The 57,671-nt window shown below is 71.4% G+C and carries 35 protein-coding genes and 8 pseudogenes (1 of these 43 cut by a window edge); 40 read left to right on the forward strand and 3 right to left on the reverse strand.

The annotated features are described in order from the left end of the window. From WJ438_RS08335 to WJ438_RS08355, 5 genes and pseudogenes are all read left to right on the forward strand, one after another. Window positions 1–31, forward strand: partial view of a transposase gene (locus tag WJ438_RS08335; protein WP_406724643.1) — the final stretch only. The gene continues 641 nt to the left of window position 1, outside the view; the window shows 31 of its 672 coding nt (coding positions 642–672); its start codon lies beyond the left edge, outside the window; its stop codon occupies window positions 29–31. A gap of 507 nt (window positions 32–538) precedes the next feature. Further along, on the forward strand, window positions 539–859 hold the full coding sequence (locus tag WJ438_RS08340; protein ID WP_202282983.1) for a helix-turn-helix transcriptional regulator: 321 nt from the start codon (window positions 539–541) through the stop codon (window positions 857–859). Next, the gene (locus tag WJ438_RS08345) at window positions 856–2,253 is read left to right on the forward strand and encodes a pyridoxal phosphate-dependent decarboxylase family protein (RefSeq protein WP_406724644.1); all 1,398 of its coding nucleotides are present in this window, start codon (window positions 856–858) and stop codon (window positions 2,251–2,253) included. Before WJ438_RS08340 ends, WJ438_RS08345 begins: the two co-directional genes overlap by 4 nt. A gap of 513 nt (window positions 2,254–2,766) precedes the next feature. Further along, window positions 2,767–2,991, forward strand: a pseudogene (locus tag WJ438_RS08350) (recombinase family protein); the annotation flags it as partial. Between the two features lie 15 nt (window positions 2,992–3,006). Continuing rightward, a complete protein-coding gene (locus tag WJ438_RS08355; protein ID WP_406729628.1) occupies window positions 3,007–3,210 on the forward strand; it encodes a helix-turn-helix domain-containing protein in 204 nt (67 codons plus the stop codon). 62 nt (window positions 3,211–3,272) lie between these two features. On the opposite strand, the gene WJ438_RS08360 is transcribed toward WJ438_RS08355, so the two are convergent. Next, a protein-coding gene (locus tag WJ438_RS08360; RefSeq protein WP_406724645.1) for an IS3 family transposase occupies window positions 3,273–4,504 on the reverse strand; the annotation gives its coding sequence in 2 pieces (ribosomal slippage) (window positions 3,273–4,183 and window positions 4,183–4,504; 1,233 coding nt in all). Window positions 4,505–4,574: 70 nt separating this feature from the next. On the opposite strand from WJ438_RS08360, the pseudogene WJ438_RS08365 reads away from it, so the two are divergent. After that, a pseudogene (locus WJ438_RS08365) lies at window positions 4,575–4,664 on the forward strand (ATPase); the annotation flags it as partial. Between the two features lie 33 nt (window positions 4,665–4,697). On the opposite strand, the gene WJ438_RS08370 reads toward WJ438_RS08365, so the two are convergent. After that, the gene (locus WJ438_RS08370; protein ID WP_389885845.1) at window positions 4,698–5,051 is read right to left on the reverse strand and encodes a VOC family protein; all 354 of its coding nucleotides are present in this window, start codon (window positions 5,049–5,051) and stop codon (window positions 4,698–4,700) included. A gap of 758 nt (window positions 5,052–5,809) precedes the next feature. Between WJ438_RS08370 and ltrA the strand changes: the two genes are divergently transcribed. The 4 genes and pseudogenes from ltrA to WJ438_RS08390 all read left to right on the forward strand — a co-directional run bounded on the left by ltrA (window position 5,810) and on the right by WJ438_RS08390 (window position 10,448). Further along, window positions 5,810–7,204, forward strand: a complete 1,395-nt coding sequence (ltrA, locus tag WJ438_RS08375) for a group II intron reverse transcriptase/maturase (RefSeq protein ID WP_406723898.1) — start codon at window positions 5,810–5,812, stop codon at window positions 7,202–7,204. A gap of 259 nt (window positions 7,205–7,463) precedes the next feature. Further along, window positions 7,464–8,852 carry an IS1380 family transposase gene (locus WJ438_RS08380; protein WP_406724646.1) on the forward strand — a complete coding sequence of 463 codons (1,389 nt, stop codon included), beginning with the start codon at window positions 7,464–7,466 and terminating at the stop codon, window positions 8,850–8,852. 742 nt (window positions 8,853–9,594) lie between these two features. Next, window positions 9,595–10,191 (forward strand): annotated as a pseudogene (locus WJ438_RS08385) (IS630 family transposase); the annotation flags it as partial. A 71-nt stretch (window positions 10,192–10,262) separates the two neighbouring features. Next, window positions 10,263–10,448: a hypothetical protein gene (locus tag WJ438_RS08390; RefSeq protein WP_406724647.1), complete on the forward strand. Its 186-nt coding sequence runs from the start codon at window positions 10,263–10,265 to the stop codon at window positions 10,446–10,448. A 377-nt stretch (window positions 10,449–10,825) separates the two neighbouring features. Here the strand turns inward: WJ438_RS08390 and WJ438_RS08395 are convergent, their stop codons facing one another. Then, the gene (locus tag WJ438_RS08395; RefSeq protein ID WP_406724648.1) at window positions 10,826–11,590 is read right to left on the reverse strand and encodes a 4'-phosphopantetheinyl transferase family protein; all 765 of its coding nucleotides are present in this window, start codon (window positions 11,588–11,590) and stop codon (window positions 10,826–10,828) included. Window positions 11,591–12,235: 645 nt separating this feature from the next. Between WJ438_RS08395 and WJ438_RS08400 the strand changes: the two genes are divergently transcribed. From WJ438_RS08400 to WJ438_RS08545, 30 genes and pseudogenes are all read left to right on the forward strand, one after another. Beyond that, a complete protein-coding gene (locus WJ438_RS08400; protein ID WP_406724649.1) occupies window positions 12,236–13,033 on the forward strand; it encodes a response regulator transcription factor in 798 nt (265 codons plus the stop codon). After that, window positions 13,026–14,021, forward strand: a complete 996-nt coding sequence (locus tag WJ438_RS08405; protein WP_406724650.1) for a response regulator transcription factor — start codon at window positions 13,026–13,028, stop codon at window positions 14,019–14,021. The genes WJ438_RS08400 and WJ438_RS08405 overlap by 8 nt, the downstream gene beginning before the upstream one ends. A 266-nt stretch (window positions 14,022–14,287) precedes the next feature. Further along, window positions 14,288–15,223: an ACP S-malonyltransferase gene (locus WJ438_RS08410; RefSeq protein WP_406724651.1), complete on the forward strand. Its 936-nt coding sequence runs from the start codon at window positions 14,288–14,290 to the stop codon at window positions 15,221–15,223. A gap of 48 nt (window positions 15,224–15,271) precedes the next feature. Next, window positions 15,272–16,039 (forward strand): thioesterase II family protein, encoded by a 768-nt coding sequence (locus WJ438_RS08415; RefSeq protein WP_406724652.1) that lies wholly within the window; start codon window positions 15,272–15,274, stop codon window positions 16,037–16,039. 184 nt (window positions 16,040–16,223) lie between these two features. Continuing rightward, window positions 16,224–16,478 carry an acyl carrier protein gene (locus tag WJ438_RS08420; protein WP_406724653.1) on the forward strand — a complete coding sequence of 85 codons (255 nt, stop codon included), beginning with the start codon at window positions 16,224–16,226 and terminating at the stop codon, window positions 16,476–16,478. A 60-nt stretch (window positions 16,479–16,538) separates the two neighbouring features. Then, complete coding sequence (locus WJ438_RS08425) at window positions 16,539–17,801, forward strand: beta-ketoacyl-[acyl-carrier-protein] synthase family protein (RefSeq protein WP_406724654.1); 1,263 nt, start codon at window positions 16,539–16,541, stop codon at window positions 17,799–17,801. Beyond that, window positions 17,795–18,940, forward strand: coding sequence for a beta-ketoacyl synthase N-terminal-like domain-containing protein (locus WJ438_RS08430; RefSeq protein ID WP_406724655.1), 1,146 nt, complete (start codon window positions 17,795–17,797; stop codon window positions 18,938–18,940). Before WJ438_RS08425 ends, WJ438_RS08430 begins: the two co-directional genes overlap by 7 nt. Window positions 18,941–19,046: 106 nt before the next feature. Beyond that, window positions 19,047–19,889, forward strand: a complete 843-nt coding sequence (locus tag WJ438_RS08435; RefSeq protein WP_406724656.1) for a beta-ketoacyl synthase N-terminal-like domain-containing protein — start codon at window positions 19,047–19,049, stop codon at window positions 19,887–19,889. Further along, a complete protein-coding gene (locus WJ438_RS08440; RefSeq protein ID WP_406724657.1) occupies window positions 19,889–20,740 on the forward strand; it encodes an alpha/beta fold hydrolase in 852 nt (283 codons plus the stop codon). The genes WJ438_RS08435 and WJ438_RS08440 overlap by 1 nt, the downstream gene beginning before the upstream one ends. Continuing rightward, window positions 20,737–21,711: a hypothetical protein gene (locus WJ438_RS08445; protein WP_406724658.1), complete on the forward strand. Its 975-nt coding sequence runs from the start codon at window positions 20,737–20,739 to the stop codon at window positions 21,709–21,711. Before WJ438_RS08440 ends, WJ438_RS08445 begins: the two co-directional genes overlap by 4 nt. Then, window positions 21,708–22,064, forward strand: a complete 357-nt coding sequence (locus WJ438_RS08450; protein WP_406724659.1) for a hypothetical protein — start codon at window positions 21,708–21,710, stop codon at window positions 22,062–22,064. The genes WJ438_RS08445 and WJ438_RS08450 overlap by 4 nt, the downstream gene beginning before the upstream one ends. A gap of 1 nt (window position 22,065) precedes the next feature. Beyond that, a complete protein-coding gene (locus tag WJ438_RS08455) occupies window positions 22,066–22,473 on the forward strand; it encodes a hypothetical protein (RefSeq protein WP_406724660.1) in 408 nt (135 codons plus the stop codon). 32 nt (window positions 22,474–22,505) lie between these two features. Next, complete coding sequence (locus WJ438_RS08460) at window positions 22,506–22,895, forward strand: hypothetical protein (protein WP_406724661.1); 390 nt, start codon at window positions 22,506–22,508, stop codon at window positions 22,893–22,895. A gap of 22 nt (window positions 22,896–22,917) precedes the next feature. Then, complete coding sequence (locus WJ438_RS08465) at window positions 22,918–24,018, forward strand: beta-ketoacyl synthase N-terminal-like domain-containing protein (RefSeq protein ID WP_406724662.1); 1,101 nt, start codon at window positions 22,918–22,920, stop codon at window positions 24,016–24,018. 56 nt (window positions 24,019–24,074) lie between these two features. Then, complete coding sequence (locus WJ438_RS08470) at window positions 24,075–24,314, forward strand: acyl carrier protein (protein WP_406724663.1); 240 nt, start codon at window positions 24,075–24,077, stop codon at window positions 24,312–24,314. Next, window positions 24,314–24,760 carry a 3-hydroxyacyl-ACP dehydratase FabZ family protein gene (locus WJ438_RS08475; RefSeq protein WP_406724665.1) on the forward strand — a complete coding sequence of 149 codons (447 nt, stop codon included), beginning with the start codon at window positions 24,314–24,316 and terminating at the stop codon, window positions 24,758–24,760. The genes WJ438_RS08470 and WJ438_RS08475 overlap by 1 nt, the downstream gene beginning before the upstream one ends. After that, on the forward strand, window positions 24,757–25,236 hold the full coding sequence (locus tag WJ438_RS08480; RefSeq protein WP_406724666.1) for a 3-hydroxyacyl-ACP dehydratase FabZ family protein: 480 nt from the start codon (window positions 24,757–24,759) through the stop codon (window positions 25,234–25,236). The genes WJ438_RS08475 and WJ438_RS08480 overlap by 4 nt, the downstream gene beginning before the upstream one ends. 9 nt (window positions 25,237–25,245) lie before the next feature. Continuing rightward, on the forward strand, window positions 25,246–25,992 hold the full coding sequence (gene fabG / locus WJ438_RS08485) for a 3-oxoacyl-[acyl-carrier-protein] reductase (protein ID WP_406724667.1): 747 nt from the start codon (window positions 25,246–25,248) through the stop codon (window positions 25,990–25,992). A 94-nt stretch (window positions 25,993–26,086) separates the two neighbouring features. Then, complete coding sequence (locus WJ438_RS08490; RefSeq protein WP_406724668.1) at window positions 26,087–26,707, forward strand: 2-hydroxychromene-2-carboxylate isomerase; 621 nt, start codon at window positions 26,087–26,089, stop codon at window positions 26,705–26,707. A 69-nt stretch (window positions 26,708–26,776) separates the two neighbouring features. After that, on the forward strand, window positions 26,777–26,989 hold the full coding sequence (locus WJ438_RS08495; RefSeq protein ID WP_406724669.1) for an MbtH family protein: 213 nt from the start codon (window positions 26,777–26,779) through the stop codon (window positions 26,987–26,989). Window positions 26,990–27,310: 321 nt separating this feature from the next. Continuing rightward, window positions 27,311–27,991 carry a condensation domain-containing protein gene (locus WJ438_RS08500; protein ID WP_406724670.1) on the forward strand — a complete coding sequence of 227 codons (681 nt, stop codon included), beginning with the start codon at window positions 27,311–27,313 and terminating at the stop codon, window positions 27,989–27,991. A 47-nt stretch (window positions 27,992–28,038) separates the two neighbouring features. Beyond that, a pseudogene (locus WJ438_RS08505) lies at window positions 28,039–30,942 on the forward strand (non-ribosomal peptide synthetase); the annotation flags it as partial. After that, window positions 30,938–34,330: a condensation domain-containing protein gene (locus WJ438_RS08510; protein WP_406724671.1), complete on the forward strand. Its 3,393-nt coding sequence runs from the start codon at window positions 30,938–30,940 to the stop codon at window positions 34,328–34,330. The pseudogene WJ438_RS08505 and the gene WJ438_RS08510, both read left to right, overlap by 5 nt. Then, window positions 34,222–34,698 carry a hypothetical protein gene (locus tag WJ438_RS08515; protein ID WP_406724672.1) on the forward strand — a complete coding sequence of 159 codons (477 nt, stop codon included), beginning with the start codon at window positions 34,222–34,224 and terminating at the stop codon, window positions 34,696–34,698. Before WJ438_RS08510 ends, WJ438_RS08515 begins: the two co-directional genes overlap by 109 nt. Next, window positions 34,623–41,962 (forward strand): annotated as a pseudogene (locus WJ438_RS08520) (amino acid adenylation domain-containing protein); the annotation flags it as partial. The gene WJ438_RS08515 and the pseudogene WJ438_RS08520, both read left to right, overlap by 76 nt. Before the next feature lie 172 nt (window positions 41,963–42,134). Beyond that, window positions 42,135–47,024, forward strand: a complete 4,890-nt coding sequence (locus WJ438_RS08525) for an amino acid adenylation domain-containing protein (RefSeq protein WP_406724673.1) — start codon at window positions 42,135–42,137, stop codon at window positions 47,022–47,024. Next, the gene (locus WJ438_RS08530) at window positions 46,919–48,913 is read left to right on the forward strand and encodes a condensation domain-containing protein (protein ID WP_406724674.1); all 1,995 of its coding nucleotides are present in this window, start codon (window positions 46,919–46,921) and stop codon (window positions 48,911–48,913) included. Before WJ438_RS08525 ends, WJ438_RS08530 begins: the two co-directional genes overlap by 106 nt. Window positions 48,914–48,963: 50 nt before the next feature. Then, window positions 48,964–50,183 (forward strand): annotated as a pseudogene (locus tag WJ438_RS08535) (condensation domain-containing protein); the annotation flags it as partial. An 84-nt stretch (window positions 50,184–50,267) separates the two neighbouring features. Next, a pseudogene (locus WJ438_RS08540) lies at window positions 50,268–55,211 on the forward strand (amino acid adenylation domain-containing protein); the annotation flags it as partial. 69 nt (window positions 55,212–55,280) lie between these two features. After that, a pseudogene (locus WJ438_RS08545) lies at window positions 55,281–57,616 on the forward strand (condensation domain-containing protein); the annotation flags it as partial. Window positions 57,617–57,671: the final 55 nt, after the last annotated feature.

The following is a 57,671-nucleotide window of genomic DNA, read 5'->3' on the forward strand; positions in this document are numbered from 1 at the left end:
CGCCCGCCTCGACCTCTCCCTCACCGCATAACCCGGAATTGGCCAGCCGGATCGTCCCAGCCGCAAACGACAAATCTACTTCACCGACTTCACAAGCCGAGGGAGTTCCGGGCCTGCCGTCGCCTCGGTGAGTGCGAGTCGGCCGCCCTTCAACTCGGGCACGTACCTGCTCCTCGGTCATGGCCGACGGCCTGCCGAGTCGGGCGCCGCGGGCGCGGGCGACGTCCAGGCCCTCGTTGGTGCCCTGCACGATGGGCTCACGGGTGAACTCCGCGAGGGCGGTGTCGGCGTACGGGCTCTGGTGCAAAGCGTCGAAGACGCGAAACACGAGTCGGCCGCCTGGCGTGCCTGGCCGGGCAGCCGCAGATCGCTCGCTGCGCGACTCGGCGCGGATTATGCGGACGGCTGGTGTCGGCGAGCAGGTTTGTGTGCTCCAAGTCCCTCTGGTTCGTGCGGTTGTGCTTCATTCACGCGGTGTTGATGCGTGGTTCTGGCAGAGGTTTGCGAAAGTAGGCCACTCGGGGGTAGTTTCGAAGTTATGCGAAATGACGAACTGGACGAGTGGTCCAAGGCGCTGGATGGGGTGGCCAGTCCTGTTCGCCGGCAGATCCTGCGGTGGCTGCGTGACCCCGTCTCGCACTTCCCACCGCAGGTCGATGGAGACCTGCTCACCGAGGGCGTGTGCTCCGATTTCATTCGGGAGAAGTTGGGTCTGGCTGCGTCCACCACTTCTCGGCATCTGAACCTTCTGACCGAGGCGGGCCTACTGGTTGCTACCCGCAAGAAGGGGTGGACCTTCTATCGCCGCAACGAGGCGACCATCCACCGATTCACCACTGAGCTGAGGGAGGGGCTATGAGCCACCAGAGCCACCCGCACACACCGCAGGCGGACTTGTCATCCCTCAAGGAGCACCTGTCCATGGTGGCCAACTACGCCGCCGAGGTGTCCGAGGGACTGGAGGCCCGCCCCCCGCTAGGGGATGCAGGACGCACTCGCCCGCCGGAATGGCCCGACGAGCCGATCGGACTGGACGGGGCCTTGCGATTGTTCGCCGAGGCCATTGACCCCGGTCTGCATGCCAGCGCCGGGCCCCGCTATCTGGGATTCGTGACGGGCGGAACCAATCCAGCGGCACTGGCCGGCGACTGGCTCACCTCCGTCTTCGATAACAACGCGACTTCCGGAACGGGTCTGCTCGCCGAGCTCGAACGTCAGGTCCTGGCCTGGCTCCAACGGCATCTGCGCCTGGGCGACGGCTTCCATGGAGCCTTCGTCACCGGTGCGACGACCTCCAACTATGTCAACCTGGCCACGGCCCGGGAATGGGCGGGTGAACGCGTAGGCGTGTCCGTCTCCGACGCGGGGGTCGGCGCCCTCGCGGATAGAATCCGCGTCCTCTCCGCGAGCCCGCACTCGAGTGTGCTGAAGTCGCTGTCACAACTGGGACTCGGGCGAGAGCGGATGGAGCTCGTCCCGACCCTTCCCGGCCGGGAAGCCATCGACCCTGACGCTCTCAGGACGTCAATGGCCTCAGCACCGGATCGCCCGACCATCGTCGTGGCCAACGCCGGCACCGTGAACACGGTTGACTTCGACGATCTCCATGCGCTGGCCGACCTGCGCGATGAGTTCGGCGCATGGCTCCACGTCGACGCGGCCTTCGGCTCATTCGCCGCACTGGTGCCGGAGCACGCGCACTGGACTGACGGGGGCGACCGGGCAGACTCCGTGACCGTCGACCTGCACAAGTGGTTCAACGTGCCCTACGACTCGGCCGTCCAGTTCACGAAGCGCCCGGACCTCCAACTGAAGGTGTTCCGCAACAATGCGGCTTACCTCGGCGGGATCACGGACCAGCCGGACTTTGTCCACCTGACCCCGGAGAACTCCCGACGGGCACGCGCCATCCCCGCCTGGTTCACCATCGCAGCGTATGGGGCACAAGGCCTGCGGCAGATCGTCAGCAACAACATCGACAACGCTCGACGCTTCGGTGCAGGCATCGAGCGCCTCGGGGGTGCTCGGCTCCTGGCACCCGTTCAGCTCAACGTCGCCTGCTTCAGCACTGACCGAGATCCGGCTCTGGTTCTGGCCGACCTCAACGACCGTGGAAAGGTATTCATGACGCCCTCGGTTCTGCACGGAGTCCCATGCATCCGCGCCGCCTTCAGCAACTGGCGGACCTCCGACGCCGACGTCGACCTGGCCCTCGAGGAACTGGCCGCAGCGCTTGCCCCCTCCACAGCCTGAGTCCGGCAACGGTCCCACCGGGGGAAACCCACCCGGCCGACATGAGGCTCTGGGACACCGCTGTGGGGTTCAGAGGTCGAGGACGGCATCCCGCTGACAGCCCTGGCACAAGACACCGGTACCGGTCTGCGCACGCTGCAACGCTGGAACCACGGGCGGGACAACCCAGCGCGGGATTCGGGGAGTATCCGAGCAGGGATCACCGCTGCGGCGTGACAGCGGCCTCTTCCAAGACCCCTCCGACCCCACTGTATGGAGCGACAACGTCAGCGGCATCCCGCATCGCCAGCGGATACGGCCCACGGGCTGCGACCGCGCGAGCCACCTGCGCGGTCAGCTCCGGCACCTGCGGCCAAGGCCGCGACTGCATCGACATCCAGCACCCCACCCGCAACCGGAACGGCAAAACGGTCGCCACCCTGGCCAACGAGCCGTCACACCGGACGGCACGGAATTAACCAGCAGGATCGGTGACAGAGTTCTTACCGGCACCCCTACACCCGGCCCGGAGACACCCTCGTGGTGCCGTCCCTCGACCGGCTGGGCCGGTCCATCCAGGACCTCATCGCCATCGTCGGCGGCCTGCGCAAGCGCGGCATCGGCTTCCAGTCGCTGCACGAGGCACTCGACACCACCACCCCGGGCGGCCGCCTGGTGTTCCACGTGTTCGCCGCGCTCGCGGAGTTCATCCGCGAACTGATCGTGCAGGGCACCCACGAGGGCCTGGCGGCGGCGCGGGCCCGCGGGGAGCGCATCGGCCGGCCGCCCGCCATGACGGAGGAACAGGTCCGGCACGCGCGGGCCTTGCTCGCGCAGCCGGAGAACACCATCACGTCGATCGCGAGACTGCTCGGGGTCTCCCGTACGACGCTGTACAAGTACGTGCCGGAACTGGCTGCTGGTCGGGACTCCCTGGTGACCGGTGACGCGCCCGCCGCTCTGCCTGCTCCACGCTGACTGTTAGGCCCAAGAACACGGGAGGGGCCTTGTCCCCGAGGGGTGGACACCTGTTCGTGTCGTTATGCGGCGAGTGTCAGGGTAGCCGACTGTTGCTCGTAGGCGATCGGTGCCTGCTGTCCGTTCGCCGAGTGTCGTCGGCGGGTGTTGTAGCGGGTGGTCCAGCGGAAGACGGCCAGGCGGCAGGCGCGGGCCCCGTCGAAGCGGCGGGCGCCGCGGAGCGTCTCGCGTTTGAGGGCCGCGTTGAAGCTCTCGGCGAGCGCGTTGTCCGCGCTCGTGCCGACCGCGCCCATGGACTGCCGCACCCCCAACTCGGCGCATATATCGGCGAATTGGCGGGAGGTGTACTGCGCTCCGTGATCGCTGTGGAAGACGGCTCCGGCCAGGCTGCCGCGGGTCGCGGCGGCTGCCCGGAGCGCGTCGGCGACCAGCGAGGTGCGCATGTGAGCGGCGATCGACCAGCCCACCAGGCGGCGCGAGAAGCAGTCGATCACGGTCGCCAGATACAGGAACTCGCCGTCACCCACCGGCAGGTAGGTGATGTCGCCGACGTACTTGGTGTTCGCCGCCGTGGCGGTGAAGTCGCGCCCAAGCAGGTCCGGCACGGGCGTGGCGGACGGCTCGGGCACGGTGGTGACCTGGCGCCTGCGCAGCCGCAGCCCGGCGATGCCGTACTTGCGCATGACCCGTCCGACGCGCTTGTGGTTCACGCGCTCGCCGTCGTCGCGCAGCTCGGCGGTGATCCGGGGCCGGCCGTAGGTGCCGTCCCACTCGGCGTGCACGGCCCTGATCCGCTCGGCGAGCGCGGCGTCCGCCCGCTCGCGGGCGGCGCGGGCCTCCCGGCCGGCCCGCCATTTGTAGAAGCTGGAGCGGGCGACCTCCAGCACGTGACACAACCGCTTCACGCCCCAGGCGCGGTGGTGGTCCTCGATGAACTTGAAGCGGTTCACCAGTTCATCTCGGTGGCGAAAAACTTCGTCGCCTTGCGCAGGATGTCCCGTTCGGTGGCCAGGGTCGCGTTCTGCTTGCGCAGGTCCTTGTTCTCCGCGCGCAGGGCCGCTATCTCGGCCTCCAGCTCTTCCTTCGTGGCCTCGCTCACCGGGACGTCCTTCGTGCTCTTGATCATGGCGCCGCTCTTGCCGCGGCGGGCCCGCTCGGCCCGCACCCAGTTGCGCAGCGTCTCCCGGCTGATCCCCAGGTCCTTGCCGATGCCCTCGAAGGTGTGGCTCGGATCCGACAGGTACAGCGCGACAGCGTCCGCCTTGAACTCGGGCGAATAGACCTTCATCACCATAAGAGATCCCTCCTCCCCGGCCCCTGCCGGGGCCGGGCTCAGAGGTGTCCACCGCTCGGGGACAGGCCCCTTCAACGGCACGATCATCGAGACCGGCACCGACTCCTTCCGCCTCGCCAGCACCCGGGCACGAGCCGAGGAACCCACCGAGGCCGGCTGACCCTGCAGGCTCCTACCCGACGGCCCGCCGCCCTCAGCTCTTCCGCTCGCTCAGGACGCAGAACTCGTTGCCCTCCGGGTCGAGGAGCGTCACCCAGTGCTGCTCGTCCTGCACGGTGTCGGCGCGCCGGGCACCGAGGGAGAGCAGCCGGGCGACCTCGGCCTCCTGGTCGTTGGGGCGGAAGTCGGGGTGGAGCCGGTTCTTCGACGTCTTGCCCTCGGGGACAGGCACGAAGAGCAGTCCCGGCATCTGGTCCGGCTCAGGCCGGATCTCGATGATCTCCTCGGATTCGTCGACCACTACCCAGCCGAGAGCCTCGGCCCACCAGCGCCCGAGAGCGACGGGGTCGGCGGAGTCGACGATGATCTGTTCCCATTCCAGTGCCATGGGCCTGAGCATAGACAGGACCGGCGGCCCACCCGTCCCTCCGTCGAGCGGCGGGCCGTCCCGCGCAGTGACGTCATTTCTCGGGTTCTGGCTCAACTTCTGTTTGCGCCGTGAGGCGCTGTCGGTTCGAGTGGAGGTGGAAGGCCTGCACCAACTCGCTGTCGCAGCAGTCGGGTTGAAGCTGAGGGCAGCCTGATCCGGGTGATGCCGGGGAGGGCGAGAGCGGCCCTGACAACGCCGGGACGTGACCAGTACTGCCAGATGGGGCGGGTCCGGCAAGCGTGATGGAGAGGAGTACGCGAGGAACCGGCGTTTACGTCTCTTAAAGTGCCTCCGGCTCAAACCTGGCGGATAAGGGCCGGTAGCGGTGCGTATGCAGGTCACTCTTTCGGGTGGTCTGACAACTCTTGGGTCGGTCTACGAAAGCCGGCCGGGAGGCCACGAGGAAAGCCTGCGGCGTACTCGTGGCGAGGCCGCAGGGATACAGCCGGGCTCCTCCTTCATCGAGCGAACCACAGTGAACACGGGAACCGTCCCGAACCTCGCCCTGCCACCTGCCTCCAGCAGGCTGGCGGGGCTGAGCGCATCGACCGCTGATCGGTTGGGGACGGGGCGGAGCCGCCGTAGTACTCCGAGGCCGGGAGAGCCGGCCGCATGGGGAAGGGCGGCAGCGGTATCGAGAAGGGAAGGACGCTGCAATGCCGGAAGATGCCCCGCCGAATGGCGGAGCTCCGGGCCCTCGGGCCCGGGTACTGGGGATGCAGACCAAGCTTCACCGTTGGACGGTGGCCGATCCCGGCCGCCGGTTCGATGACCTGTTCAACTTCGTGCACGACCCGGCGACGCTGTTGGCGGCGTTCGACCGGGTCGCGGGCAACCGGGGAGCCCGGACTCCCGGCGTCGACGGCCTGACCGCCATCGATGTCGAGGAGTCGATCGGTGTTCCCGGGTTCCTGAACGACCTGCGGGCCGCCCTCAAAGACGGTTCGTTCCGTCCGCTGCCGGTGCGGGAACGCAGCATTCCCAAGCCGGGGGGCTCGGGGAAGGTCCGCAAGCTCGGGATTCCGACGATCAGGGACCGGGTCGTTCAGGCGGCGCTGAAGCTGGTGCTGGAACCGATCTTCGAGGCCGGCTTCACGCCGGTCTCCTACGGGTTTCGGCCCCGACGGCGGGCCCAGGACGCGATCGCCGAGATCCACTATTTCGGCACCCGGGGTTATCGCTGGGTGCTGGATGCGGACATCGAGGCGTGCTTCGACTCGATCGACCACGCGGCCCTGATGGACCGAGTGCGTCGCCGGGTGAAGGACAAGCGTGTCCTGGCGCTGGTCAAAGCCTTCCTCAAGGCCGGAGTCCTCACGGAACTCGGCGAGAACAAGGAGACACTGACCGGCACCCCGCAGGGCGGCATCCTGTCCCCGCTGCTGGCGAACATCGCCCTGTCGGCGCTCGACGAGCACCTGCACGGGCCATGGGAGTCAGGCGGGACGATGGCCACCGAGGGCAAACGCGCCTACCGGCGCCGCAAAGGTCAACCCACGTGGCGAGTCGTCCGCTACGCGGACGACTTCGTCGTCCTGGTGCACGGCACCGAGGCCGACACCGCGGCACTGCGCGAAGAAGTCGCCGACGTGCTCGAACCCCTCGGCCTGCGTCTGTCGCAGGCCAAGACCCGGATCACGCACATGAGCGACGGTTTCGACTTCCTGGGCTTCCGCATCCAGTGGAAACGCAAGGGAGGCACGACCAAGTGGCACGTCTACACCTTCATCGCCGACCGGCCCATCCGGTCGCTGAAGGCGAAGATTCGTGCCCTGACAGGCAGGACATCGCAGCAGGATCTCGCCGCCGTGCTGATCAGACTCACTCAGATCATGCGCGGTTGGGCCAACTACTTCAAGCACGCGGTCGCCAAGCATGTCTTCGACAGGCTCGACGCCTTCGTGTGGTGGCGCTTGATCCGCATGCTGCGGGAGCGTCACCGGTGGAGTTGGGGCGACGTCCGCCGCCGGTTCACCACCCCCAGCGGGCGGTGGCGACCCATCGCGGCGGACGGGATCGAGCTGTTCCGGATCGCGTCGGTTACGGTCAGCCGTTACCGATACCGGGCCGGCGCGATCCCCAACCCATGGCAGCCTGCGAACCCCGTCTGACGGCAGAGACCGTGGAGAGCCCGTTGCGTTGAGAGGCGCACGGCGGGTTCGGCGAGAGGTCCGGAGAAACGGACCGGGAGCAATCCCGGCACCGCGCTCCGGGCCTACTCAGCGATGTCTCCGGTCACGCCGGGTTCAGCCTCGATCCACCGTGTGGCGGGTGCGCTTTGAAGGGGGAGACAGGAAGAGGTGCCTGCTGACCTGGGATGATGGGAGTTCTGACGCTTCCACCAGGCCCAACCAGCAAGGCACCTCGTAGATGAAAGTCTCCCACAGCCCGGCGACGGTGTTCGCCGCGTTCGACGAACCGAATCTGATCGCGCATGCCGGGCTGGTCCCGGCCGTCCGGCCGGCCGAGCGGTGTGACCTGCCGCGTCTGGTCGCCGAGAAGGTCAGGCTGACCGGCGCGAGGAACGGCGCGGGCACGGCCGCGGACGCGAAGGCCATGTCCATCGTGGCCGGGATGGTCGCCGGAGCGGACAGTATCGACGACCTGGATGTCCTGCGCCACGGTGGTCTGCCCCGCCTGTTCGGCGGGGTGCGGGCTCCGTCCACACTGGGCACCTTCCTGCGCTCCTTCACCTGGGGACACGTACGCCAACTCCAGTCCGCCACCCGGGCCTTCATCTGCAACCTGGCGGCGCACACCGGCCTGGTGCCGAAGACGGACGAGGTGGTGTTCGTGGACATCGACTCCAAGGTCAAGCAGGTCTACGGGCCGGCCAAGCAGGGCGCCTCGTTCGGCTACACCAAGGTCCGCGGCCTGCACTTCCAGATCGTCACCGTCAAGACATCCACCTGCGCGCCGGTCATCGTCGCCACCAGACTGCGCAAGGGCTCGGCCGGCTCCGCCAAGGGTGCCGCCTCGCTGCTGCGCGAGGCCCTGGCCACGGTGCGGGCGATGGGCATCACCGCGCAGATCATCGTCCGTGCCGACTCGGCCTACTTCTCCCACAAGGTCGTTGACGCCGCCAGGAAGGCCGGTGCCCGGTTCTCCCTGGCGGTCGCGGTCACCAAGACGGTCCGCGAAGCCATCGTGAACATCGCCGAGAACGCCTGGACACCGATCGAGTACACCGATGCCATCTGGAACGACGAAGACGAGTGCTGGGTCTCCGACGCGGAGATCGCCGAGATCCCCTTCACCGCGTTCACCAGCAAGAAGAAGCAGTTCCACACCACGGCCCGGCTCATCGTGCGCCGCGTGAAACGCCTCAACCCGAAGACGGTGCCCGAAGGGCAGGCCGAACTGTTCGGCGTCTGGCGCCACCACGTCGTCTTCACCGACAGCCGCTTCACCCTCGGCCAAGCCGAGCCGATGCACCGCGACCACGCCGTCATCGAACAGGTACTCGCCGACCTGGAGGACTCCGCCCTCGGCCACCTGCCCTCGGGCAAGTTCACCGCGAACTCCGCCTGGCCGGCCCTGGCCGCCGCGGCCTACAACCTCACCCGGGCCGCCGGCCACCTCGCCTCCGCCTTCCACGCCAGGGCACGGACCGGCACCATCCGCCGCCACCTCATCCACGTCCCGGCCAGGCTCGCGACCAGGGCACGGACGATCACCCTGCACCTGCCCCAACGCTGGCGCTGGGAAGCCGACTTCACCGATCTGTGGGCCGCCACCGGACAGCGACTGCGTACCTGACCCAGCTGACCGACGCCCGCCCACGACCAGGAAGAACCTTCGGAGAACCCGCCACCGGGACGGCCACCCGGCAAGACGTGCTGCCCAGGCCCGGAACATCACCGACATCCCACCGGAAATTCAAGATCAAAATTCACGCGGTGGATTGAGGGTCAGAGCCTCTCATGTATCACGGGATCTCACATGTACGGGTCGAACCTACCGGCTCCTGTTCCTCTGTTCCTCATGCGGCGACAGAACGGCACTGCCGGAACCCGCGAGGGTCCGGGTACGTGTTCTCCGGCGTGTACACGTGGCCGTGTCGACAGGGGGTCCTCCGGGCGCACGCCCTCTCCCAGTCCCTGCGCCGACGAGCTTCCTCCTTCGTCACGGCTTCCAGGTGGTCCGGGTTGCAGCCTCGCGTATGGTGGGGTCCCCGAGGCTCGGCATAACTCACCTGGAAGCCTTCGGGACATCACCGACCAACAGCTTGAACACCACGCGGTGGACGAGATCTGTCTCCCCCTGGTAGGAGACTTGACCATGGCCGGACGGGCCCTACCGATCGGAGCTACCGGTCCACAACCAGCAGCCCGACTCCGGGTCCACCTTGATCTTGCTGGCCATACGGCTCGGTAAGTCGCTCGGCTGATGGGCCGACGGGAACCGGGCCAAACACCTGGAGCGGGTCGACGGGCTGGGTACGGTTGCGGGCGGTGGCTGCGTTGGTGGCGGGTCGGGACCGTGAGGCCGTGCGGCGCGGCATGAGGAGACCTGGCCGAAGATCCGTGCGAAGGCGAGGAAGGACGGCGGCGAGGTTCTGTTCGCCGACCAGGTGGGCATCCGCTCTGACCGGGTCACGGGCCGCACCTGGGGCGAGAAGGGCAGAACGCCCGTGGTGCGGCGGAGCGGGAACCGGTTCTCGGTGAACGCGATGTCGGCGCTCGGCACCAAGGGCCGGAGGCACTTCACGGTCTTCACCGAAGAGCTTCACCGCCGAGCTGATGTGTCGCTTCCTGGACCGGCTCGCCGGCCACTTCAACCACAAGGGCCACCTCGGGGTCGACGGGCACTGCGCCCACCGCTCGAGGAAGGTCCGCGACTGGCTCGCCGCCCACCCGACGATGTCGAGCTGCACTTCCTGCCGCCGTACTCGCCCGAGTTGAACCCCGACGAGCTGGTCAACGCGGACCTCGAGCACAGCCTGCCCACACAGCATCGAGCCCGGAACCAGTCCGAACTCGCCGCCGAGACCCGCCGCTTCTTCCGCAGACGCCGGCACCGGCCACACATCGTCCGCGGCTGCTTCGGCGGCCCCACCGTCCGCTACGTCCTGAACGAGAACCCTTTGAGTTTCTGATCAATACCGCAGGAAGCGACCGTCGAGGCCGCCCGCGGACATCGGCCAGGCGGTCCGCGTCCCATGCGACCGTGAACGCACTCCCCCTGGGCATCGTGCCGGGAGCGCTCATCGCTCGGGTTTCCCACCACGGTGGCGGAGGCGTCGACACGGCCGTCTACATGGCCTGGGTCGAACAGACCCGCGGCCCCGGGTCGGGCAGCCGCAGCGGCCTTCCGTCCGCGCCGATCCGTTCGGCCGTCTCATGGACCCTGTGAAGATCCGATGCCTCTTGTGCACGCTCCGCTGCGGCCCCAACCGAATCCTGCCAACACCGTGAAAACCGGTCGCCATCCTTCGCCACGCCTCAACCCGAGGCGGGAAAGGACTCGAGCAGCGCCTCTCGCCCGCGTCGGACGATGAGAGCACCGCGACGTTCCGAGGGAGCGAAGCGCAACCGCCAGGAGGGAGATCGGGGAAGCTCCCCGATCCGGACCACAGAAAGGGCAGAACCGCTACTCGCGAGTTCCTCCGGAGGACCCCACGAAATGATTTAATTTTCAACAAGAATCGCGTCGGGGAAATTCGAAGGATGAACTCAACCGACGGACTTCTTTTCCTCCCGCATATCGAAGGTCACTCCGCCGGCACAGGCTCAATTTCCGGCGTAAGGACGCAGCCGGACGGGCCCGGCCGTCCCGGCGGGGAGGGCCACGGAGGCCGTCCAGGCCGGCGGCACTGGCAGGTCGGTGACAGACCACGCGTCGGGCGTGCCGGGCACCCCGGCGGCGACCGTGACCGTGCCGGCGATGGCCGGATGTGTCTCCACCAGATCCAGGGGGACCGTGACGCCGACACCGACCGCCTTGAGCGCGGCCTCCTTGCGGGTCCAGCAGCGCAGGAACGCCCGGCGCAGTGCGTCCCCGGCGAGGGGGCCGTCCAGCCACCGCGCCTCGGAGGGGGTGAGGACGGTGGGCGCGAGATCCCGGACACGGATGTCCCGCACCCGTTCGACGTCCACCCCGACGGGCACCGCGGCCACGGCGAGCATGCCGCAGCCCGAGGTGTGGGAGATGCTGATCCAGCACGCGACCTTTGGATCCAGCACCGTCGGTGGGCCGTGCTCCCCGTCCCCGCAGCCCGGGCACGGCCTACGACCCAGGCGGATCCGCTCCGGCGCCGTGTCCAGCAGACCTGCCAGGACGCGGCGCACCGACGCCCGGTTGCCGGCGAACTCCGCGGCGCCGGCCGCCGTGCGCATGCGCCCCAGGCGCTGCCTCTCGGAGTCGTCCAGGAGGGCGAGGTCCGCGGCCAGGACCGTCGTTGCGCCCCGCCACCACCACACGGTCGCCCCGTCCGGTGCGTCCCGGACGCCCGGGGATCCACTGGCTGATTCGGTACTGGTCTGGGGTGCGGTCATGCACCGAGACGCTAGGTCGGCCACTCGGCAGGCCGACGACAGATGGCAGTAAGTGGACAAGGACACGCCGTGACAATGACTGGCTGTCACCACCCGGATGTGATCCGTGTCCCACCCGGGGCCGGATCCGCGAAGGCCGCCGGAAGTGCTGCAACTTGCTGACAACCCAGCCGGAGGTTTTGGGTGCGATGGTCCGTGAGGTCCACCAGGGAGGCGCGACTTTGCCCGGACTATGCCTGCGGCCGACGTTGACTGGCTCGCAGCCAGCCCATAATCTCTGAGCTTCGGCGTCGAGCAAACTTGGCCCACCCCGAGCTCCGCCCGCCGCGTCGCTAGTCGCTTTCCCTCGACAGGTAAATTGACAATGAATGGATGATTGTTCAGGCAAAATTAACAGTCAGGGCCCCTGCGCACTTTTCGACAGGAATACGATCCTGACATCGGATTCGCCAATTTCATCCGCCTCCAGGGCGAGGATCCTATCGCCGAGCACTACGGGGAACAATCAGCACAATGAAGACTTCCACGTTGAAAACACATGGTAAAGACCTGGTGTCTGTCGTGATCGGGAAACCTTCATCGGGCGGCGGGTCGACCGCGGGTCCGGCCGACGGCACCATCGATACGGTTGAGGGCATTAACAGGATGGAAAGCGCGCTGCTTCAGGCACGTGCGCTGATCGAATCGACGATGTCGCTGCACCGGACCAGGCCGGTGCGCGAATCCCTCGTCCTGCGCGCGGACGATGCCGACATCGGTGGCACAGTCACCCGGCTCCTCGGACTGGCACGTCACTCCGTCTCCGTGTCGCTGTCCGCCGGCGAGGACGTGTCTGCTGTGTTCGACGCGCTCGCCGCCCACGCGGCACCCTCCAAGGAGCGGGCGGCGGGCGGCGGGACGGGCTCCCCGGGCGGCCCGGTCATCCGACTGCTGTGCACGCCGCAGGCGGTGAACAGTTGCAGGCCGAGCGCCGAGGACTTCCGGGGCACCCGGTGCGAAATCCGGGTCGACGACAGGGAGTTGCGCGGCATGCTGATCGTCGACAGCCGGGTCGCCCTCGTGCCGGGCTCTCCGAAGAAGGCGTACGACGCCGCGATCATCAGGGACACGGCGTCGGCCCGCGCCCTGGACCTGCTGTTCGCCGGATTGTGGGCCAACGCCCGGTCGCTCGCCGAGTACCAGCGCACGAGTGCGCGCATGCGGACGGAATCGGTACGACGCATCTTGGAACAGTTGTGTGAGGGTCGCACCGACGAGGTGGCGGCACGCGAACTCCGGGTGTCCCTGCGCACGTACCGTCGTCACGTCGCGGAGATCATGCAGGAGCTGGGGGCCAACTCCCGCTTCCAGGCCGGGGCCAGGGCCGTGGAGATGGCACTGCTGCCGCAGCGCACCGATGCCCCCGGCAGAGAGTCCGGCAGGGAATCACGACGCCATGGCTGATCCCTATCCTGTCGAATGGCCGCGGTATGCCACCGCGAAGGACTCTCGGAGCCACACCGAGAACACCGGGCAACTCGACGAACAGCCCGCGGACGACCTGGAGCAGACGCTCATGGAGGTCCGTCGGCTGATCGAGGCCACCGTCGCCAAGCACCGCGACCGTGTCGTGCGGGACTCGCTGATCACCAACGTCGCCGCCTGCGGCGGCGAGGTGGCGGCAGCCGCCCTCGGGCTTGTCGCCGAGGCCGAACGGACCATCGACATCGTGCTGGCCGACTCGGAGCACGTGGAGGCGATCAACTCCGTGTACTGGGAGTTGGAGACCTGCCGGAAGAACGTCGGACTGCGGCTCCTGTGCACCCAGGCGATGCTCGACAGCGGCGTGGTCCAGCCCCACATGCTGGAGAGCCTTCGGTACGAGGTGCGGGTGGCCAGGGTGCCCATGCTCCAGGTGATGATCGTCGACGGAGCGGCTGCTCTGGTGACCTCGCAAGCAGTCATCGGGCGACAGGCCTCGGTGATCCGCGCCACCACCGTGATCGGCACGCTGGGCGCCCTCTTCGAGGGGCTCTGGCGCCACGCGGTCCCGGTCGAGAAATGGATCGACTTCGGTGACCGCGACCGCGCCGACGTGGCCCGGCAGATCCTGACCCGCCTTCAGATCGGCATCACCGACGAGGTCGCCGCACGCGAGCTCTCCGTCTCGGTGCGCACCTATCGCCGCTACGTCGCGGAGATCATGGCGCTCCTCGGAGCGAGTTCGCGCTTCCAGGCAGGGGTCCGGGCGGCCGAGCTGGGGTTGCTGCCCAAGGACCGGAAGAGCTCCGGTCACCCGTCGGCCGGGCTGGCCAAGGGGGTGTCCGGGCCGCCGGCCCGGCGGGGTGCACGACGGCAGGACGTGCCGGCCCAGGGAGCGGCGCGGGACGTACGCGACGCAGACGGCACACCTTCTCGTGACGGCCGGTTCGGCACTGGCAGCTTCCTGTAGCCGTCGTTGCACCCGTCCGACGGAGCCGGTTAGACAGGGACCACACGAACGGCGTCCGCCCCGAGCTGACGACCGGACACCCCTGACCCGAGAATTCCGGCGGCCTGTGCGTTTCCTGTGCCGTCGGCGATCCGGTACGCCGCAGGGCCTCGGGGACCCTCACTCCTCGGCCCGCGGCGAACCGGGGGCGGGGCCCGTCACCCGAGGCCAGCAGCCGGGTGCGGGCCCTCTTCTCTGTCCCTGTGCCGCCTGGAAGGTGTGGAAAGTTGACCCCGACGCCGATCGGTCTGGTATTCCCCGGACAGGGGACGCAACGTCAAGGCATGGGTGAACCCTGGCGGGACACCACAGCGTGGAGCCTGGCCGGTGAGGTTTCCCGGCACAGCGGCGAGGACGTCGAGGAACTGCTGCTGCGGACCCCGACCGACGTGCTGCGCCGCACCGACCTGGCTCAGCTCTCGGTCTTCACGGTGGCCTTGATGGCCCACGCGGAGGCGGCACGGTGCGGGGCACTGGACGACGCCGTGGCGTGCGCCGGGCACAGCCTGGGAGAGTACGCGGCGCTGACGGTGGCCGGAGTGCTCACGCTGCCGGACGCCGTCGCCCTGGTGGCGGACCGGGGGCAGGCCATGCGGGATGCCGAGCGACTCCATCCGGGCACCATGGGCGTGCTCGTCGGGAGCGGACTCCCGGAAGCCGAGGCACTGGCCGCCGAGGTGCGGGCCGAGGGGCTCGACGTGTGGGTGGCCAATGTCAACGCCCCCGGCCAGACGGGGCTCTCCGGCTCCGCGGAGGGCATCGGGAGGGCGGCGGAACTGGCTCCGGGCGTGGGGGCCAAACTCATCCGCCTCTCCGTGGGTGGCGCCTTCCACAGCCCCTTCATGGCGCCAGCGGCCGAGCGGCTGGCCCGGACCCTGCGGGACGTGCGGTTCGCCCCGGGGCACCTCCCGGTAGTCGCCAACGTGGACGCGAAGCCGTACACCGGCGACGGGAACTGGCCGGAGCTGGCCGTGCGCCAACTGGTCTCCCCGGTGCGCTGGGAGGAGAGCGTGCGGACCCTGACCGGGCGGCTCGGATGCCGGCGGCTCGTCGAGCTGGGCCCGGGGCGTGTACTGACGAATCTGATCCGCCGGATCGATCCCGACGTCGAGGTGACCGCCGTGGACGGCCCCGGCGCCCTGGAGGGCCTCGCCGCCGTGTGACTCCCCCGCCGCCCTGTACCGAACTCCCCGAACAAGAAGCCCGGTGCCATGAACACCCTGAAGCACACCCCTGGAAGCGACGCGACGTGGTTCCGGCGCTACCCCCCGTCCGCCCCGACCCGTATGCGACTGCTCTGCCTGCCGTACGCCGGTGGTTCGGCGAGTTTCTACCACTCCTGGGGAAACGCCTTCGGTGACGACGTCGAGGTTCTGGCCGCCCGGTACCCGGGGCGCCAGGAGCGGATCACCGAGCCCTGCCTCGAGACCATGGAGGAGTTGGCTGACGCGGTAACCGCGTCCGTCCTGCCCCTCCTTGACAAGCCGTTGGCACTTTTCGGCCACAGTATGGGGGCCTCGCTCGCCTACGAGGTGGCGGTTCGGCTGGAACGCAAGCACGGCTTCTGCCCCAGCGTTCTCCTCGTCTCCGGCCAGCGTCCTCCCCACGGGCAGCGGCCGCGTACCGCGCACCTGGACGGTGCCGAGTCCGTCCTCGCCGAGGTCCGCAAGCTGGGCGGTACCGACGCCGCGCTGTTGGAGGACCCCGACCTGCGGGAACTCGTGATGCCCGCGCTCCTGGCCGACTTCTCCATCGTCGGGCGGTATGCCGAGAAGGGCCCCCGGCCCGCCGTGCCCGTGCGCTGCCCGGTCATCGGTTACGTCGGGGACCGCGATCCCAACGTCACCGTGGAGGACGTGGCCGCCTGGGCCGGCGTCGCCCCGAAGGGCTTCGAGCTCAAGGTGCTGGAAGGCGACCACTTCTACCTGGTGCCGCGCAGGGACGAGCTCGTCGCCGACCTGGCGTCCCGTCTGCGCTGACACCGGCCCCGGCCGCGGCCGGACCCTGCCGAAACCCGTCCCTACCCGCTGTCCTCAGGAAAACCTCCGGCGTTGCTTGGCAGCTTTGTGCAATGTGGCTTGCCGGAGCGGATAGCCGTGGCTTAGAAATCGTCAGGAACTTACTGGAATTGCCCGTTCGGCAATTCACGAGAGAGGTGCCAGCATGGCCGCTGCAACGCGTGAAGAGCGTCTTGTCGTCATCAAGGAAATCGTCTGCGACATTCTTGAGATCGAGGAGGACGAGGTCTCGGAAACCAGCCGCTTCAAGGAGGACCACAACGCCGACTCGCTCCGTGCGATCGAGATCCTCGCGGCACTGGAAAAGGAATTCGGCGTGGTCATCAACCAGTCCGAACTGCCCCGCATGGTCAACCTCACGGGCGTGTACGAGGTCGTCGGGGAGCCCGCCGGCTGGTGACCCGTCCGCGACGCCTCCGGGTGGCGCGCGCGTAGGTCGGACGTGGACAAGGAGGTAGGCATGTCGGCAGTGCACGACGCCGGTCCGGAGGCAACGGGACGGCACCGGGTGGTCCTGACGGGACTCGGAGTGGTCTCCAGCATCGGGCTGGGGGTGAAGGAGTTCCTCGGAGGACTGAAGGAGGGCCGCAGTGGGGCCCGGCCCATCACGGTGTTCGACACCGAAGGATTCGCCCACGCCAACGGCTGCGAGATCGTCGAGTTCGAGCCGCTGGACTGGATCCGCACCCTGGAGACGGAACAGCTCGGCAGGGCGGCGCAGTTCTCGGCCGCCGCGGCCCGGATGGCCTTGGAGGACGCCGGCCTGGACGCTGCCGACCTGCGCGGCCGACGAGGTCTGATCTCCATCGGCACCACCGATGGCGAGTCCTACGACCTCGATCAGCTGGTCGAGGCCGAACTCAAGGGCGGACCGGAGGAGTTCGACCCGATGGCGGCCGGGAGGATCCCCGCCGGACGGCTCTCGGTTGCCATCGCCCAGGAGCTCGAACTGGCCGACGTCGAAGCCGTCACGGTTCCGACCGCCTGCGCCGCCGGCAACTACGCCATCGGCTACGGCTTCGACGCGGTGCGCTCCGGCGAGGCGGACTACGCGTTCTGCGGCGGCGCGGACGCCATGTGCCGCAAGACGTTCACCGGCTTCTACCGGCTGGGAACCATCGCGCCGGAGCACTGCCGGCCGTTCGACGCCGACCGCAAGGGAATTCTGACCGGTGAGGGCGCCGGAGTGCTCGTCCTGGAACGGCTGGAGTCAGCCCTGGAGCGCGGCGCCACCATCTACGCCGAGGTGCTCGGCTACGGCCTCAACTGCGACGCCCACCACCAGGTGGCGCCCAACCGGGCGAGCGTCGCGCGCTGCATGGAAATCGCCCTGGACAACGCGGGCGTGAAACCGGCCGAGGTGGACCTGATCTCCGCCCACGGGACGGGGACCAAGGCCAACGACATCACCGAGGCGGGCGCCATCCGCGAGGTGTTCGGCACTCCGCCGCGCACCGTCTCCATGAAGTCGATGCTCGGCCACAGCATGGGCGCGGCGAGCGCCCTGGGCGCCATCGGCTGCGCACTGGCCATCGCCAACCGGTTCATCCCGCCGACGATCAACCACGTCACCACGGACCCCGAGTGCGACGTCGACTGCGTGCCGAACCAGGCCGTCGAGGCCGACCTCAAGGTCGTCCAGAACAACGGACTGGCGTTCGGCGGCAACAACGCCGTGGTCCTCCTCGGCCGGTACGACCACCCGGAGGAGGAAGCATGCTGAGCCGTCAGATCACCGGCATGGGCGCTGTGGCCAGCACTGGAAGAGGCGTCGGAACACTCTTCGACAACCTGTGCCAGGGAATGACCGGTCGCGCCGAGTTGCGCGGGTTCGACCGCACCCGCTTCCGGGCGCAGCACGCCTACGAGGTGGACAACCGCCCCGAGGCGGGCAAGGACGTACCCGCCCGCGCCACCGCGCTGCTCATCGACGCGATCGCCCAGGCGGCGGCCGACGCGGGCCTGGGCGAGGACCTCTCCGGCATACCGATACTCATCGGGACGGGGCTGCGCGAGCTGCGCTCCCTGGAGCTGTGGTGGCGCGAGGGCACCGACCTGGACGACACCGGGCTGCACTTCGGCACCGCGCTGCGCGAGCGGTTCAACGCCGATGTGACGCACACCTTCTCCAACGCCTGCTCCGCCTCGCTGTACGCGCTGGCACTCGGCTCGGACCTCTTGGCGGAGGAGGGCGACCACACCCCCGGCACGGTGATCGTCGCGGGCGTGGACGTGCTCACCGAGAGCATGTACGGCCTGCTGGAGCGGGTTCACCCGACCCCGCCGGACCGGGTGCGGCCCTTCGACCGGGACCGCACCGGAGTCCTCATGGGCGACGGCGCCGCCGCCGTCGTGCTCAGCCGGGAAACCGGCGACCGGCGGGCGCACGCCCTGCTCCGCGGTGTCGCCGTCAACTGTGACGCCTTCCATGTCACCGCGCCCTCCCCGGAGGGCATCGCGCAGGCGATGCGCACCGCGTACGACATGGCGGGCGTCAAGCCGAAGGACATCGACCTGGTGATGCTGCACGGCACCGGGACCCTGCTCAACGACGAGGCCGAGGCGACGGCGATGGCCAACGCGCTGGGCGACGCGGCGAGCGGTCCGCTGATGACGGCGATCAAGTCGATGACCGGCCACACCTCCGGCGCGTCCGGGCTGATGGGTCTGGTCATGGGCGTCACCGCCCTCAACGAGGGACGCGTCCCGCCCACCGTCGGCCTGGAGCGGCCGGTGGAGGAGGCCTCGCAGTTCCGTTTCGTGACCGGTGAGGCCGCGTCCGCGTCGATGAACGTAGTGCAGCTCAACGCGTTCGGATTCGGCGGCATCAACGCCGTCGCCCTTGTGGAGGCCACCCCGTGAGTGTCGTCATCAGCGGAGTCTCCGTCCTGCTCCCCGGGGCCGACAGTGCCAAGGCACTGGCCGCCGGCCCGGGCCCGGCGCCGGGCCCGTCGAGCCGGCCGCTCTGGTGGGCAGGAAGGGCCTGCGTTACAAGGACCGGGCCACCCAGCTCGGCTACTGCCTGACTTCCGCGGCCCTGGCCGACGCCGGCCTCCTCGACGAGGACGGCACGGTGTCCGGCGGGGACGTCGGCGTGGTCGCCAGCTCCAACTACGGCAACCTGGACACTGTCGTCCGCGCGCTGGACACCCTGCGGGAGGGCACCGTCTCGGCGACCAGCCCGATGGACCTACCGAACGCTTCGAGCAACGTCATCGCCTCCTCGGCAGCCATCCGCTACGGCCTGCGCGGTCCCAACCTGATGGTGTGCAACGGCGCGACCTCCGGGCTGGACGCGGTCAACTGGGCCGCGACCATGATCACGGCGGGCCGCGTGGACCGGGTCCTCGTCGTCGGCGTCGAGCCGGACAACGACGTCGTACGCCGGCTGCTCGGCGGCAGGCATGCCGTCGACGGGGGCGCCGCCGTCGTCCTGGAGGACGCGGGGGCGGCCCGTGCGCGAGGCGCGAGGGTCCGCGCCGTGCTCGGCCGGTACGTCCGTGCGGCCGGTGTCGGGGCGGTCCTGGAACGGCTGACCGCCTCCGGAGTGCCCGCCCCGGCGTGGTGGCACCTTCCTGACACGGCTCCCGAGGGGGTCGGCGCCGACCTGCTGCCCGGGGTGGAGCGGACCTCCCTGCCCGAGCACTCCGGCCGCGCTTCCGGCGCGCTCGGTGTGCTCCAGTGCGCGACGGCCGTCGGCCTGTTCGACGAATGCGGTGAGGGGCCGGTGTTCGCGGTCTGCGGCACCGACGCCGACGACGCCTCGGCCGGACTCGTGCTGCTGGAGCCCCTGGCCCTGGAGACCCCCTGATGTCCACGTCCGACGGCCTCGGCACCGGGTCGGTCCGCCGGCGCACCGCCGGCACCGGCGGGCCCCGGCTGCTGCTGGTCCACGGACTGGCGGAGAACGACAGCGTCTGGGACCTCAGCGCCGAGCTGCTGCCCCCCGAGTACGAGGTGTGGACGGCCCGGCTGCCCTGGAGTGCCGAGGGTGTGCCCGACTGGGGTACCGACGGTGATCTCGTCGGTCCCCTGGCCCGGGCGCTGGCCTCGGTGCCCGGCGGCCCGGAGATCGTGGTGGCGCACTCCATGTCGGCGGACGTCCTGCTGGACCTCGTCGACCGGGAGAGCCGGCGGGGCGGCGACGCCCTCGCCCGATTCGGGGTCCGCGGCCTGGTGCTGGTCTCGCCGTTCTACCGGCGCACCGCCGAGGAGTTCGACTGGGACACCATCACCTACTACCTCAACGACTTCCACCTGATCATGGAGGAGGGCCTGCGGGTCCACTCCGGCGACCGGCTTCCCGCTTCCCTGCGGGCTGCCATGGGGGAGCGGGTACGGGACCGGGTGGGCCCGTACGGCTGGCTGCGCTTCTTCGAGCTCTACCTGCGCACTCCGCAGCTCCAGACAGGCCGGGTCACCGTGCCCTGTCTGGTACTGGGGGGCGAGAAGGACTTCGCGGCACCGCCCGGCGAGAGCGTGGCGCTGGCCGCCGCGCTGCCGGACGCGCGAGCACTCGTTCTCCCCGACTGCGGGCACTTCCCGATGATCGAGGAAGCGGAACGGTTCGCCTCCGAGACCGTCACGTTCGTCAACTCCCTTGGGACCGGCGCTCCGCACCGTGAGCCCGTCCCCGACACAGCTCTGGAGCACCGTCGATGACCATCGTCACGGAGCCCGCCGTCAAGGCGCTCCTCACCGAGACGACCTCCGTCCAGGTCCGCCCCCGCTACGAGGGCTCCAACATCTGCACCTGGATCGGTTTCAAGCACGTCAACTACATGGTCGAGGAGGCGGTCCTCGACCACTTCCGGCAGACCGCTCTTCCGGCCCGCGGCCTGTACGAGGAGCACGGCCTCGGCCTCGACTTCGTCGGGATCGACACCCGCATCCTGCACGCCTTCCACATGGACGACGTCGCCACCGCCGAGGTCGTCCCGTTCACCAAGGACGCGGACGGCACGCTGGGCTTCAAGGTGACCGTGCACGTGGAACGCGACGGGGAGATCCTCAAGGCCGTCACCTCCAAGGTGCGCGTGTCCCTGCGGATCGACACCTACCTCGACTCCGCGGGCGAGGTGCCCGAGCAGCTCGCCCGTTTCGCCGTCGACCGGCTCGGAGCCGACCTGGAGCCCGCGCCGCTCACCCCGTTCACCTCCGAGGACACGATCCTGGAGGAGCTGCTGGAGGGCAAGAACGCCTACGGCTGGAAGTGGAACATCCCGTACCCGTACTGCCACTTCACCGAGCGCCTCCAGATGTCCGGCTACCTGAGGCTGATGGAGGAGGGCAAGGACCGGTTCGTCGCGGACCGGGGCATCTCCATCAAGACGCTGCTGGACGACCGCCGGTGGATCCCGGTCGTGCCGCGGTCCGAGATCCGGATCCTCGACGAGGCGATGATGGAGGAGGACCTCTACACCACCTACGAGGTGGAGGAGGTCTTCAAGGACTTCACCTACACCACCCGGATGAACTGGTACGTCGTTCGCGACGGCGGCCTCCTCAAGACCGCCACGGGCACCATCGTGCACGGCTACGCGGTCATCAAGAACCGTCGTGACTGGAGCCTGGAGAACTTCGACCAGCACGTGCTGGACGCGCTCAACGGCACGGCGCAGCAGCAGCCGTGAACGACGCCTGGGAGGGGAGCGGCGGAAAGACGCCGCGGATCCTGCTGATCGAGAGTCACGGGCCGTGCGCCCCGGTGGACGCCGGCCTCCGGCGTGACGCCACGGCGCAGGCCCGGGCCGGGTACCCGGTGCTGATGTACCTGGTGGAGGACGGTTGCCTCCTTGCCCGGCCCGGGACCGACGAAGACCTGGACCGCTTCGAGGAGGCGGGCGGCCGCCTGGCCGTCGACCGCTTCTCCCTTGTGCAGCGAGGGATCGAGCATCTCCCGCTGCGCCCCCGGGCGACGGTCTCCGACATGGACGAACTGGCCGGCTGGCTCACGGGCCCCGACGTACAGGCGGTGTGGCACTGACATGGCACGCAGCATTCCGCCCACCGACGTACTGATCACCCTCATGGGCTCACCGCACGAGTCGGAGCGCGTCACCAGCGCGTTGCGCCTGGTCCAGGCACTGCTGGAACAGGGCCGTGCGGTACAGGTGTGGGCCTGCGGGTACGCCACCCTGCTCACCCAGAACCCCCTGGGTGAGGACAAGCCGCGCAACCTGGCGAACTGGAACGGGACGTACCCGTCCACGGCCGCCCTGGTGAAGGACATGCTGGAAACGTTCCCGGGCCGCCTGTACTGGTACGGCTGCCGGTTCTGCAGCGACGACCGGGGTGCGGTGGACCACCTGCCGCAGGTCGTCATGCGGCCCCCGTCCGGCTACGGCGCCAATGTGGCTGCGGCCGGCCGCACCCTCCAGGTGGGGGTCCTGTGATGGCCGGCGTACGGACCACCGAGGAAACCGGTATGACGCAACGGCGCACTCTGGCCATCGTGGAGAAGGCCTACCGCGGGGCGCTGGAGAAGCAGTTCTTCGACGCCCTGTACCTGGCGGTGGAGCTGAACCGTCAGCTCGGCGGGCTCGACGTGCTGCTGCGCGGACGCGCCGTCACCTACGGCGTGCGTGCCGAGCCGGTACCCGCGCTGCGGATCGGCAGCCGCACCCTGGACACCCTCACCGACCCCCGGCGGGACCTGCGCACCCTCATGGACGCCGGGGTCCGGGTCCACGCCGAGGAGTCCGGTCTGGCCGCACACGGTCTGTCCCCGGACCGGCTGCTGGACGGGGTGCAGACGGCCTCCGACGGGAGCATGGCCCTGCGCTGGCCCGAGTACCGAATGGTCTGTTACCTGTGAACCGAAGGGAAGCGTGGCGCACATGACCACCACCGCAACGGGCGCCGGGCGCCCCGTCATCACCGCGTGGTCCGCGGTGTCGCCGTTCGGCATCGGCCGGACCGCGTTCGCCGAGGGAGTGCGCGAGCGGCGCCCCACCGTCTCCGCGCTCGCCGGGACCGGGCCCGCCGGGCCCCGGGACGAGGCCTGCGTGGTCCCCGACTTCGAGGTCCGTACGGTACTCGGCAAGAAGGGGACCCGGTCCATGGACCGGGTCACCGGACTGGCCGTGACCGCCGTCGGGGCGCTGCTCGACGACACCGAACGGAGCCGGGCCGTCGGCACCGGCGAGGGCGCCGCACTGGCTCTGGGCACCACCACCGGCAGCGCCCAGAGCATGATGGACTTCACGCGGGATTCGCTCACCGGCGAGCAGCCGTTCTTCGTCGACCCGGCACGCTTCCCCAACACCGTGATGAACTGCGCGGCCGGCCAGAGCGCCATCTGGTACCAGCTGAAGGGCCCCAACACGACCATCGCGGGCGGCCGGGTGGCAGGGCTGCACGCCCTGAACTACTCCCGCCGGCTGCTGGCCGCGGGGCGTGCCCAGACGGTGCTGTGCGGCGCCGCCGAGGAGTACTCCCCCGCCCGCGCCTGGCTCGAGCACCACTCCGGTGACGGCGAGCCGAGCGCGCCGCTCGGCGAGGGCTGTGCCGTACTCCTCGTCGAACCCGCGGCCGGCGAGGGCGCCGGGCAGCCAGTGCTGGCCGAGATCCTCGCCGTCGAACTGGGCGTCGTGCTCCGTGACGACGTGTCCGGCAGCCTCACGTCCTGCCTGCGCGGCGCACTGCGCCGGTCCGGTGTCGACCTCTCCGAGATCGCCGCCGTCGCCCGCTCCGGTGCTCCCGGGGCGGAGGGCGAGGCCGAGACCACGGTCGTCGGCGAGCTGCTGGCCGGCGTGGACGCGGCCGACCTCACCCAGGTCGCGCTGATCGGCGACACCGGTGCCGCCTCCGCCGCCTTCCAGACCGCCGCCCTGCTGGCTCACGCGGAGGACGACCGCGCCGTGGCCGGGAAGGTCGGCCTCGTCACCTCCGTCGACCGGACCGGGACCGTCGGCTGTGCCCTGCTCCGGCTGCGCTGATCGCCGTCCGCCCCGCCGCCGTCACCCAAGAACGAAACGCTGAGAGAGGTATCACCGTGCTGGACAAGGAAGAACTGCGCTCGATCGTCGCGCAGGTACTGGACGTCGACACCGCCGAGATCACCGACGACGCCAAGTTCGTCGACGACCTGGAGGTCGACTCCCTCCTGGCCCTGGAGATCGTGGTCGTCCTGGAGAAGAAGTACGGGGTGAAGCTGCCGGAGTCCGAGCTGCGGCAGATCATCACCCTGCAGAGCGCCTACGACCTGCTGGCCGGAAAACTGCAGGCCGTCTGATGGACGTCCTCGCCGAGCCGCGTCCGGGCGCCCCGGCACCCGAAGCGTCCCGGTTCGCCGGAGCGCTCTCGGGGACCGTCGAGGTCCGGCCGTCGGAGAAGGACGGGCGCACCTCCACCCGGTTCACCGTGTCCGCGGACGAGACGGTGCTCCCGGGCCACTACCCGGGCTTCCCGATCTTCCCCGGCGTGTGTCTTGTCGAGTACGTGCATCTGAGCGTGCTCGCCACGGCATCCGCCGAGGAGCCCGAGCCCGAGCTCGTGGCCGTGGAGAGCGCCCGGTTCACCGGGCCCGTGTACCCGGGCGACGAGCTGACCGCGGACATCGACTGGAAGCCGGTGGACGGCGGGGCGTGGCAGTGCCGGGCGAAGATCCGCTCCGGCCGGGGCGACGCCGCGTCGGTGCGTCTGCGCTACCGCCGTGCGACGGAAGGAGCGTCGGCGTGAACGGGCAGAGGGAGATCCGCGGCAGGCTGCCGCACCGCTACCCCATGCTGCTGGTGGACCGGGTCACCCAGGTGGAACCCGGCCACTCACTGACCGCCCTCAAGGCGGTCACCTGCAACGAGCCCTGGTACGCGAACCTGGGCCCGGACACCCCCGAGGAGGGTTTCGGTTATCCGAAATCGCTGATGGTGGAGTCCTGGTGCCAGTCCGCGGGCCTGCTGGCCACCTGGGACGCGCCCAACCCCGACGTGCTGACCGGGCAGGTCATGCTGTTCGGTGGCATGACCGGGGTCGAGTTCCACCGCACCGTCCTGCCCGGCGACGTCATGGAGCACCGCGTGCTCGCCGGACGCCGGGTAGACGACACCGTGATGTTCGAGGGCGAGAGCCTGGTGGACGGCGAGACGGTGATGACCGTCGGCCGGATCGTCATGGCCTTCCGTCCGGCAGACGTTCTGAGACCCGAAGCGAGCTGAGCGAAGATCATGCAGGACAACACTTCCCGGGTGGCGCTCGTCACCGGTGGTTCACGCGGGATCGGACGGGCGTGCGTGCTGGCCCTCGCCCGCGACGGTTTCGATGTCGCCTTCTGCTACCGCGCCGACGACGAGGCGGCCCGGCAGGTGGAGAAGGAGGCCGCGGAGTTCGGCGTCCGGGTCATGTCACGGCGGACGAACGTCGCCGACGGCCCGGCCGTGCGCTCCTTCGTCGAGGAGGCCGAGGGCACGCTCGGCCCCGTCGACGCGGCGGTCACCGCTGCCGGGATCACCCGCGACAACCCGCTGGTGCTGATGGACGACGACCAGTGGCATCAGGTCGTCGACACCAACCTCGACGGCGTCTACCACCTGTGCCGCGCGGTCGTCTTCTCCATGATGAAGCGTCACACCGGCGCGATCGTCAACATCTCCTCGGTGGCCGGGGTGTACGGCCACGCCAGCCAGAGCAACTACTCCGCCTCGAAGGCCGGCATCATCGGCTTCTCCCGGTCGCTGGCCAAGGAGGTCGGCCGCTCCGGGATCCGCGTCAACTCCGTCGCCCCCGGGTTCATCGACACCGACATGGTCGCCGCGATGAACGACAAGGCACGCAAGGACATCACCCGGACGATCCCGCTGCGTCGCATGGGCCGTGCCGAGGAGGTGGCCGACCTCGTCGCGTATCTGGTGTCGGACCGAGCCGAGTACATCACCGGTTCCGTCCTGCAGATCGATGGTGGCATCACCATCTGACCCTCTGACCACCGGACGGCCCGGAGGACCCGGCCGTCCGCCCCCCCGGCCCATCCGTGACCGGCGGCAGCACTCAGCAAGTTTGGAGGCGGTGATGGCCCGACGGAGGCCGCGCTGGTACTTCTCGTTCCGCAGCCCCTATTCGTGGATGGCGTACCGGGACCTGATGGCCCACCACCGGGACGTCGCGGAACGCATCGACTGGCTGCCCTTCTGGGAGCCGGACGCAGAGGCGAACGGCCACCTGGAGCAGGCTGGCATCAGTCTGCCGTACGTGGCGATGTCGCGGGAGAAGCACCTCTACATCCTCCAGGACGTGCGGCGGCTCGCTCGCGACCGCGGCCTGGAGATGGTGTGGCCGGTCGACCGCCGCCCCCGGTGGGAGGTGTCGCACCTGGCGTACCTGGTGGCCGACGAACTCGGCCATGGACAGGAGTTCATCGCGGCGGTCTACCGCGCCCGGTGGGAGGAGGGGCAGGACATCTCCGACCCGGCCGTCATCGCGTACATCGCCGAGCAGCTCGGCCTGGACCCGGTGCGCCTGTCCACCGCGTGCGACGATCCGGCCGTCCGCGAGCACGGCCTCGGAGCCCTCAACTCGCTCTCCCGCGACGGCGTCTTCGGAGTTCCGTTCTTCATCGACGGCTACGAGAAGTTCTGGGGTGTGGACCGGCTGCCCGGCTTCGTCGCCTCGGTCCGCTCCCGCACCACCTGAGCCAGCCCCGCACCCCGACCCCATCCGCACCCCCCGACCCGCCCACCCTCAGCAACGAAGGAGCCCGACATGGCGACCAACCCGTTCGAAGACGACAACGCGAGCTACTACGTTCTGGTCAACGAGGAGAACCAGCACTCGCTGTGGCCCGCGTTCGCCGAAGTGCCCGCCGGCTGGACCATCGTGTTCGGCGAGGAGAGCCGGCAGGCGTGCCTCGACCACATCACCGAGAACTGGACCGACATGCGGCCCAAGAGCCTTGCGATGGCCATGGACGCCTGACAAGGGCATCGCAAGGGGGCGCGACCCGGTATCCCCGGCCGGACGCGCCCCGCGCAGGGGGCTCGGTGAGCGGGTGCGACGCCCACCGGGCCCCCTCCCCTGTACGGGGAGACCCGCCCCGCCCGTCACCGCCGTGCGACAAAGGGCTTTTCGGTGGCAGCTTGATGCAGCCGCCATTGTCCGTCTTCCGGAGCCGATGCGACAGTGCTCGGAATTGACCAACATCGGCCATGTCCGGTCGCGGAATTCAACCGCCGGGATACCTGCCGCACACACTGCGCAATCCCTGCCAAGGCGATCCGCTAGAGGTGGAAGAGAATCATGCTCGCTGGTGACGGAGTACCGCTTACGTCCGCGCAGTCGGGAATCTGGTTCGCCCAGCAACTCGACGCGTCGAATCCGATCTACAACGCCGGCGAATACCTGGAAATTCACGGGTCCGTCGATGTTGCGGTATTCGAGGCCGCGCTGCGGCAGGTTGTGGCCGAGGCGGAGAACCTGCGCGTCACCTTCGTCGAGACCTCCGACGGCCCTCGCCAGTACGTCCACCCGGACCCCGAGTGGCGGCTGCGGGTCATCGACGTGAGCGGTGAGGCCGACCCGCGGGAGGCCGCCGAGGCATGGATGCGCGCGGACCTGGCGCAGCCTCAGGACCCTTCGGTCGGGCCGCTGTTCCTCTTCGTCCTCTTCCGGGCCGCCGACGACCGCTGGTTCTGGCTGCACCGTTACCATCACCTGCTCGTCGACGGGTTCACCGTGGCGCTCGTCGCCGGACGCGTCGCCGAGGTCTACACCGCCCTGCTGAGCGGCGGGGCGAGCGAGAACCCCTTCGGTTCCCTGGACAGCCTCGTGGCCATGGACGCCGCCTACCGTTCCTCGGACACCTTCGACGCCGACCGCGCCTGGTGGGCGGAGAAACTGGCCGGCCGCCCGAGCCCGTCAGCCTTTCCGCCAAGGAACCCACGGCCGCCCGCGGCCTGCTGCGCCGCACCGAGTACCTGAACGCCGGGGCGGCCGAGAGGCTCCGTGACGCGGCCCGCGACGCGGGAGTGCCGTGGCCCTGCATGATGACCGCCGCCGTCTCGGCCTACCTGCACCGGCTCACCGGCGCGGAGGAGGTCGTGCTCGGCCTCCCCGTCACCACCCGGCTGGGCAAGGCCGCCCGCGGCGTGCCCGGCATGGTCTCCAACGTCCTGCCGCTCCGGGTTCCGGTGAGTCCGGCCGACACGCTCCCCCAGCTGCTGGAACGGATCTCCCGCGAGATGCGCGGCGCCATGAGGCATCAGCGCTACCGCTACGAGGACCTGCGACGCGATCTGCAACTGCTCGGCAGTGACGAGCGTCTGACCGGACCCCAGGTCAACATCATGATGTTCGACTACGCCCTCACCTTCGGCGAGCACCGGGCAACGGTCCACAACCTCTGCATCGGCCCCGCCGACGACCTGTCGGTCATCGTCTACGACCGCACCGACGGCCAGGGGCTGCAGATCGACTTCGACGCGAACCCGGAGCTCTACTCCGAGCGCGAACTCGCGTCCCACCTGGAGCGCTTCGTCGGGTTCCTGGCGGAACTGGCCGATGCCCCGGCCGACCGGGCCGTCGGCGCCCTCGACGTGGCCACCCCGGCGGAGCGCGACGTCGTCCTGGCCGCCGGCGTGGGTGCGGTGGTGGACCAGGCCGGCACGGACAAGCCGTCGCTGGCGGAGCTGTTCGAGGACCGCGCCGCCGGCACACCCGACGCGGTCGCCGTGGTGTGCGGTGACCGGTCGGTCTCGTACCGCGAGTTGAACACCTCCGCGAACCGGCTGGCACGCCGCCTGATCGCCACCGGTGCCGGACCCGGCCGGTACGTCGGCCTGGCCCTGCCCAGATCCATCGACCTCGTCACCGCGCTGCTCGCCGTCCTCAAGTCCGGCGCCGCCTACGTGCCCATGGACCCCGACTACCCCGCCGACCGCCTGGCCCACATGGTCGCCGACTCCGCCCCCGCCCTGGTGGTCACCACCTCCGCGGTGGACCTCGCGGGCGTCGACTGCGGCACCGCCACCGTCCTCGTCCTGGACGACCCGCACGTGCTGTCCGACGTGGCCGCCCTGCCCGGCACCGACCTCACCGACGCCGAACGCGGCGGCCCGCTCTGCGCCGGCTCCGCCGCCTACGTCATCTACACCTCCGGCTCCACCGGCCGCCCCAAGGGCGTGGTGGTCCCCCACGGCAACGTGGTGCGCCTCTTCACCGCCACCGACCCCTGGTTCGGCTTCGGACCCGACGACGTGTGGACCCTCTTCCACAGCTACGCCTTCGACTTCTCCGTCTGGGAGATCTGGGGCCCGCTGCTGCACGGCGGCCGCCTCGTGGTCGTGCCCTTCGAGGTGTCCCGCTCACCGGAGGACTTCCTGGCCCTGCTGGCCGACCAGAAGGTCACCGTCCTCAACCAGACGCCCTCCGCCTTCTACCAGCTGATGCGCACCGACGCCGACCACCCCGACCTGGGCGCACGCCTGGCCCTGCGCTACGTGATCTTCGGCGGCGAGGCGCTCGACCTCTGGCGCCTTCAGGAGTGGTACGACCGCCACCCCGACCACGCCCCCCGCCTGGTCAACATGTACGGCATCACCGAGACCACCGTCCACGTCACCCACCGCGCACTGGACCAGCTGACCGCCAAGTCCGCCGCGGGCAGCCTCATCGGCCGGGGCATCCCCGACCTCGGGGTACGGGTGCTGGACTCCGCCCTCCGACCCGCCGCGCCGGGTGTCGTCGGTGAGATGTACGTGGCCGGCGCGGGCCTGGCCGACGGCTACCTGGGCCGGCACGCCCTGACCGCCGAGCGCTTCGTCGCCGACCCGTACGGCCCGCCCGGCAGCCGGATGTACCGCACCGGCGACCTGGCACGCTGGGACCACGACGGGGAGCTGGAGTACCTCGGCCGCGCCGACCACCAGGTCAAGATCCGCGGCTTCCGCATCGAACTCGGCGAGATCGAGGCCTGCCTCGAGTCCCACGAGGACGTCGTCCAGGCGGCCGTCGTCGTCCGGGAGGACCGGCCCGGTGACAGAAAACTGGTGGGCTACGCCGTCATGGCCGACGGCCGGGACAGCGATCAGGCCGCGCTCCGGGACCACCTGGCCGCGCTGCTGCCCGACTACATGGTGCCCGCCGCGTTCGTCACGCTCGACGCCCTGCCGCTGACCTCCAACGGCAAGCTCGACCGGAAGGCGCTGCCCGCTCCCACGGTGGTCGCCCCCACCGCCGGCCGTGCCCCGACCACCCCGACGGAGGAGACGCTCTGCGCCGTCTTCGCCGAGGCGCTCGGTGTACCCGCCGTCGGCCCGGACGACAACTTCTTCGACCTGGGCGGCGACTCGATCGTCTCCCTCCAGGTGATCGCCCTCGCTCGCCGTGCCGGACTGCGGCTGACCACCCGCGACGTCTTCAAGCACCGCACCCCGGCCGCCCTGGCGGCCGTCGCGGCCACCGGCTCGGCGGCCGCCGAGCCGGTGCGGGACGAGCCCGTCGGCCCGCTCGTCGCCACCCCGGTCGTCCACTGGCTCGCCGGCCGCGGCGGCAGCATGGACCGCTACCACCAGTCCACCCTCGTCCAGGTCCCCGCCGGTCTGCGGCAGGAGCACCTCACCGCGGCCCTGCAGGCACTGCTGGAGCGCCACGACGCCCTGCGGACGCGTGCCGTGGCCACCGGAGACGGTGGTTGGACCCTCGAGGTGGCCCCGGCGGGCTCGGTCGAGGCACGGGACACTCTGCGGCGCGTCGGAGTCCCGGACACGGCCGCCGGCCTCCCGCCGGAGCTGCTCGACGAGCGGGCCGACGCCGCCGTCGCCGAACTCGCCCCGTACGACGGCGTGATGCTGCGGACGGTGTGGTTCGACGCCGGACACGAGGCTCCCGGACGGCTGCTGCTGGTCGCCCACCACCTCGTGGTCGACGGTGTCTCCTGGCACATCCTGCTGTCCGACCTCGCGGAGGCATGGCAGGCCGCCGCTGCCGGACGCGCCCCCGCCCTCCCCGTACGGAACCTCCTTCCGGACCTGGGCCCGCGAGCTCCAGCAGTTGGCCCACCGCCCCGAGCGGGTGGCCGAGGCCGAACTGTGGCAGCACCTCGCTTCCGGGCCGGACCCGCTGCTGGGCAGCCGTGCCGTGGACCCGGTGCGGGACACGGCGGCGACGGTGCGCTCGCTCACGGTGTCGCTGCCGGCCACGGAGACGTCGGCACTGCTGGGCGAGGTGGCGCGGGTGTTCCGCGCCCGTGCGCACGAGGTGCTGCTGGCGGGGCTCGCGCTGGCGGTGCCGAGGTGGCGCCGGGCGCGTGGCGTGGACACCGCCGAGGTGCTGCTGGACGTGGAGGGGCACGGCCGGGAGGACGTGCTCGGCGGCGTGGACGTGTCGCGGACGGTGGGCTGGTTCACCAGTCTGTTCCCGGTCCGTCTGGACGCCGGCGGAGAGAACGCCGGGGACGCGTTGAGGCGCGTCAAGGAGCAGATACGGGCGGTGCCGGACAACGGCATCGGTTTCGGTCTGCTGCGTCATCTGCACCCGGTGGCGGGGGCCGCGCTCGAGGGCCTGCCAACTCCGCAGATCGGCTTCAACTACCTCGGCCGCGTCGGTGGTGCGACGGGCGGCGACTGGAGCCCGGTGGCCGGGGAGCGGGCGCTGACGGGCGCCGACGATCCGTCGATGTCCGTGGCCCACACCGTCGACCTCAACGCGTACACCCAGGAGACCGCCGAGGGCCCGGTGCTCACCGCCGTGTGGAACTGGGCCGGCGGCCTGCTCACCGAGGCAGAGGTGAGCGGTCTGGCCGACCTGTGGTTCCAGGCTCTGCGGGAGCTCGTGGACGCGTCCTCGCACCCCGGAGCGGGCGGCTTCACCCCTTCCGACGTGCCGCTGGTTCGGCTCACCCAGGAGCAGATCCGGAGCATCGAGGCCGCGTACCCGGCGACCGCGGACATCCTCCCGGTGACGCCGCTCCAGCAGGGACTGCTCTTCCACACCCTGTTCGACGAGGGCGGTCCGGACGTCTACACAGTCCAGTTCCTCTACGACCTGGAGGGCCGGCTGGACGCCGCGGCCCTGCGGGGCGCGGCCGAGGAGATGCTGCGCCGTCACCCCGGTCTGCGCGCGGCCTTCCGGCTCGACGGGCTGGACCATGCCGTCCAGGTGATCCCCGAGTCGGTGGAACTGCCCTGGGTGGAGATGGACCTGCGGCACCTGGACGCGACCGAGCGGCAGACCGTCCTGGACCGGATGCTGCAGGAGGACCGCGCCGGCCGCTTCGACCTGGCGGCCCCTCCGCTGATGCGCTTCCTGCTGGTCACGCTCGCCGACGACCGGCACCGGCTGGTCTTCACGCACCACCACGTCCTGCTCGACGGCTGGTCCATGCCGCTGTTCGTCCGGGAACTCCTCGACCTCTACGCGGGCCGGACCCCGGACCGCACCCCGCCCTACCGGGACTACCTCGGCTGGCTGGCCGAGCAGGACGCGTCCGCCACGGCGAGCGTCTGGCGCGAGGCGCTCCAGGGGCTCGAGGAGCCCACCCTCCTCGCCCCCTCGGTCCCCGACCGGCAGCCGGTCATGCCCGACCAGTTGCTGACCGACCTGCCCGCGGATCTGACCGCGCGGCTCCTGGGCACCGCACGCGAACACGGCCTCACCCTCAACACTCTGCTCCAGGGTGCATGGTCCGTGGTGCTGAGCCGGCTGACCGCGCGCGACGACGTCGTCTTCGGAGCTACGGTCTCCGGCCGGCCGCCGCAGGTTCCCGGTGTGGAGTCGATGGTCGGCCTGTTCATCAACACCCTGCCGGTGCGGGTCCGGATCATGCCCGGGGAGAGCGCCGTCGCGTTCCTGACCCGGCTGCAGGACGAGCAGACCCGGCTGATGGAGCACCAGCACCTCGGTCTCGCCGACGTTCAGCGGATCGTCGGGATCGGCGAGCTCTTCGACACCATCACCGTGCTGGAGAACTACCCGCTGGACCCGGCGCAGCTGCGGGTGCCCGGCCTCGCCGTCACCGGCATCGACGGCCGGGACGCCACGCACTACCCGCTGAGCCTCGCCGTGATGCCCGGCGAGCGGCTGCACCTGCGGATCAACTACCGGCCCGACCTGTTCGACGCCGACGCCGTCCGGCAGTTGGTGGGTCGCTTCCAGGCGGTCCTGGAGTTCTGGGCGGACCGTCCGCAGGAGCCGGTGGGCCGGATCGACATCCTGCCCGCGGCCGAGTACGAGCACCTGGTCCGCGGTGTCAACAGCACCGCGCGTGACGTCCCGTACGACACCTTCCCGCAACTGTTCTCCGCGCAGGTCACCGCCGCCCCCGACGCCCCGGCCGTACGCTTCGGCGACCGGGTGATGACCTACGGGGAGCTGGACGAACGCACCGACCGGCTCGCGGCCGTGCTGGCCGGACGGGGTGTCGGCCCCGAGCAGATCGTGGCCGTCGCGGTGCCGCGTTCGGCTGAGCTCGTCGTGTGCGTGCTCGCCGTCCTCAAGGCGGGTGCCGCGTACCTGCCGGTCGACCTCGACTATCCGGCCGACCGCGTCGCCTACATGCTGAAGGACTCCCGGCCCACGCTGATCATCACCACGTCGGCGGTGGCGGACGCGATCCCCGGTGACGTACCGCAGCTCCTCGTGGACCGCCCGGACGATCTCGCCGGGCCCGTCGCGCCCGTCGTCCCGGCGGAAGTCACGAGCCCCGCGTACGTGATCTACACCTCCGGTTCCACCGGCCTCCCGAAGGGCGTGGTGGTCTCCCACTCCGGCGTGTCGAGCCTGATCGCCGCCCACATCGAGCGCTTCGAGGTCGGACGGGGCTGCCGTGTGCTGCAGTTCGCCTCGCCGTCGTTCGACGCCGCGTTCTGGGAGCTGACGATGGCGCTCCTGTCCGGGGCCGCCCTGGTCGTGGGCACCGCGGAGGAGCTCACCCCCGGCCCGGCCCTGGCGGAGTTCACCGCACGGCACCGGGTCACCCACGCGACGCTGCCGCCGGTGGTCCTCGGGGCCGCCTCCCCCGGCGACTTCTCCTCGATCTCGACGCTGGTCGTCGCGGGTGAGGCCACCGCCGGCGAGATGGTCGAACGCTGGTCGGCCGGCCGCCGGATGGTCAACGCCTACGGCCCGACCGAGACCACAGTCTGCGCGACGATGAGCTCCCCCTCGGCGGCGGCGGACTGCCGCCCATCGGCGGTCCCGTCGTCAACGCCCGGGTGTACGTCCTGGACGCCCACCTCCGTCCGGTGCCGCCCGGCGTCGTGGGCGAGCTGTACATCGCCGGAGCCGGTCTGGCCCGCGGATACCTGGGCCGCCCGGACCTGACGGCCGACCGCTTCGTCGCCGACCCGTTCGGCGCACCGGGCACGCGGATGTACCGCTCGGGCGACGTCGTGCGCTGGAATCACGACGACCAGCTCGAGTTCCTCGGCCGGGTCGACCACCAGGTCAAGGTGCGCGGTTTCCGGATCGAGCTGGGCGAGATCGAATCCGTGCTCGCCGCCCTGCCGCAGGTCGCCCAGGCCGTGGTCGTGGTGCGTGAGGAGCCCGGCGGCCCCGCCGGCTGGTGGGCTACGCGGTACCGGCCGAGGGCACGGCGGCCGACCCCTCGGAGCTCCGCTCCGCGGTCGCTCGCCAACTTCCCGACCACATGGTGCCCTCCGCCGTCGTCGTGCTGGACACGCTGCCGCTGACCCCGAACGGCAAGCTGGACCGTGCGGCACTGCCCGCCCCCGGGACCTCCGCCGACACCGGCCGCGCCGCCGCCACGGAGCGGGAGAGGATCCTGTGCGAACTGTTCGCCCAGGTGCTCGGCCTGCCCGCGGTGGGAGCCGAGAGAAGCTTCTTCGACCTGGGCGGCGACTCCATCGTCTCCATCCAGCTCGTCTCCCGGGCCCGTGCCCGCGGCCTCGTCATCACCCCGCGCGAGGTCTTCGTCCACCGCACCGCCGCCGCCCTGGCGGTCGTCGCCCGCACCACCGAGGGCGACACCCCGGAGGAGGCCGCCCCGGAGAACGCGGACGACGGCCTCGGCCCGCTGCCGCTCACCCCGATCATGCACTGGCTGCGCACCAGGCCCGGCACCGTCGACGCCTTCAGCCAGTCCGTGCTGGTGCGGACCCCTGCCGGTGCGACGGAGAAGAACCTCACCGCCGCTCTCCAGGCCGTGCTCGACCGGCACGACATGCTGCGGGTGAGGCTGACCCGTCGTGGACCGCTCTGGGGTCTGGCAGTGGGCGACCGCGCCAGCGTCACGGCCGCGTCCGTGCTCTCCCGCGTCCCCGCGGACGGTACGTGGGACGAGGCGTTCGGGAAGCTCGTCGCCGAGCACGCGGCGCAGAGCCGCGCCGCGCTGGCGCCCGAGGAAGGCGCCGTGCTCCGGGCCGTCTGGTTCGACGCCGGTCCGGACACGGCGGGCCGACTGCTGCTGACCGTGCACCACCTGGCCGTCGACGGGGTGTCCTGGCGGATCCTGCTGCCCGACCTGTCGGCCGCCTGGGACGCCGTCCGCGCGCAGCGCGCCCCGCGTCTTCCGGCCGTCGGCACCTCCTACCGCCGCTGGGCCGAGCAGCTCACCGCCCTCGCCCAGGAACCGGAGCGGCTCGACGAGCTCGGTTTCTGGACCGACATGCTCGCCGTGCCCGACGCACCGCTCGGCGACCGGCCGCTCGATGCCCGCCGGGACACCGTCGCCACCGCCCGCAGCCTCTCGCTGACCCTCCCCCCGCAGGCCACGGCACCGCTGCTCACCAGCGTGCCCGCCGATTTCCGCACCGGTGTCGGCGAGGTCCTGCTCTCCGGTCTCACCCTCGCCGTCACCGAGTGGCGCCGCCGCCGCGGCCACGACACGGCGGCGGGAGTCCTGATCAACCTGGAGGGCCACGGCCGCGACGAATCGCTGACCGGTGCGGACCTCTCCCGTACCGTCGGCTGGTTCACCAGCCTGCATCCCGTGCGCCTGGAGGCGGACAGCCGGCAGGACCCCGCGGAGACCGTCAAGCGGGTCAAGGAGCGGCTGCTGGCCGTCCCCGACGGCGGTGTCGGCCACGGGCTGCTGAGCCACCTCAACCCGCAGACGGCGATGCTGCTGCACGGCCTGGCGGCTCCGCAGATCGGCTTCAACTACCTGGGCCGCTTCGGCGCCCTGGGCGACGGGGACTGGGCCCCGGCGGGTGACGCGGGTGTGATCGGCGGCGGCGCCGACGACGACATGGCCATGCCCCACGTCATGGAGATCAACGCCGTCACCCAGGACGGCCCCGAGGGGCCGCACCTCGTGGCCACCTGGACCTGGGCCGGCGAGATCCTGGAGGAGTCCGCGGTCCGCGAACTGGCCGAGCTGTGGTTCGAGGCGCTGCAAAGGCTCGCCGCCCCGACCGGTCCGACCGGTCCGGCCGGTGGCCTCACCCCCTCCGACCTGCCGCTCGTCTCCCTGGAACAGCACCACATCGACATGCTGGAGGCCGACCGGCCCGGCCTCGCGGACGTCCTGCCGCTGGCCCCGCTCCAGGAGGGCCTGCTCTTCCACAGCCTGCTGGACGACCAGGCCCCGGACGTGTACAACGTCCAGCTCCACATGGACCTCGCCGGTCCCCTGGACGTCGCGGCGCTACGCTCCGCAGCCGCCGGGCTCCTGGCCCGGCACCCGAACCTGCGGGCCTGCTTCCGCGAGGACGGGCTGCCGCACGCCGTGCAGCTCGTGCCGAACTCGGTGGAACTGCCCTGGACCGACGTCGACCTCGTCCACCTCGGCGAGGCGCAGCGCGCCACCGAGCTCAGCCGGGTGATGGAGAGGGACCGGACCGCACGGTTCGACGTGACCACCGCACCGCTGATCCGCTTCACCCTCGTCCGGCTCGGCGCCGAGCGCCACCGGCTCCTTCTCACCAACCACCACATCCTGCTCGACGGCTGGTCGATGCCCGTCCTGCTCGAAGAGCTGTTCGCGCTCTACGAGACCCGTGGGGACGCCTCGGCGCTGCCTCCGGCCCCGGCCTTCTCCGACTACCTGACGTGGCGGGCCGGACTGGACGACGAGCCGGCGACAAGTGCCTGGCACACCGCGCTGGACGGGCTGGAGGAGCCCACCCTGCTCGTGCCCGGGCCCGCCGACGCCACCGTGACGCCCGGCCGGGTCTCCCGGTGGCTCTCCGAGGAGTCCACGGCCGAGCTGACTGCCCTCGCCCGCAGGAACGGCTTCACCCTCAACACCCTGGTCCAGGGCGTGTGGGCGCTGACGCTCGCCGGGCTCACCGGCCGGCAGGACGTGGTGTTCGGCGCCACGGTCTCCGGTCGTCCCCCGGAGGTCTCCGGCATCGAGTCGATGGCCGGTCTCTTCATCAACACCTTGCCCGTCAGGGTCCGGCTGCGTCACGACGAGACCGTCGCGGAGCTGCTCACCCGTCTGCAGGCAGAGCAACTGGAGCTGATGGACCACCAGTACCTCGGCCTGTCCGAGATCCAGCGCATCGCCGGCCACGGCGAACTCTTCGACACGCTGGCGGTACTGGAGAACTATCCCCTGGACCCGGAGAAGCTGCGGGCCCCGGGGGCACTGGACGTCACCCACATCGACGGCCGCGACGCCACCCACTACCCGGTGACGTTCGTCGTTCTGCCGGGTGAGCGGCTGGAGTTCCGCCTCAACCACCGGCCGGAGCTGCTGCCGGCGGACCGGGCCGAGGCCATGGCCGACCGGCTGACGAACCTGCTGGCCCGTGTCACCGCCGAACCGGACCTCCTGGTCGGCCGGCTGGACCACACCACCGAGGCCGAGCGTGAGCGCGTCCTCCACACGTGGAACGGCGCACGCCGCGCGATCGAGCCCCGGACGTTCCCGGCGTTGTTCGAGGCGCAGGTGGCCCGTACCCCGGACGCCCCGGCGGTCGTGTCCGACGACGGTTCGCTGTCGTACGCGGAGCTGAACGAGCGGGCCAACCGGCTCGCCCACCACCTCATCGGGCGGGGCGTGGGCCCGGAGCGGATCGTCGCCCTGCTGCTGCCGCGCTCGGTGGACATCGTCGTGGCCCGGCTGGCGGTGATGAAGGCGGGCGGCGCGTACGTGCCGGTGGACCCGGACTACCCGGCCGACCGGATCGCCTACATGCTCGAGGACGCGGAGCCGGTGCTGGTCGTGACGACCGGCCACGAGGCGGACCGTGTGCCCGAGTCCGCGACGGCAGGCCGGGTGGTCCTGGACCGGCTGGACCTGGCCGCCGAGCCGGTGACGGACCCGGTGGACACGGACCGGCCGACGGAGCTGACCGTGGATCACCCGGCGTATGTGATCTACACGTCCGGCTCGACGGGACGTCCCAAGGGCGTGGTGGTCTCCCACCACGGCCTGGCGGCCTTCGCGACGGTGCTGGCCCAGCGGTGCGCGGTCGGTCCGCGGAGCCGGGTGCTGCAGTTCTCGTCGCCGAGCTTCGACGCCTCGGTGCTCGAACTCTGCATGAGCCTGCCGTGGGGCGCGGCCCTGGTGGTCCCCCCGCCCGGCCCGCTGGCCGACGAGGCGCTCGGCCGGGTCCTCGCGGACCGCGCCATCACGCACGCGCTGATCCCGCCGGCCGCACTGGCCACGGTCCCCGCCATGGACCTGCCGGACTTCCGGACGCTGATCGTGGGCGGCGACGCCACCGACGCCGCCCTGGTGGACCGCTGGGCACCGGGCCGCCGCATGGTGAACGCCTACGGCCCGACCGAATCCACGGTCGTGGCGACGCTCAGTGAACCGCTGGTCGCGGGCGCCGGCTCGGCGCCGCCCATCGGCACCCCGATCGACAACACCCGGGTGTACGTGCTGGACGCGGCGTTGCGGCCGGTCGCCCCGGGTGTGGCGGGAGAGCTCTATCTCGCGGGCGAGCAGCTGGCCCGCGGCTACCTGGGGCGCGCGGCGCTGACCGCCGAGCGGTTCACCGCCTGCCCGTACGGCGGGCCGGGCAGCCGCATGTACCGCACCGGAGACCTGGTCCGCTGGGGCTCCGACGGGACGCTGGAGTACCTGGGCCGCGCCGACGACCAGGTCAAGCTGCGCGGCTTCCGGATCGAACTCGGCGAGATCGAGACCGCGCTCACGGCCTGTGCGGGTGTCGACCGGTCCGTCGTCCTGGTCCGTGAGGACCGGCCCGGCGACAAGCGACTCGTCGCCTACACCGTCCCCGACACCACCCCCGCCCCGGACGCCGGTGCGCTGCGTGCCGCGCTCTCCGCCGCGCTGCCCGAGTACATGGTGCCGTCGGCCTTCGTCACCCTCGACGCCCTTCCGCTCACCGCCAACGGCAAGCTGGACCGCAAGGCGCTGCCCGCGCCCGAGGCCACCGCCACCGGTCGCACCTCGCGTGCTCCGCGCACACCGCGCGAGGAGATCCTCTGCGCCCTGTTCGCCGACGCTCTCGGCGTGCCGGAGGTCGGCCCCGACGACAGCTTCTTCGAACTCGGCGGGCATTCACTGCTCGCCACCCGTCTCACCGGCCGCATCCGGGTGGCGCTGGGCGCCGAACTCCAGGTGCGTGCCCTCTTCGAGGCTCCGACCCCGGCCCGTCTCGCCACTCTCCTGGACGGCGGGACCGTGACCCGGCAAGCGCTCGGGCTCATGCATCGGCCCGAGACGGTTCCGCTCTCGTACGCGCAGCAGCGGCTGTGGTTCCTCGGCCGTTTCGAGGGCCCGGGAGCGACCTACAACATACCGCTGGCGCTGCGGCTCACCGGCTCGGTGGACGCTGCCGCGCTGGGCGCGGCCCTGCAGGACGTGGTCGGCCACCACGAGGCGCTGCGCACCGTCTTCCCCGACACCGACGGCGTGCCGCACCAGCGCGTTCTCGACGCGGACGACACCCGGGCCGAATGGACGGTCGTCGACGTGGACGCGGACGGGCCCGGTCTGGACGCGCTCCTCGCCGAGCAGGTACGGCGCAGCTTCGAGCTGGCACGGGATCTGCCGCTGCGGGCGACGCTGTTCCGGGTCGGCGAGCAGGAGCACGTACTGCTGCTCGTGCTGCACCACATCGCCGCCGACGGGTCCTCGCTGGCCCCGCTGGCGCGTGATCTGTCGGTGGCCTACGCGGCGCGGTGCCGCGGTGAGGCACCGGCCTGGAACGAGCTGCCGGTGCAGTACGCGGACTACGCGCTGTGGCAGCGGGAGGTCCTCGGCTCGGAGAGCGATCCGACCAGCGTGGTCTCCGGCCAGCTGGAGTTCTGGCGCCAGGCGCTGGCGGGGCTGCCGGAGGAGCTGTCCCTCCCGGTGGACCGGCCGCGTCCGGCGCACGCCTCCTACCGCGGGGACGTGGTGCCGTTCGTGCTGGACGCCGAGGTGCACGCGGGACTGGCCGCGCTGGCCCGGGAGTCCGGCGCGAGCCTGTTCATGGTCCTGCAGGCCGCCGTCGCGGTGTGGCTGGGCAAGCTGGGCGCGGGCACGGACGTGCCGCTGGGCACCCCGGTCGCCGGGCGCACCGACAGCGCGCTGGACGACCTGGTCGGCTTCTTCGTCAACACCCTGGTGCTGCGCACCGACGCGTCGGGCGATCCGACCTTCCGGGAACTGCTGGGCCGCGTGCGGGAGACCGACCTGGAGGCGTACGCGCACCAGGACATCCCCTTCGAGCGTCTCGTCGACCTGGTGAGCCCGGAGCGCTCGCTCTCCCGCCACCCGCTCTTCCAGGTCATGCTCACCCTGGACAACGACGCGCGCGGGAACCTCGCCCTGGCCGACGTCGACGCGGAGATCCTTCCGCTGGGCACCGGTGCGGCCAAGTTCGACCTCGCGCTGAGCTTCGGCGAGCGCAGGGTCGACGACGGTTCGCCGGCCGGGCTGGACGGATTCGTCGACTTCGCCCTGGACCTGTTCGACCGGGCCACGATCGAGACCTTCATCGGCCGGCTGGAGCGGGTGCTCCGGGCGGTGGTGGCCGACCCCGACACCCGGGTCGGCACCCTGGACGTCCTGTCCGCCGGGGAACGCACCGACATCCTCACCACCTGGAACGACACCACCACCCCGGTCCTCACCGGCACCCTGCCCGAACTGTTCCAGGCCCAGGCGACCCGCACCCCCTCGCACACCGCCCTGCTCGACGCGGGCGGCGAGACCCTCACCTACACCCAGCTCAACCAGCGCGCCAACCGCCTGGCCCGGCACCTGATCGGCCACGGCGCCGGACCCGAGCGCGTGGTCGCCCTCGTGCTGCCCCGCTCCGTGGAACTCCTCGTCGCGGAACTGGCCGTCCTCAAGACGGGCGCCGCGTTCCTGCCCATCGACCCGGCACACCCCGCCGAACGCATCGCCTACACCCTCGACGACGCCGACCCGGTCCTCGTCCTCACCGATCTGACCGAACTCCCGGACACGACCAACGCACGCACCGTCCTGCACCTCGGGGACCTCCCGCCCGGCGACCACGCACTCCACGACGCCACCGACCTCACGGACGCGGACCGGCTGTCGCCGCTGAAGGTGACCCACCCGGCCTACGTGATCTACACCTCGGGCTCCACCGGCCGCCCCAAGGGCGTCGCCGTCACCCACACCGGCGTCGGCAACCTCGCCTCCGCCCAGATCGACCGCTTCGCCATCACGAGCGACAGCCGCGTGCTGCAGTTCGCCTCCCCCAGCTTCGACGCCTCCATCTCCGAGGTCTTCTCCGCCTGGCTGTGCGGCGCCACCCTGATCACCGCCACCGCCGAGCACCTGCGCCCCGGCCCCGACCTCGCCCACACCGCCCGCCACCTGCACGTCACCCACGCCACCATCCCCCCGCCGCCCTGGCCGCGATGGACCCCACCGACCTGCCCGGACTGACCACCCTGGTCGTCGCCGGCGAGGCCGTCCCCGCCCAGGTCGTCGCGGACTGGGCACCCGGCCGCCGCATGATCAACGCCTACGGCCCCACCGAAACCACCGTCTGCGCCACCATGAGCACCCCGCTCACCGGCACCCGACCGGACACCGTGCCCATCGGCACACCCCTGACCAACACCCGCGTCTACGTCCTCGACGCCGCCCTGCGCCCCGTCCCCCGGCGTCACCGGCGAACTCTACGTAGCCGGCCCCGGCCTGGCCCGCGGCTACCTGGGCCGCCCCGAGCTGACCGCCGAACGCTTCACCGCCTGCCCCTACGGCACCCCCGGCGAGCGGATGTACCGCACCGGCGACCTGGTCCGCTGGACCGCACCCGGCGAACTCACCTACCTGGGCCGCACCGACGACCAGGTCAAGCTCCGCGGCTACCGCATCGAACCCGGCGAGATCGAAGCCGCCCTCCGCCACCAGGACGGCATCCGCCAGGCCGCCGTCACCGTCCGCGAGGACCGCCCCGGCGACCGCCGCCTGGTCGCCTACATCACCACCGACCCCCACACCCCCGCCGACCCGGCGACGCTCCGCGACGCCCTCCGCACCACCCTGCCCGAGCACATGGTCCCGGCCGCGATCGTCACCCTCGACGCCCTCCCCCTGACCGTCAACGGCAAACTCGACCGCACCGCCCTCCCCACACCCACCTACGGCAGCACCTCGGGCGCAGGGCGGGCACCCTCCGGGCCTGCGGAGACATCGCTGTGCGCGATCTTCGCCGAGGTGCTCGGGGTGGAGACCGTCGGCGTCGACGACGGCTTCTTCGACCTCGGCGGCGACTCCATCGTCTCCATCCAGCTCGTCGCCCGCGCCCGCAAGGCCGGGCTCGGCATCACCGCCCGCGATGTCTTCCAGCACCGGACCGTCGCCGCGCTCGCGGAGGTCGCCGAGGCCGCCACCGCGCACGCGGCGGAGGACCCGGACGCGGGCATCGGCCCTGTCGACACCACGCCGATCGTCGCCTGGCTCTCCGAACTCGGCGGCCCCACCGACCGGTTCAGCCAGTCGATGCTGCTGCAGATCCCCGCGGGAACGCGTCAGGACCAGCTCACCGAGGCGATGCAGGCCCTCCTGGACCGTCACGACGCACTGCGCAGCCGCCTGCACCGCCGCGCCGACGGCTGGTCCCTGGAGGTGCTCCCGCGCGACGCGGTCCGGGCCACCGCCCTGATCCGGCGTGCCGACGCGCTCGGCATGAACGAGGCCGCCCTGCGGGAGACCATCGTCCGGCACCACGACATGGCGCAGGCGGCCCTCGCCCCCGAGGACGGCGTCATGCTGCGGGCCGTGTGGTTCGACGCCGGGGACGAGGCTCCCGGACGGCTGCTGCTGACCGCCCACCACCTCGTGGTCGACGGAGTGTCGTGGCGCATCCTCCTGGACGACCTGGCCACCGCGGGGGCGGCCGCCGCCGCGGGCCGTCGGATCGAGCTCGACCCGGTGCCGACCTCGCTGCGCACCTGGGCCCGGGAGCTCACCGCTCACACGGCCGAGCGCACCGGCGAACTGCCTTTCTGGGAGCGGACCCTGACCGGCCCCGACCCGTTGCTGGGCGACCGTCCCGCCGACCCGGCCCGCGACACCATGGGGACCGCCCGGTCGCTGTCGGTGTCGCTGCCGGCCCAGGTGACCTCGGCGCTGCTGGGCGAGGTGTCCCAGGTGTTCCACGCCCGGGCGAACGAGGTGCTGCTGGCGGGGCTGGCACTGGCGCTGCCCAAGTGGCGCCGGGCCCGTGGCCTCGACGGTGACGACGTGCTGCTCGACATGGAGGGCCACGGCCGGGAGGACGTCCTGGCCGGCGTCGACGTGTCGCGGACGGTGGGCTGGTTCACCAGCCTGTTCCCGGTGCGTCTGGAGGCGGGCACCGACGGTGTCGACGCCGCGGTGAAGCGGGTCAAGGAACAGCTGCGGGCGGTGCCCGACAACGGCATCGGCTACGGTCTGCTGCGCCACCTCGACCCGGGGGCACGGTCCGTGCTCGCCGAGCTGCCCGTACCGCAGATCGGTTTCAACTACCTGGGCCGCATGGGCGGTACCGCCGGGCCGGCCGACTGGGCCCTGGCTGCCGAGTCGGACCTGCTGGTGGGTACCGGCATCGCCGACGAGGCGATGGCCGTACCGCATCCGCTGGAGATCAGCGCCGTCGTCCTCGACGGGCAGGACGAGGGTCCCGAGCTCACCGTCACCTGGGTGTGGGCCGAGGGCCTGCTGGACGAGGCCGCCGTCAGGGCGCTCTCGGCCGACTGGTTCGACGCGCTGCGGGACATCGTCGCGCACGCCGCCCTGCCCGGAGCGGGCGGCTTCACCCCGGCCGACCTGCCGTTGGTGGAGCTCAGCCAGGAGCAGATCGACCGGATCGAGGAGGCGCACCCCGCGCCGTCCGACATCCTGCCGGTCGCGCCGCTCCAGGAGGGGCTGCTCTTCCACGCGATGTTCGACGAGGGCGGACCGGACGTCTACAGCGTCCAGTTCTCCTTCGGGCTGGACGGGCCGCTGGACGCCGGTGCTCTGCGGACCGCCGCCGAGTCGCTGCTGGCGCGCCACGACAACCTGCGGGCCGCGTTCCGCCTGGACATCGCGGACCGCCCGGTCCAGGTGATCCACGCCGGCGTGGATCTGCCCTGGCAGGAGGCCGACCTCAGCGGACTGGACGAGGCGGCGCAGCGGGCCGGGGTGGAGCGGATCCTCGCCGAGGACCGCGCCACCCGTTACGACCTGGCCGTCGCGCCCCTGCTGCGCTTCACCCTCGTGAAGCTGGCCGACGAGCACCACCGGCTGGTGTTCAGCAACCACCACGTCCTGCTCGACGGGTGGTCCATGCCGATCGTGTTCGGCGAACTGTTCACCCATTACGCCCGGAACATCGGCGCCGACCGCGACCTGCCACGCGTCACCCCGTACCGCGACTATCTGACCTGGGTCGGCGAGCAGGACCGCGCCGTGGCCCTGGACGCCTGGCGGAGCGCGCTGGACGGAGTGGAGGAGCCGACGCTGCTGGTCCCTGACGACTCCGCGGCCCGGGGAACGGGCCACGAGGCGGAGGTGCCGCGGCAGCTGCCCTTCGAGTTGTCGGATGACTTGACCGCGCGGCTCCAGGAGTGGGCCCGCCGGACCGGACTGACGCTCAACACCGTGGTGCAGGGCGTGTGGGCGGTACTGCTGGCCCGGTTGACGGGACGGGACGACGTGGTGTTCGGCGCCACCGTCTCCGGCCGGCCGCCGGAGGTGCCCGGCATCGAGTCGATGGTCGGCCTGTTCATCAACACGGTGCCGGTACGGATCACCGTCGACCCGGCGGAGACCGTCTCCGCCCTGCTGACCCGGGTACAGGCCGCGCAGAGCGGGCTGATGCCGCACCAGCACGTGCAGCTCTCCGAGATCCAGGGCCTCGTCGGCATCGGTGACCTCTTCGACACCCTCACCGTGTTCGAGAGCTATCCGATGGACGCCGGGGTGCTGGAACTCCCCGGCACCGGGCTGCGGGTGTCCGACGTCGACGGCGCGGACGCCACCCACTACCCCGTCACGCTCGCGGCGCTGCCCGGGGATCGGCTCCGGCTGCGGCTGGAGTACGCTCCGAGCCGCTTCCCGCAGGACCGCGCACAGGCATTGGCGGCCCGGCTGACCGGGCTGTTCGAAGCGGTGGCCGAGACCCCGGACCGTCCGGTCGGCCGACTGGACGTGCTGACCGCGCAGGAGCGCGAGACGGCGCTCGCCGGCGGGAACGCGCTCATGCACCCGGTGCCCGGGCACCCCGTCCAGACGCTGCTCGAGGGCCTGGCCACCCGCACGCCCGACGCGACCGCCGTCGTCTTCAACGGCACCACGCTGACCTGCTCGGAGCTCAACGAGCGGGCCAACCGGCTGGCCCGGCTGCTCATCGGGCGGGGCGTCGGACCGGAGCGGATCGTCGCGCTCGCGCTGCCGCGCGACCCCCAGGTGCTGGTCGCGATGTTCGCGGTGCTGAAGGCCGGTGCCGCCTTCCTGACGGTTGACCCCGGGCTTCCGGCGGACCGCATCGCCTACCTGCTCCAGGACTCCGCGCCCGCGGTGGTGCTGACCGACAGCGAGGGGGACGCCCGCTTCACGGCCGACGGTCTCGGCGCGGGCATCCCGCGCCTGGTGCTGGACACGGAGGAGACCGGCCGGGAACTGGCCGCCGCCCGTCCGCAGGACGTGGTGGACGGTGACCGCACCGCGCCGCTGACTCCCGCCGCCCCGGCGTACGTCATCTACACCTCGGGCTCCACCGGCCGTCCCAAGGGCGTGGTCGTCCCGCACCACAGCCTGGTCAACCTGTTCCTCGGCCACAAGGAGACGCTCTTCGACCGGCACGCGCGGGCCGAGAGCCCCGAAGGCCGCTTCCGGGTGGCGCTGACGGCCGTGTTCTCCTTCGACACCGCCTGGGACGGCGTGCTGTGGATGCTCGACGGCCATGAACTCCACCTGATCGACGACGACACCCGTCGCGATCCGGAGGCTCTGGCCGGCTACATCGACCGGGAACGCGTCGACTTCCTCGACCTCACCCCGGCGTTCGCCGGGCAGCTGGTGGAGGCGGGCATGCTGGCCGACGGCCGGCACCACCCGGCGGTGCTGATGCTCGGCGGCGAGGCCCTCGGCCCCGACCTGTGGTCACGTCTGCGCGCTGCCCCGCGCACCACCGCGTACAACTTCTACGGCCCGACCGAGGCCACCATCGACAGCGTCTTCCTACCGCTGTCGGAGAGCGAGAAGCCCCTGGTGGGCCGGCCGGTACGCAACACCCGGCTGCATGTCCTCGACGGACACCTGCGGCCCGTCCCGCCGGGGGTGACCGGTGAGCTGTACCTCGCGGGCGACCAACTGGCCCGCGGGTATCTGGGCCGACCCGACCTGACGGCCGGCAGCTTCGTGGCCAACCCCTTCGGGGAGCCCGGCTCCCGCCTGTACCGCACCGGCGACCTGGTGCGGACGACGGCGGACGGGCTGCTGGAGTACCAGGGCCGGATCGACGATCAGGTCAAGGTCCGCGGTTTCCGCATCGAGCTCGGCGAGATCGAGTCCGCGCTGACCGCCGGCCCGAGGTGGCCGCGGCCGCCGTCGTGGTCCGTGAGGACACCCCCGGTGTCCGCCGCCTGGTCGGTTACGCGGTCCCGGCCGCCGGCGCCGCCCCGGAGCCCGCGGTGCTGAGGGAACAGCTGGGGCGGTCCCTGCCCGAGTACATGGTCCCCGCGGCCGTCGTCCTGCTGGACGCGCTGCCGCTGACGGCCAACGGCAAGCTCGACCGCAAGGCGCTGCCCGCACCGGACTTCTCGGCGCAGGCGACGGGCCGTGCGGCGGGCAACCCGGTCGAGCAGGCACTGTGCGCGCTCTTCGCCGAAGTGCTCGGACTGCCCGAAGTCGGGGTCGACAGCAGCTTCTTCGACCTCGGCGGGGATTCCATCGTCTCCATCCAGCTCGTCGCCCGCGCCCGCGCCGCCGGCCTGGTGTTCTCCCCGAAGGACGTCTTCACCCACCGGACCGTCGCCGCCCTGGCGCCCGTGGTCCGCGAGGCGAAGGACACCCCCGCCGAGGACCCGGACGCCGGTATCGGCACCCTGCCGGCCACCCCCGTCATCCGCTGGCTCCAAGAGCACGGCGGGGCCACCGAGGGGTTCGTGCAGTCGATGCTGGTGCAGGTACCGGCCGGACTGGGCCTGGAGCACCTGACCACAGCCGTCCAGGCCGTCCTGGACCACCACGACACACTGCGCATGACCGTGACCCGCGGCGAGGGCGGCACGCCCTGGTCGCTGGAGATACCCGCCCGCGGCAGCGTCCCGGCCACCGAGGCCGTCGTCCGTGTCCCTACGGGCGGCTTCACCGGTGCGGACCTGGAGGCACTGATCGCCGCGGAGGCGGAGGCCGCCTGGCGCGGACTCGACACGGCCGCCGGACGGATGCTCCGGGTGGTCTGGTTCGACGCCGGGCCGTCGGCCCCGGGCAGGCTGCTGATCACCGCCCACCACCTGGTCGTCGACGGCGTGTCCTGGCGCATCCTGCTCCCGGACCTCGCCGCTGCCTGGCAGGCCGCCGCCGACGGCGAACAGCCGCGTCTGGCGTCGACCGGAACCTCCTTCCGCCGCTGGGCGCAGCGCCTCACCGAGGCCGCCGCCGAGCGGGAGGACGAGGTGGAGCTGTGGCTGGAGATGCTGTCCGAGGAGGAGGCACCTCTCAGCGGACGCCCGCTCGCAGAGTCCGACACCGCGGCCGGAGCACGCTCGCTCACCCTGAGCCTGCCGGCCGACCGCACCGAGCCGCTGCTCACCGACGTCCCGGCCGCGTTCCACGGGGGAGTCAACGACGTACTGCTCACCGGGCTCGCTCTGGCCGTGGCCCAGTGGCGTCGCCGCCGGGGTCTCGGCGAGGACGGAGCCGTCCTCGTCGACCTCGAGGGCCATGGCCGCCAGGACGTGGTCGGTGGCGCCGACCTGTCCCGTACGGTCGGCTGGTTCACGACCGTGTATCCGGTACGGCTCGACCCCGGGCAGCTCGACCCGGACGAGGTGAGGACCGGCGGCGCGGCTCTGGGACGCGCCGTGAAGCGGGTCAAGGAGCAGCTGCGAGCCGTGCCGGACCACGGCATCGGTCACGGCATGCTGCGCCACCTCAACCCGGCCACGGCCCCCCTGCTGGCCGAGTACCCGGACCCCCAGATCGGTTTCAACTACCTCGGGCGCATCGGTGCTCCGGGCGCCGAGGGCCAGGACTGGGCCGTGGCACCGGAATCGGCTGCCCTGACCGGAGCCGCCGCCGGCGACCCGGACACCCGACTGGCACACGCCATCGAAATCAACGCCCTCGTCAGGGACCTTCCCGAAGGTCCCGAACTGAACGTCACCTGGACCTGGCCCGACGGGCTGTTCCCCGAGCGGGACATGCGGGATCTGGCGGACAACTGGTTCGACGCCCTGGAGGCGCTGGCCCGGCACGCCGCCGCACCGGAGTCGGGCGGCCACTCGCCGTCGGACATGCCGCTGGTGAACCTGTCGCAGGCACAACTCGATCTTCTGGAAAGCACGTGGAGGAAGTCGTCATGAATGGTGCGGGACTTGAGGACGTCCTCCCCCTGTCACCGATGCAGGAGGGCATGCTGTACCATGCCCTGCTCGACGAGCAGGAGCTCGACGTGTACGGCGGTCAGATCGCCTTCGACTTCGAGGGCGATCTGGATGTGGCGGCCCTGAAGGCGGCCGCCGCCGCCCTGCTCCGGCGGCACGCGAACCTGCGCGCCGGGTTCCTGCACGAGGGGTTCGACAAGCCCGTGCAGATCATTCCCCGCGAGGTGGAGCTCCCCTGGCAGGAGATCGATCTGACGGACGTGGCGGCCGAGGACGAGCCGCACCGCCTCGAGGCGCTCATGGTCGCCGACCGTGCCCAGCACTTCGACCTGACCGCGCCGCCGCTGGTGCGCTTCAGCCTCGTGCGGCTCTCGGCCGGCGGTTCCGTTTCGTGCTGGCGAACCACCACATCCTGCTCGACGGCTGGTCGATGGCGATCATGCTGCGGGAGCTGTTCTTCCTGTACGCGCAGGGCGGTGACGACACCGGGCTGCCGCGGGTCACGCCGTACCGCGACTACCTCGCCTGGGCCGCCGCGCAGGACCGCGACGAGGCGGCGAAGGCCTGGGGCCGGGCCCTCGCCGGGGTCGAGGAGCCCACCCTGCTGGCTCCGGCCGCCCCGGCGGCCGCCACCGAGCCGCCGCACTACCACCACCACGAGCTCTCCGAGGAGCTGACCGCGGCGGTCGCGGCTCTGGCGCGCCGTCACGACCTCACGGCCAACACCGTGGTGCAGGCCTCCTGGGGCGTCCTGCTGGGCCGTCTCACCGGCCGGGACGACGTGGTGTTCGGCAGCACCGTCTCCGGCCGCCCGCCGGAGATGGCCGGCATGGAGAACATGGTCGGCCTCTTCATCAACACCCTGCCGGTCCGCGTCCGCCTGGACACCGGGCAGTCCGTCGCCGACCTGCTGCGCCGTCTCCAGGACGAGCAGTCGGAGTTGATGGACCACCAGCACTACGGCCTCTCCGACATCCAGTCCCTCCTCGGCGGCGGCGAACTCTTCGACACCATCACCGCGTTCGAGAGCTACCCGGTCGACACCGACAGCTTCTCCGAGCCCGTGGACGGACTGCGCGTCACCGGCGTGCACACCACCGACGACAACCACTACCCGTTCAGCCTGGCGATCCTCCCCGGCGAGCGGATGCGGCTGCGCATGGGCTACCGCCCGGATCTCTTCACCGCCGGACAGATGGAGCTCATCGGCCTGCGGCTCCAGCACATCCTGGAGAGTTTCACCGACGCCCCCGAGCAGCTCCTGGGCCGCCTCGACGTCCTCACCGGCGCGGAACGGGAGCAGTTGCTGCGGGTGTGGCAGGGCGCCCGGCCCGAGGCGCCCGCCGCGACGTTCCCGGCGTTGTTCGAGGCGCAGGTGGCCCGTACCCCGGACGCCCCGGCGGTCGTGTCCGACGACGGTTCGCTGTCGTACGCGGAGCTGAACGAGCGGGCCAACCGGCTCGCCCACCACCTCATCGGGCGGGGCGTGGGCCCGGAGCGGATCGTCGCCCTGCTGCTGCCGCGCTCGGTGGACATCGTCGTGGCCCGGCTGGCGGTGATGAAGGCGGGCGGCGCGTACGTGCCGGTGGACCCGGACTACCCGGCCGACCGGATCGCCTACATGCTCGAGGACGCGGAGCCGGTGCTGGTCGTGACGACCGGCCACGAGGCGGACCGTGTGCCCGAGTCCGCGACGGCAGGCCGGGTGGTCCTGGACCGGCTGGACCTGGCCGCCGAGCCGGTGACGGACCCGGTGGACACGGACCGGCCGACGGAGCTGACCGTGGATCACCCGGCGTATGTGATCTACACGTCCGGCTCGACGGGACGTCCCAAGGGCGTGGTGGTCTCCCACCACGGCCTGGCGGCCTTCGCGACGGTGCTGGCCCAGCGGTGCGCGGTCGGTCCGCGGAGCCGGGTGCTGCAGTTCTCGTCGCCGAGCTTCGACGCCTCGGTGCTCGAACTCTGCATGAGCCTGCCGTGGGGCGCGGCCCTGGTGGTCCCCCCGCCCGGCCCGCTGGCCGACGAGGCGCTCGGCCGGGTCCTCGCGGACCGCGCCATCACGCACGCGCTGATCCCGCCGGCCGCACTGGCCACGGTCCCCGCCATGGACCTGCCGGACTTCCGGACGCTGATCGTGGGCGGCGACGCCACCGACGCCGCCCTGGTGGACCGCTGGGCACCGGGCCGCCGCATGGTGAACGCCTACGGCCCGACCGAATCCACGGTCGTGGCGACGCTCAGTGAACCGCTGGTCGCGGGTACGGGTGTCCCGGCCATCGGCCGGGCCGTCGACGGTACGAGCGTCTTCGTGCTGGACGCGGCGTTGCGGCCGGTCGCCCCGGGTGTGGCGGGAGAGCTCTATCTCGCGGGCGAGCAGCTGGCCCGCGGCTACCTGGGGCGCGCGGCGCTGACCGCCGAGCGCTTCACGGCCTGCCCGTACGGCGGGCCGGGCGAGCGCATGTACCGCACCGGCGACCTGGTGCGGTCCTCCGAGGACGGGACGCTGGAGTACCTGGGCCGCGCCGACGACCAGGTGAAGCTGCGCGGCTTCCGGATCGAACTCGGCGAGATCGAAACCGCGCTCACGGCCTGTGCGGGTGTCGACCGGTCCGTCGTCCTGGTCCGTGAGGACCGGCCCGGCGACAAACGGCTCGTCGCCTACATCGTCCCCCGCGACGTCCAGGGCCCGCCGGTCGAGCCCCGAGCGCTGCGCGAGCAACTGGCCGCCGGGCTCCCCGAGTACATGGTGCCGTCGTCCTTCGTCGTTCTCCGGGAACTCCCGCTCACCGCCAACGGCAAGCTGGACCGCAAGGCGCTGCCCGCGCCCGAGGAGGCGGCCGGCGGCATGGGCCGTGCCCCGCGCACCCCGCAGGAGGAGATCCTCTGCGGCTTGTTCGCGGAGATCCTCGGCCGCCCGTCCGTCGGGGTGGACGACAGCTTCTTCGACCTGGGCGGCCACTCCCTCCAGGCCACCCGCCTGGTCAGCCGCGTGCGGTCCGCGTTCGACGCCGAGCTGCCGCTGCGCAGCCTCTTCGAGTCGGCCACCCCGGCCGGGCTCGCCGCCCTCCTCCAGCGGTCCGCGGACGGCCGTCCGGCCCTGGAGTCCCGGCCGCGGCCGACCGAGGTCCCGCTCTCCTTCGCCCAGCGGCGCCTGTGGTTCCTCGGCCGCTTCGACAACACCGGTGCCGGCTACAACATCCCGCTCGTGCTGCAGCTCGACGGCGACCTGGACCGGCAGGCCCTGAGTGAGGCGCTGGCCGACGTCGTCGCCCGGCACGAGAGCCTGCGTACCGTCTTCGCCGAGACCGACGGCCGCCCGCACCAGGTCGTTCTGCCCCCGTCCCCGGCCGCTCCGCTCCTTCCCGTCGCCGCCACCGACGACGACCTCGACGACCGGCTCGCCGACGCCGCGTCCCTTCCGTTCGACCTGGCGGCCGAGACCCCGCTGCGGGCCGCCCTCTTCGCCCTCGACGAGCGGCGGCACGTCCTGCTGCTCCTGCTGCACCACATCGCGGGCGACGGCTGGTCGCTCGCGCCGCTCGCCCGCGACCTGTCGGCCGCCTACGCCGCCCGCAGGGTCGGCGAGGCCCCCGCGTGGGAGCCGCTGCCGGTGCAGTACGCCGACTACAGCCTCTGGCAGCACGAGCTCTTCGGCGACGAGGACGACCAGGACAGCGTCGGAGCACGTCAGATCGCCCACTGGAAGCAGGTCCTGGCCGACCTGCCGGAGGAGCTGGCGCTGCCCGTCGACCGTCCGCGCCCGGCGCAGGCGAGTCTGCGGGGCGACGTCGTCGCCTTCTCGCTCACTCCGAAGCTGCACCGGGGGCTCGTCCAGCTGTCCCGCGACAGCCGCTGCAGTCTCTTCATGGTCCTCCAGGCGGGCCTCGCGGCCCTGCTCGACCGGCTCGGCTGCGGTGAGGACATACCGATCGGCACCGCTGTCGCGGGCCGCACGGACGAAGCCCTCGACGACCTCGTCGGCTGCTTCGTCAACAACCTGGTGCTGCGCACCGACACCTCCGGCAACCCGACCTTCCGGGAGCTGCTGAGCCGGGTCCGCGAGACGGACCTCACCGCCTACGCCCACCAGGACGTCTCCTTCGACCGGCTCGTGGAGGTCCTCAACCCGGGGCGTTCCCTCGCCCGGCACCCGCTGTTCCAGGTGATGCTCACGCTGCAGAACACCGAGCGGGCCGCCCTGGAGCTCCCCGGCCTGAGCGTCGAACCCCGCGCGGTGCAGACCCACTCGGCCCGTTTCGACCTCGCGCTGGAGCTGGGTGAGAAGCGCGGCGCCGACGGCAGCCACGACGGACTCGACGGCATCGTCGAATACAGCACCGATCTCTTCGACCGGACCACTGTCGAGAAGCTCACCACCCGCTTCGTCCGGCTGCTGGAGGCCGTGGCCGCGGACGCGGACCGCACCATCGGCCGGATCGACGTCCTCGGCCCCGTCGAGCGGCACGAACTCCTCGTACGCCGCAACGACACCGGTCACGAGGTGCCCGTCACCACCCTGAACGGTCTCCTGGCCGAGCAGGCGGCCCGCACCCCGGACGCGTCGGCCCTCGTCTTCGAGAACACCACCCTCACCTACGCCGAACTCGATGCCCGCGCCAACCGCCTCGCCCGCCACCTCGTCGCCGAGGGGGTCGGGCCGGAGGGGACGGTGGCCGTGGCGGTGCCGCGCTCCCCCGAGCTCGTCGTCGCGCTGCTCGCCGTCCTCAAGGCCGGCGCCGCCTACATGCCCGTCGACCCGGACTACCCGGCCGACCGCATCAGGCATCTGCTCACCGAGGCGACGCCCGCCCTGCTGCTCACGGTCGCGGCGGCCGCGCTCCCCCAAGACCCGGACCTCCACATCCCCCGGCTGGCACTGGACGACGCGGCACTGCTCGCCCGACTCGAGGCGCTCGACGCCTCACCGCTGCCGGACACCGCCCGGCCCGACAACCCGGCATACGTCATCTACACCTCCGGTTCCACCGGCCGCCCCAAGGGTGTGCCCGTGCCGCACCGCGGCATCGTCAACCGGCTGCTGTGGATGCAGGACCGCTACGGGTTGCGCGCCGACGACCGGGTACTCCAGAAGACGCCGTCCGGCTTCGACGTGTCGGTGTGGGAGTTCTTCTGGCCGCTGATCACCGGCGCCACCCTGGTGCTGGCCCGTCCCGAGGGCCACCGGGACCCGGTCTACCTGGCCGGGCTGATCCGCGCCAAACGTGTCACCACGCTGCACTTCGTGCCGTCCATGCTCCAGGCCTTCCTCGCCGAGCCGGCCGCGGCCGGATGCGGGGAGTCCCTTCGCCGGGTGATCTGCAGCGGCGAGGCCCTCACCGGCGACCAGCGCTCCCGCTTCCTCGAGCTGTTCGACGCCGAGCTGCACAACCTCTACGGCCCGACGGAGGCATCCGTCGACGTCACCCACTGGACCTGCGAGCCCTCCGAGGGGGCACGCTCCGTCCCGATCGGCCACCCGGTGTGGAACACCCGGGTGTACGTGCTGGACGCGACGTTGCGGCCGGTCGCCCCGGGTGTGGCGGGAGAGCTCTATCTCGCCGGCGAGCAGCTGGCCCGCGGCTACCTCGGACGTGCGGCGCTGACCGCGGAACGCTTCACCGCCTGCCCGTACGGCGGGCCCGGCGAGCGCATGTACCGCACCGGCGACCTGGTCCGCTGGGGCTCCGACGGGGCCCTGGAGTACCTGGGCCGCGCCGACGACCAGGTCAAGCTGCGCGGCTTCCGGATCGAACTCGGCGAGATCGAGTCGGTGCTCGTCTCCCACCCGGCGGTCGCCCAGGCGGCCGTGCTGGTCCGCGAGGACCGGCCCGGCGACAAGCGGCTCGTCGCCTACACCGTCCCCGGCGCCACCCCCGCACCGGACGCGAACACTGCCCCGGAGGCGGACAGCGGCGCGCTGCGCAGGCATCTGGCGGCCGCGCTGCCCGAGTACATGGTGCCGTCGGCCTTCGTCACCCTGGACGCCCTGCCGCTCACCCCCAACGGCAAGCTGGACCGCAAGGCCCTGCCCGCGCCCGAGGTACAGGGCGGGGAGCCCGGCCGCGCCCCGGCAACCGCGCAGGAGGCACTGCTGTGCCGCCTGTTCGGGGAGATCCTCGGACTCGACGCCCCGGCAGGGGCCGACGACAGCTTCTTCGAGCTGGGCGGTCACTCCCTGCTGGGCACCCGTCTGATCAGCCGGATCCGTACCGAGGCCGATGTCGAACTGCCCATCCGGGCCCTGTTCGAGACGCCCACCCCGGCGGGGCTCGCCCTCCTGCTCGGCGACGCCCGACCGGCCCGCAGGGCCCTGTCCCGGGGACCGCGCCCCGAGCACCTGCCCGTTTCGTACGCGCAGCAGCGGCTGTGGTTCCTCAGCCGTTTCGAGGGCCCGGGGGCGACCTACAACCTGCCGGTCGCGGTGCGGCTCACCGGTGTGCTCGACCCTGCCGCGCTGGGCGCGGCCCTGCAGGACGTGGTCGGCCGCCACGAGGCGCTGCGCACCGTCTTCCGGGAGTTCGGCGGCAGCCCGGTGCAGCTCGTCCTGGACGGGGCGGCGCCCCGGCTGGACATCGTCGAGGTCCGCGAGAAGGAGCTGCGGGCGGCGCTCGACGCGACCGCGGCGCGCGGTTTCGACATCTCGACCGATCTGCCGCTGCGGGCGACGCTGTTCCGGGTCGGCGAGCAGGAGCACGTACTGCTGCTCGTGCTGCATCACATCGCCGCCGACGGATGGTCCATGGGTCCGCTGGCGCGTGATCTGTCGGTGGCCTACGCGGCGCGGTGCCGCGGTGAGGCACCGGCCTGGAGCGAGCTGCCGGTGCAGTACGCGGACTACGCGCTGTGGCAGCGGGAGGTCCTCGGCTCGGAGAGCGATCCGACCAGCGTGGTCTCCGGCCAGCTGGAGTTCTGGCGCCAGGCGCTGGCGGGGCTGCCGGAGGAGCTGTCCCTCCCGGTGGACCGGCCGCGTCCGGCGCACGCCTCCTACCGCGGGGACGTGGTGCCGTTCGTGCTGGACGCCGAGGTGCACGCGGGACTGGCCGCGCTGGCCCGGGAGTCCGGCGCGAGCCTGTTCATGGTCCTGCAGGCCGCCGTCGCGGTGTGGCTGGGCAAGCTGGGCGCGGGCACGGACGTGCCGCTGGGCACCCCGGTCGCCGGGCGCACCGACAGCGCGCTGGACGACCTGGTCGGCTTCTTCGTCAACACCCTGGTGCTGCGCACCGACGCGTCGGGCGATCCGACCTTCCGGGAACTGCTGGGCCGCGTGCGGGAGACCGACCTGGAGGCGTACGCGCACCAGGACATCCCCTTCGAGCGTCTCGTCGACCTGGTGACTTCGGAGCGCTCGCTCTCCCGCCACCCGCTCTTCCAGGTCATGCTCACCCTGCAGAACGCGGGTGGCAGCGACCTCGAGCTGCCCGGTCTGACCGTACGGAACGAGGACGCCGACACGGGCGCGGCCAAGTTCGACCTCTCCCTGACCTTCGGTGAGCGCAGGGTCGACGACGGTTCGCCGGCCGGGCTGGACGGATTCGTCGACTTCGCCCTGGACCTGTTCGACCGGGCCACGATCGAGACCTTCATCGGCCGGCTGGAGCGGGTGCTCCGGGCGGTGGTGGCCGACCCCGACACCCGGGTCGGCACCCTGGACGTCCTGTCCGCCGGGGAACGCACCGACATCCTCACCACCTGGAACGACACCACCACCCCGGTCCTCACCGGCACCCTGCCCGAACTGTTCCAGGCCCAGGCGACCCGCACCCCCTCGCACACCGCCCTGCTCGACGCGGGCGGCGAGACCCTCACCTACACCCAGCTCAACCAGCGCGCCAACCGCCTGGCCCGGCACCTGATCGGCCACGGCGCCGGACCCGAGCGCGTGGTCGCCCTCGTGCTGCCCCGCTCCGTGGAACTCCTCGTCGCGGAACTGGCCGTCCTCAAGACGGGCGCCGCGTTCCTGCCCATCGACCCGGCACACCCCGCCGAACGCATCGCCTACACCCTCGACGACGCCGACCCGGTCCTCGTCCTCGCCCGCGACCTGTCCCAGCTGCCGCACACGACGACCAACGCACGCACCGTCCTGCACCTCGGGGACCTCCCGCCCGGCGACCACGCACTCCACGACGCCACCGACCTCACGGACGCGGACCGGCTGTCGCCGCTGAAGGTGACCCACCCGGCCTACGTGATCTACACCTCGGGCTCCACCGGCCGCCCCAAGGGCGTCGCCGTCACCCACACCGGCGTCGGCAACCTCGCCTCCGCCCAGATCGACCGCTTCGCCATCACGAGCGACAGCCGCGTGCTGCAGTTCGCCTCCCCCAGCTTCGACGCCTCCATCTCCGAGGTCTTCTCCGCCTGGCTGTGCGGCGCCACCCTGATCACCGCCACCGCCGAGCACCTGCGCCCCGGCCCCGACCTCGCCCACACCGCCCGCCACCTGCACGTCACCCACGCCACCATCCCCCCGCCGCCCTGGCCGCGATGGACCCCACCGACCTGCCCGGACTGACCACCCTGGTCGTCGCCGGCGAGGCCGTCCCCGCCCAGGTCGTCGCGGACTGGGCACCCGGCCGCCGCATGATCAACGCCTACGGCCCCACCGAAACCACCGTCTGCGCCACCATGAGCACCCCGCTCACCGGCACCCGACCGGACACCGTGCCCATCGGCACACCCCTGACCAACACCCGCGTCTACGTCCTCGACGCCGCCCTGCGCCCCGTCCCCC

This window comes from Streptomyces sp. GD-15H (assembly GCF_045291515.1).
GTDB lineage: Bacteria > Actinomycetota > Actinomycetes > Streptomycetales > Streptomycetaceae > Streptomyces.

Coding starts and splice junctions, on each gene's coding strand:
- WJ438_RS08340 (WP_202282983.1), top strand. CDS start 539: ATGCGAAATGACGAACTGGACGAGTGGTCCAAGGCGCTGGATGGGGTG.
- WJ438_RS08345 (WP_406724644.1), top strand. CDS start 856: ATGAGCCACCAGAGCCACCCGCACACACCGCAGGCGGACTTGTCATCC.
- WJ438_RS08370 (WP_389885845.1), bottom strand. CDS start 5,051: ATGGCACTGGAATGGGAACAGATCATCGTCGACTCCGCCGACCCCGTC.
- ltrA (WP_406723898.1), top strand. CDS start 5,810: ATGCAGACCAAGCTTCACCGTTGGACGGTGGCCGATCCCGGCCGCCGG.
- WJ438_RS08380 (WP_406724646.1), top strand. CDS start 7,464: ATGAAAGTCTCCCACAGCCCGGCGACGGTGTTCGCCGCGTTCGACGAA.
- WJ438_RS08395 (WP_406724648.1), bottom strand. CDS start 11,590: ATGACCGCACCCCAGACCAGTACCGAATCAGCCAGTGGATCCCCGGGC.
- WJ438_RS08400 (WP_406724649.1), top strand. CDS start 12,236: ATGGAAAGCGCGCTGCTTCAGGCACGTGCGCTGATCGAATCGACGATG.
- WJ438_RS08405 (WP_406724650.1), top strand. CDS start 13,026: ATGGCTGATCCCTATCCTGTCGAATGGCCGCGGTATGCCACCGCGAAG.
- WJ438_RS08415 (WP_406724652.1), top strand. CDS start 15,272: ATGAACACCCTGAAGCACACCCCTGGAAGCGACGCGACGTGGTTCCGG.
- WJ438_RS08420 (WP_406724653.1), top strand. CDS start 16,224: ATGGCCGCTGCAACGCGTGAAGAGCGTCTTGTCGTCATCAAGGAAATC.
- WJ438_RS08425 (WP_406724654.1), top strand. CDS start 16,539: ATGTCGGCAGTGCACGACGCCGGTCCGGAGGCAACGGGACGGCACCGG.
- WJ438_RS08430 (WP_406724655.1), top strand. CDS start 17,795: ATGCTGAGCCGTCAGATCACCGGCATGGGCGCTGTGGCCAGCACTGGA.
- WJ438_RS08440 (WP_406724657.1), top strand. CDS start 19,889: ATGTCCACGTCCGACGGCCTCGGCACCGGGTCGGTCCGCCGGCGCACC.
- WJ438_RS08445 (WP_406724658.1), top strand. CDS start 20,737: ATGACCATCGTCACGGAGCCCGCCGTCAAGGCGCTCCTCACCGAGACG.
- WJ438_RS08455 (WP_406724660.1), top strand. CDS start 22,066: ATGGCACGCAGCATTCCGCCCACCGACGTACTGATCACCCTCATGGGC.
- WJ438_RS08460 (WP_406724661.1), top strand. CDS start 22,506: ATGACGCAACGGCGCACTCTGGCCATCGTGGAGAAGGCCTACCGCGGG.
- WJ438_RS08465 (WP_406724662.1), top strand. CDS start 22,918: ATGACCACCACCGCAACGGGCGCCGGGCGCCCCGTCATCACCGCGTGG.
- WJ438_RS08475 (WP_406724665.1), top strand. CDS start 24,314: ATGGACGTCCTCGCCGAGCCGCGTCCGGGCGCCCCGGCACCCGAAGCG.
- fabG (WP_406724667.1), top strand. CDS start 25,246: ATGCAGGACAACACTTCCCGGGTGGCGCTCGTCACCGGTGGTTCACGC.
- WJ438_RS08490 (WP_406724668.1), top strand. CDS start 26,087: ATGGCCCGACGGAGGCCGCGCTGGTACTTCTCGTTCCGCAGCCCCTAT.
- WJ438_RS08495 (WP_406724669.1), top strand. CDS start 26,777: ATGGCGACCAACCCGTTCGAAGACGACAACGCGAGCTACTACGTTCTG.
- WJ438_RS08500 (WP_406724670.1), top strand. CDS start 27,311: ATGCTCGCTGGTGACGGAGTACCGCTTACGTCCGCGCAGTCGGGAATC.
- WJ438_RS08525 (WP_406724673.1), top strand. CDS start 42,135: ATGTACCGCACCGGCGACCTGGTCCGCTGGACCGCACCCGGCGAACTC.